Consider the following 57671-nt stretch of genomic DNA (forward strand, 5'->3'; position numbering starts at 1 on the left):
TCTTAAGTAAAACCTAAGTAAGTTATTGCTGTTGGTCACTCAGTTTCAATTGAGACTCTAAATTTGTTTGCCTCACTACCTAAGTAGCTTGGCTGTTAGAACTCAATCTGTACGAGTGCCCACACAGATGATTGCTTTATATTGTTAAAGAACGTTGCGACGTTGTCGCTAGGGATGCGTATAATACATCCTTTATTTTTCGAGTCAACACTTAATTTTAAACTTTCTTTTTAGAAGATTTAAAACCAAAGTTTTACTTAACTCTGTGAGCAGCTCTTGCCTCGCTATGCGTTGGCGTTCCCCGTCTCAGTGGGGTCGCATTATAGGGAGAACAGATTTTTACGCAAGCACTTTTTTAAAGAAAAACCAAAAAAAAGCACTGTTCGGTCAATATGTAAACTAAACCCTCTATAACTGGTAGTTTTATAATCAAAAAAGGCCTTTTCTGGCCTATATTTAAGTGTTGCTGTTACACTCAAGCGACTATAACTGGTATTTAAAAGGTATATATATGGCTATTCGTTCTTATAAAGGTGTGACTCCCTCTTTTAATTCGTCTGTTTATGTTGATGAGTCGTCTGTTTTGGTAGGAGATATTACGATTGGTGACCACTGTAGCGTATGGCCTTTAGTGGCAGCGCGAGGAGATGTTAACTATATACGTATTGGTGAACGTACAAATATACAAGACGGTAGTGTTCTTCATTTATCACGCGCGACTAAAAGTAACCCAGATGGTTACCCACTTATTATTGGTGATGATGTGACAGTAGGACACAAGGTGATGCTGCATGGATGTACGCTTGGAAATCGTATACTTGTCGGTATGGGCGCTATTGTAATGGATAATGTAATAGTAGAGGACGACGTTATTATTGGTGGGGGGTCATTAGTACCGCCAAATAAACGATTGGAGTCTGGTTATTTATATGTTGGTAGTCCAGTAAAGCAAGCCCGCCCATTAACAGAGCAAGAGCTTGCCTTTTTAAAAGTATCGGCAGATAACTATGTGCAATTAAAAGACGAGTATTTAGCAGAAATCAACTAGATTCACTTCTATCTGCCCTGCCGAGTTATAACTTTCATCTTCTATAAGTTGCTCGGCACATCCTTCGTAATCAAATCGGTATTTATCAAAATGCTGCGTTGCATGGCTTTCATCTTGAAGCCCTAGCTTTCGTAAATCTATAATACACTCCACCAGCATCCCTGTTACTTGTGCAAAAAAGACTAGTTGGTGGGAAGGTTCTCTAAACTCGAGTCTATCTATAAACTGTATGGCTTGATTCATTTAAGCATGCCTTGTTTTAGTGCTTTAACAACAGGAAGTATAGCGGGCATTTTATTACGCCATACATAATATGCCTGTGCGGCTTGGCCTACCAACATACCACTGCCATCTAACAGCTTAGCGTGGTTATTATGCTCTGCAACCCAGTTCATAAATACGGTATTTTGCTGGGAATAAAACATATCGTATGCCACCGCGCACTGGCTTAGGTGTTTTTCGTCAAGTGCTGGTAACTCGTTGTTCATACTGCTAGAGGTAGAATTTACGATAAGTGAGTAATTGCTTACTGGTAATGTATCAAACCCATAGCCTGTTACCTTGCCATATTCAGCAAATAGTTGCGCTAAGTCTTGCGCTTTTTTTGCCGTGCGATTAACAATCGTTATTTCAGCTGGGTTATGCTCAAGTAGCGGTAGTATTACCCCTCTTGCTGCGCCACCAGCACCAATAATTAAAATACGCTTATTGGTAATTGTCACTTCATTGGCAAGTAAATCATTAACAAAGCCCACGCCATCGGTGTTATCGCCTAACAAAGTGCCATCATCGCGTTTTTTAAGTGTATTAACTGCACCAACAATTTTAGCAAGTGGGGTGAGTTCATCAGCCATGGCATACGCTTGCTCTTTAAATGGCATAGTAACGTTGGCACCTATCCCGCCTTGCTCAAAAAAGGTGGTTACTGTTTTTTCAAAGTGATCGATAGGTGCTAATATTGCGCGGTAGTCGATTTGCTCACCCAAAGATACAGCAAATTGTTTATGTATCGCGGGGGATTTTGAATGTTTGATTGGATTTCCAAAAACCGCATATTTGTCCATTTTAAAGCAACCTCTTTGCAGTTGTACACTGCCTATTAACGATGATAAGTAATATGATTAAACGACTTTTTTCAAAATCTAAACCAGCTCCTGAGCAACCAGCGCCCACTCCTGAGAAAACACCGTATGAAATTATTGGTGGAGAAGCAGGTACCCGTGCTATTGCTAATAGATTCTACGACATAATGGCCAGCGATGAATACGCCAAACCATTATATGATATGCATCCTCTGCCATTAGATAGAATTCGCCAAGTATTTTTTGAGTTTTTATCAGGTTGGTTAGGCGGCCCTAACCTATTTACTGAAAAACATGGCCAACCTATGCTGCGCAAACGCCATATGCCTTTTACTATAAATAAAGACCTGCGCGATCAGTGGATGTATTGCATGAATAAAACCCTCGATATAGAAGTAGACAACCCCCTACTGCGCGAAGGGTTAAAGCAGTCTTTTGGACAACTTGCCACCCATATGATTAATGAGCACTAATTGTAACTGCTTAGCAAAAAGGCGCTGTTAAGCGCCTTTTATTAGGGTTTATTGACCTTTGCGGATTAAACAGCCCCTACCTTAATTTAATATTTATAACTGCCACTCTCTGGCTATCAAGTCAGTGGGTTTAGTGCTTAGCCACTCTTGTGGACGTAAATAGTATTGATACAAATTAGCCTCTGCGCTGTCGGGCGCGGGCTTATAATTGTATTCCCAACGCGCCAGTGGCGGCATCGACATTAATATAGACTCTGTGCGCCCACCGCTTTGTAAGCCAAATAGAGTACCTCTATCCCACACAAGGTTAAATTCTACGTAACGACCGCGGCGATACAATTGAAAGTCGCGCTGCTGTTGCGTGTATTCGTCATTTTTACGACGCTCAATAATAGGCAAGTACGCATCTAAAAAGCCATTACCAACCGATTGCATAAATGCAAAGCTCTGCTCAAACCCTAGCTCGTTTAAGTCATCAAAAAATAAGCCGCCTACACCGCGTGTTTCGTCGCGATGTTTTAGGTAAAAATATTCATCACACCACGTTTTGTATTTTGGATACACTTGTTCACCAAATGGTGCACAAATGTCGTGTGCGACTTGGTGCCAATGCTGTACATCTTCAAAAACGGGGTAAAAAGGCGTTAAGTCAAACCCTCCGCCAAACCACCAAATAGGCTCTTCGCCTTCTTTTTCAGCTATAAAAAAGCGTACATTGGCATGACTTGTAGGAACATGTGGGTTTTTTGGATGAATAACTAATGAAACGCCACATGCATGAAAGCTTCGCCCTGCAAGCTCTGGTCTATGAGCGGTCGCAGAGCCCGGCATAGATGCACCAAACACATGCGAGTAGTTAACGCCGCCTTGCTCTATTACATTACCGTTGGTGGTAACACGCGTACGTCCGCCACCGCCTTCGGCACGTTGCCAGCTATCTTCTACAAATTTTGCACTGCCATCGGCCTGCTCTAAGCCTTGGCAAATGGTGTCTTGCAAAGCCATAAAATACGCTTTTACTTGTTCTAATAATTCGCTTTGCATATTAACCTCTAAATACTTTGCCGGTCATGGCATCTTTAATTGTGCTTGGCTGCGTGTTGCCCCCTAAGGGCTCATCAATGTAACAGCCTACCTTATCTGCAAATTGCTGCTTGGCTTGTTCAATACTTGTTACGGTTGGCTGTCCGGTTAAATTAGCACTAGTGGAGACAAGAGGCTTGCCTAATTGCTGGCATAAGCGCTTAACACTTGGATGATCAGTAACCCGTACTGCAATCGTATCAAACTGCCCTGTTAACCATTTAGGCGTATTTTTAGCTGCAGGCATTACCCAGGTAATAGCACCGGGCCAACTAGAGAAAATATCAGCGCGTTTGTCCATTGGCAGCTTTACATCGTCAACATACTTTAATAACTGGCCGTAGTTATCGGCGATTAAAATAAGGCCCTTTTCAACGGGACGCTGTTTTATTTCTAGCAACTTCTCAACAGCTTGCTGATTATCTGGATCACACCCTAAACCATAGACAGCTTCAGTAGGATATAAAATAACTTCACCTTGCTCTAAGCAAGATATAGCCGTAGGCGATGTAGAAAGGTCTGACAAAATATGCTCCAGAAATTTATATTAATCAGTAGTGGTAAGTTTATGCAGGCAACTTTTTTGTGGGCACTGTAGCACAGTACCATTGGCCATTTTTTTCTCAATAACAAGCGGCCAATCGCACTTAGGACATGGCTTGGCTATGGGTTTGTTATTTAAAGTATATTTACAGCTTGGGTAACAATCGCATGAGTAAAACGTTTTACCAAATTTATTGCTGCGTGCAACTAGCTGCCCTTTTTTGCATTTAGGACACCCAGGTAATTCATCATCGTTATTATTAGGTTCGTCATCGTGGGCGATATAATGACACTCAGGGTACCCTGTACAGCCAATAAACATGCCATAACGGCCGTTTTTAACCACCAGCGGTTTTGTGCACTGTGGGCAGGCTGAATCTTCAAGAACCTTTATTTCGTTGCTGTCGTGATGCGCTAATGGACGAATAAAGTCGCATTTAGGGTAACTAGCACAACCCAAAAACGGACCTGTTTTAGAGTTACGGATCACTAATTCAGAACCACATTGTGGGCAGACTTCGTATTCTTTTTCTAAGGCGTGTTTATCCGCCGAGAAAAGCGAATGGTCGATTTTACTCATGAGGTTCCTAACGGGTTGCTGAATTTTCGCCTAATATACCCAAACCACTTAAAGATACAAGCTGTGCATATATGTTTAAGTGGTTTGGCATACAATTTTAATGTAGAAGTTCGGTGGGTTCGTCAAATATAAGGTCTTCCATTTGCTCGTAAGCCTCTTCTGAGCCAGGTACGTTAAATAACACCATAAGCACCACCCACTTTAAGTCGTCGAGCGAAATATAAGGTTTATCTAATGCGGCAAGGCGGTCCATAACCATTTCACGGGTTACACTGTTAACGACCCTTATTTGCTCTAAAAACATCAAAAAGCCACGGCATTCAACGTTTAACATTTTGCATTCGCTATCGGTAAAAATGCGCATTGCTTGGTGAGGCTTTGTAATTAAATAAGGCGACTCGTCGCTGCGTTGTAAATCGGCCAATTGTTCAAGCCAGTTTAACGCTTTATAAATTTCGGTCTTATTAAAGCCCGCGCGAAGTAATTCATCGGTAAGCTCGTTTTCTTCAATATAAATATCGGCTTCACTGTGAATGTAGTTTTCAAAAAGATACATGAGAATATCAAACATATTACCTTCCTGTGCTTAGCTTTATATACCCGTCTAACACTCGCTCTATTTCGTCGTCTAACTCTAAATCGAGCAACCTTGCCAGCACTTTATCAATTGGCCACTTGGCGCGACGTACAATTTCATCAACACTGGTTACCTCATACCCTATACTATTTAACACCTCACACTGTGACTGTTTGTTTACAGGCTCCTCTTTATTATATAGACCGCTTTGATAAGAAAAGCTCACCTCATCTAAAATATCTGTTACATTTTCGACTAACTTAGCGCCCTGCTTTATTAAAAAGTGACTCGCTTGCGATAATGGGTTTTTAATAGAGCCTGGTACTGCAAACACTTCTTTATTTTGTTCAATAGCGTAACGTACCGTGATCAATGAACCGCTTTTAATTTCGGCCTCTACAATAACCACGCCTAAAGACAGACCAGATATAATACGGTTTCTGCGGGGAAAGTTATGCGCATTAGCAGCGGTACCCGGTAAAAACTCGCTTATTAATAAGCCATGCTCTAATACTTGGTCTGTTAATAATTTATGGCGTTTGGGGTAGTAAATATCAACCCCAGTCCCTAATACACCAATTGTTTTGCCATTATTGGCCAATGCGCCTTTGTGTGCGGCACCATCAATTCCCCGCGCCATGCCCGAGGTAACAGTAATACCGGCTAAAGTAAGCTGATAAGCAAGCTCTGAGGCTATTTCGAGCCCCGTAGGGGTCGCGTTTCTACTACCAACAATGGCCACTTGCGGACTAGATAACAGCGATATATCACCTTTACAAAATAACAGTAAAGGGGCACTGGCTATGTGTTTTAGTTCGTTTGGGTATAGCGCATCAAAAATACACACCACTGTAATATTAAGCTGCTGTATTTGTTGCTCGTAATGGTTTACTTGCTGCCAATTGGTATTGAGTAAGTTGCAGGCTTGGTTTTGGGTAAGGCCAAGCTGTTGTAATTCACTTTGGTTTAAATCAAATAATGATTCGAGGGGGTGAGTATGTGATAAGGCTAACAGTGTTTTAATACCTAAGCCTTTACACATATAAAAGGCAAGCCAGTGGGCTAGCTTGCCAGATGACTGATCCATGCTCTCTCCTAGAGCACCGACTCGCTACAACTTAATGAATTACTACACTATCTCCAACGCGAATTGGGTGCTGATTTTTTGTTATTAATGCATAACTCACTTTGTCATACACTTTAAATACAATTAATTCACCCACTTTTTCGTGTGGCATTGTCCATGTTGTGGTGTCTTCATCTGGCTCGCTGCCAAATAATTCACCTGCATCAGATAAAAGCTTTTCAAATTTGCTCGAATCCTCTGGATAACGCGGTCCTCGAGGGCCATCAATAACGGTGGGTGATTGGCGTTCTAAATCGAGGATATGACCAACTTCAATTTGTTGCTCAGCACCTAAGTTTAGCACCACTACATCCATTGTGCTGAATTCTCTTACTTGGCGCGGAGAGTCAATAACACTGCCTGATACACTTTGCTTAGGACGATGCATATTAAAGTACGCTGGTAACATTTGCCCTTGCATAGCAGGGAGTAAAAAATCGCCTTGTTGTATTTCTTGTTTAACTGACTCAACCCGTAAAGACGATGGTACGCCATTGCGTTCATCGCCCGTTCTAAATGCACGAGCCATACCGACATAAGTAGCGCGAGTAGCTAGCTCTTCACCGGTTTGTGTATCTATGTAAGGTTCGCCTTTGTGATAAATAGCATACGCTTTATGTACTTTTAAATCGCCCTTAACGTATAAAATATGCCCGAGAGTTTGCGTTTTAGTATTTTCGTTTGCCCCTAAAATATACGGCTTATCATCTATGTCATCGCTGTTAATTGCTTGCTCATAACTTAAATAAGGTTTAATTATTTCAAGTGGCAAAGTGGTGATGGCGTTATTACCTTTTGGTGTAATACGCCCTTGCGGCGATAATTTTCTGTACGCTTTATTAATCACCAAACGCGGGTTACCGTCGGCGTCGTACACTAACGCGAGTGCATCGCCTGGGTAAATTAGATGTGGGTTATCTATTTGCGGGTTCATTTGCCACAACTCTGGCCACAGCCATGGTTCTTCTAAATAAATGCCGGAAATATCCCAAAGGGTATCGCCTTTTTTTACAACATATTGTTTTGGAGCATCTTTTTTTATTTGTAAAACATCAGCGACTGCGGGAAAAGCAGTACTTAGTGCAAACATAATTGCAGCCAATTGAGATTTCATTGGGCTTCCTTGTATTGTTTTTTCATTATTATTGACCAAAACCTGTTAAAGGGGAACGCGAATGGCTAAAATAAGAGCATACAATACCCTAAATTAAGCACAAGTGTAAAAAGGTAACTATGGCTAGGTTAGAAGTTTTAAGATTTCCAGATGAGCGTTTACGTACGGTAGCAAAAGAAGTTGTACAGGTTGATGACAACGTTCGCCAAATTGTAAAAGACATGCTAGAGACAATGTACGATGAAAACGGCATTGGGCTAGCTGCTACACAGGTTGATATTCATCAACGTATTGTGGTGATCGACGTATCAGAAGAACGCGACGAACCACTGGTTTTAATTAACCCACAAATTATTAAAAAAGATGGTGCAACAATTAGCGAAGAAGGCTGTTTATCAGTGCCTAACTCTTACGCAAAAGTAGACCGTGCTGAAACCGTAACCGTTGCTGCTCTTAACGAAAATGGTGAAGAATTTGTACTAGATGCAGATGAGCTATTAGCTATTTGTATTCAACACGAACTAGATCACTTACAAGGTAAACTATTTATTGATTACCTATCGCCATTAAAGCGTCAACGTATTCGCAAAAAGCTTGAAAAAGAAGCTAAATTTGCCGCGAAGTAATAAGCACCTTAGGAAAACTCAGTGACAAAACCACTACGCATTATATTTGCCGGTACGCCGGACTTTGCCGCTCGTCACCTACAAGCGTTAATTCAAAGCGAACACCAAATTGTTGGAGTTTACAGCCAACCAGACCGCCCTGCTGGGCGTGGTAAAAAGTTAAAAGCCAGTGAAGTAAAAGCGCTTGCGCTTGAACATGAACTACCTGTTTTTCAGCCACAATCATTAAAAAATGAAGACGCACTCACTGAGCTTAAAAGCTTAAATGCCGATATCATGATTGTGGTGGCTTATGGCTTAATTTTACCAAAGGCCATTTTAGAGGCGCCACGCTTAGGGTGCTTAAATGTGCATGGCTCTATTTTACCGCGCTGGCGCGGTGCTGCGCCTATACAGCGCGCAATTTGGGCTGGCGATGAAGATACCGGCGTAACCATAATGCAAATGGATGAAGGGCTTGATACCGGCGACATGCTGCACATTAGCCGCTGCCCTATTGCTGCGGATGAAACCAGTGCCAGTTTATACACTAAACTGGCTGAACTTGGTCCCGGAGCACTTGTTCAAACCATTAATAAGTTAGCCAATGGCGAGCTTATAGCAGAGCCGCAAAACAACGAGCTGGCAAATTACGCTAAAAAGCTTTCAAAAGAGGAAGCAAATATTGATTGGACGATGGATGCCGTACAAATTGAGCGTAATATCCGTGCATTTAATCCATGGCCAGTGTGTTTTACTCAAATGGGTGAGCACAGCGTAAAAATTTACCAAGCCTCAGTCGTTGAGCAAACAGGCCCTGCGGGCGTTGTTTTATCAAGCGATAAAAACGGCATTGTAGTGGCGTGTGGCAAGCAAGCATTAAGTATTACACAGCTGCAACCCCAAGGTAAAAAACCAATGGCAATTAGCGACTTTTTAAACGGTCGCAGTGACTGGGTAACTCCTGGCACCGTATTAGGCGAAAATAATGAGTAATGTTCAAAACGTACGTGCGCTTGCCGCTGAAACTTTATATAACGTGGTTGATAAAGGCGCTTCGCTAAATCAAGAGCTACCATTTGCCAGCCAAGGGCTGCCCCCTAAAGACAAAGCGCTATTACAGCAAATTTGTTACGGCGTGTTGCGCTACCTACCTAGCCTTGAAAACTACTGCCAACATTTAGTAGAACAGCCACTTAAAGGTAAGCGTCGTATTTTTCAGTTTTTGTTGTATGTCGGTATCTATCAGCTGCAGCATATGCGCGTGCCACCGCATGCCGCCATTTCTGAAACCGTTAATGCCCTTGGCCAAATGCGTGCATTAGGCTTAAAAGGCTTAATCAACGCTATTTTGCGTAGCTTTCAGCGCCAACAAAGCGAGCTTGAAGAAAAAGCCAAGCAAATACCAGTGTGTTTATATAACCATCCAAATTGGTTTATTAAACAAGTGCAAGCTGCCTACCCAGACAACTGGGAAGCGCTTCTTGAAGAAAACCAACAACAAGCCCCTATGTGGTTACGTGTCAATCAAGCCCAATACAGCACGCAACAATACAGCGAAATGTTAACGGCTAACGATATAGAGCACACGTTAAACCCTGAGTTTGTTGATGGTATTAAACTAGCTAAGCCGCGTGATGTATTTTCGTTGCCAGAATTTGATGTGGGCGCCTGCTCAGTTCAAGACGCCGCAGCACAATTAGCCGCACGCTTTTTAGCACCTCAAGCTGATGAATACATTTTAGATGCCTGTGCAGCACCTGGCGGTAAAACATGTCATATATTAGAGCTTGCTGATGCAGAAGTATTAGCACTTGATAGTGACGCCACTCGCCTAGAACGTGTTAAACAAAATTTAACCCGTATCGGTTTAGGCGCAGACCTACAATGTGCAGACGCTTCGCAGCCACACACATGGTGGGATGAGCAACAGTTTGACCGCATTTTATTAGATGTCCCTTGTTCGGCAACCGGTGTTATACGCCGCCACCCAGATATAAAATGGCTTCGCCGCGCATCAGACATTGAAGACTTAGCCACACTACAAAGCGATATACTCAATAGCATTTGGCCGCTACTTAAACCAGGCGGCACAATGATATACGCAACCTGTTCGGTACTGCCGCAAGAGAACCAACAGCAAGTCGCTAAATTTTTAGCTAATAATAGTGACGTTGAGCATATACCACTGCACGACAACGACACAGTTACCAACCCTGGTTTACAATTACTACCAGGTGAAAGCGACGGATTTTATTACGCTAAGCTAGTTAAAAAAGCCTAATAGCCGTACACTCAATAGCCATTTATTAAACAGTAAATGGCTATTTTTTTAATTAAACAGTAATTCGGGTAAATAATGAAAATAATCATACTCGGTGCCGGACAAGTCGGTGGTACGCTTGCTGAAAACTTAGTTGGCGAACAAAACGAAATAACCGTTGTTGATATAGACGGCAACCGCTTACGAGAGCTACAAGATAAGTACGACTTACAAGGGGTCACGGGGCACAGTGCACACCCAGATGTGCTCAGACGTGCAGGTGCAGAAGACGCCGACATGATTATTGCGGTAACCAGCTCAGATGAAGTCAATATGGTGGCCTGCCAAGTCGCGTATAGTATTTTTAATACGCCAACTAAAATAGCCCGTATCCGATCAGAGCAATATTTAAAATACCGCGAAAAGCTATTTCATAACGATGACCTCCCGGTTGATCACTATATTGCCCCCGAAGCACTTGTTACCAAATATATTCGCCGTTTAATAGATTACCCAGGCGCGTTGCAAGTGCTGCAATTTGCCGATGGCATGCTCTCTCTTGTGGCTGTAAAAGCTTACTACGGTGGCTTATTAGTGGGTTATGCGCTTTCTGCTTTAAAAGAGCATATTCCGAATGTAGAAACCCGTGTAGCAGCAATTTATCGCCAAGGTAAAGCTATAAAGCCACTGGGCACCACGGTAATAGAAGCGGACGATGAAGTATTTTTCATTGCTGCCACTAAGCATATTCGTGCGGTTATGAACGAGCTACAAAAGCTTGAGCGTTCTTACAAAAAAATTATGATAGCCGGTGGTGGTAACATTGGTGCAGGCCTTGCTCGCTCACTGGAAAAAAACCACAGCGTTAAGTTACTAGAGCGCAGTAAAGAGCGTGCTGAGCAACTCTCTGAAATGCTAGATAACACCGTCGTGTTTTGTGGAGACGCTTCAGACCAAGAACTACTATCTGAAGAGCACATAGAGCAAGTTGATGTGTTTATTGCCGTAACCAACGACGATGAAGCAAATATAATGTCGGCCATGCTTGCAAAGCGCATGGGCGCACAAAAAACCATGGTGCTTATTCAGCGTGGTGCGTATGTAGATTTAGTGCAAGGGGGTGAAATAGATATTGCTATATCACCACAACAAGCAACTATTTCGGCGCTACTTACACACGTACGCCGTGGCGATATTGTTAATGTGTACTCGTTACGTAAAGGCGCGGCAGAGGCCATTGAAGCCGTTGCCCATGGCGATGAAAACACATCAAAAGTAGTTGGCCGTGCGATTGCTGATATCAAGCTACCTGCAGGTACAACGATTGGTGCTATTGTACGTAATGACGACGTACTGATTGCCCACGACGACACCGTTATTATGTCTGGTGATCACGTTATTATGTTTTTAATCGATAAAAAGCATATCAACGTAGTAGAAAAGCTATTCCAAGTTAGCGCTATATTTTTATAGTTAAACACAAAAAAGCCGCTGACTAAGGCGGCTTTAGTGGAGTATGTTTTTTTTAATGCTAGGCAACCCTGCTTAGCAGCTTACTAATTACTGTACTTTTGAAAACTCTTGCTCAGAAATTTCACCATTACCATCAGTATCTAGCTGGTCAAAAATCTTCACTAGCTGTGAATTTACCTGCGCTTCTTGCTTTGAAATTGCACCATCACCATCGGCATCAAACGAGGCAAAGTCGACTGCAGCATACGCCGCTGATGAAGAAGCTAATACAATAACGGCAAGTGCTGTATTTAATGTTTTCATAGTTGTGTCCTAATTAAGAGGAAATCCTTTTCTAAGATCCATGGGTTTAAAAATTAACTAAAAAGTGCTTTTGCCAATGTGCATTACTAAGTTTTAATGCACATTGGATTAGAGAAAATGACTCTTTGCTAAGTGAACATGCGCTGTCCTGCCTCAATTGGCAAAGATCATCACACCCTAGTATTTAGAGAACTCTTGCTTTGAAAGCTCACCATTTCCATCGGTATCAAGCTCAACAAACTCAGCCATTAAATCCGCATCAACCGATGCTTCAGCTTGGCTAATAGCGCCATTGCCATCTACATCTAGCGTGTCAAAATCAGTCCCTGCAAATGCAGCAGAAGAAGAGGCAATAGCCATAAATGCGAGTGCTTTATTTAAATGCTTCATAATTTAATCCTTCAATATAAACAAATTAGTTAAATTCACTACGTGGTGTACGCAATCCTTGTAATCCTTTTTCGTAAGCTCCCTTGCCTACTTAGGTTGTCATTGGCAACTCAGGATTGTTACCACACTTTAAGCTTCTGAAAATTCTTCTTTTGATAGCTCACCATCTTGGTCAGTATCTAATTCTGAGAACATGCTCATCAGTTTTGCATCAATTGATGCCTCTGATTTGCTAATCGTGCCGCTGCCATCTACATCTAACGTATCAAAATCGGTTGCTGCAAATGCCGCTGATGATGAAGCAAGGGCGATAAGTGCTAAAGTTTTATTAATGCTTTTCATAATATAATTCCTTCAAGTATATGTGTGCGATTAAGTGTTTTACTTTAAATCACGTTATTGTTCAGTACAGCCAGACTATTACAACTTGAATGCCAAGTTTTAAAAACTCATTAATTTCAACTGGTTAAAAGAGCACTTGGCTATTTTTGATAAATTTTGGGGGGTTTTGTGTTGCAAACTAGCAACAAAGGGTAAAGCTAAGTTTTTAAATACAATAAAAAACAGCTAGTTACATAAGAGAAAAAAGCTACAATTTTCGGCGTAAATTGTAAGGATGAAGATTTATCGAAAAAAGAGACTAAATTTTAGCCATGAGGGGAGCTAACGTATTAAAATAACTCACTCGTAAAACCAATCTATACTGCTGATTTTTATAGAAAATAAAAATTATTTTTTGAAGTTTAAAAAATATGACTGCCACTCAAGTAAAAAATGGCCATTTGTTGCTATTAAGCGAAAGTGCTTATTCTAATGGCAGCTCAAGCATTGCGGGATCGATAAAATGCTCTTTCATAAATGCCTTCATTTCATCTTCACTGGCTAGAAGTTTAATACCACAATTAACTCCTGCGGCGTGTTCTTTTACACTGCATATTTCGCCAGTAAATGCTTTATTGTTGGTATCAACCGTCACCGTGCATTGCATATCTTTAATATTTTCATCGTTTTGATCGCCGCGTACATCAAACATCACCCCGGTAAGCGAGATGTCTTTAATCACCCCTTCAAGTACTCTATCGTCACTGAGAGTTAATTTTGCAGGTAATAAGGTAGGTATGCGTGTTTGCGCGCGCAGTGCAAATAACTGCACTTGCGTAGGGTAATTAATAAAAATGAGCCTAGCAGGGTGTGAGGCAACCGACATAAGCTGCTGCCTAAATGCTATCACTTGTCCGCCACTGCCTTCTATAACCGCTCTTACCACCACCATTACACCATCACGTAGGTAATCACTTGCAGCAGCTAAACGCTTTGAACTTGGGTAATTTAAAATAATAAATTTATTTTCTAGCAAGCCAATAAACTCTGTTTTTACGCGTTTACTACTGGTAGGCGTAACAATTTCCAAGTCGACCAATCGCCCTGTTGTTAACTGGTGTAATTTATCTAAATTAGAATGTGGCATGCCTGTTCCTAAGCATCATTTTTATATTATTACCCACGCCAAAAGGTCGGCGTAAATAGCACGAGTAAGGTGAATATTTCTAAGCGACCAAATACCATGGCAATGGTTAATAGCCATTTAGCACCATCGCTCACCGCCCCATAATGCGAGGCAACATCACCTAAGCCTGGGCCTAAATTATTTAAACATGCCGCTGTAGCAGAGAACGCGGTAATGTTATCCATGCCGGTTCCCATTAGCGCCAGCATTATAATAATAAATACCAATGCGTACGCTGAGAAAAACCCCCAAACCGCTTCAACTACTTTATCGGGCAAGGCTTTACGACCAAGCTTAATAGAGTATATAGCGCGTGGGTGAACTAAGCGGTTAAGCTCACGTATGCCTTGTAGGTAAAGTAAAAACACGCGTACAACTTTCATACCGCCACCGGTTGAACCTGCACAGCCACCTATAAAGCTCGAAAAAATAAGCAATATAGGTAAAAACAGCGGCCAAGTAGAAAAGTTGTCAGTAGCAAAACCGGCTGTGGTACTCATAGACACCGCCTGAAATAAGGCCTGATCGAGGGTTTCATCGCCATCGGCAAATATTTCGTTAGATGAGAGCACCGTAAAACAAATAACCACCAGCGCTAACTGTATCAGTAAAAAAACTTTAAATTCAGGGTCGCGAATGTATACCTGAATATTACGACTCGCTACTGCCGCGTAATGCAGTGAAAAGTTAACCGCAGCAATAATTAAAAAGAAAACACATATAAAGTTAATGACAGGGCTATCAAAGTGCCCTATTGAGGCATCGTAAGTAGAAAAACCGCCAATCGCCACTGTAGAAAACGCATGGCATATAGCATCAAACCACTCCATACCTGCCGCCCAATACGCCAACATACAGGTTACCGTTAACGACACATAAATGTACCAAAGGTGCTTTGCGGTATCGGCAATGCGGGGGGTCATTTTTGAATCTTTTACTGGGCCAGGGATCTCAGCTCGGTATAACTGCATGCCACCGACCCCAAGCATGGGCAGAATAGCAACAGCAAGTACAATGATACCCATACCGCCAAACCACTGTAATTGCTGGCGATAAAACAAAACAGACTTAGGCAGGTATTCAATTCCGGTAAGTACCGTGGCCCCAGTGGTTGTAAGGCCAGAAAAGGCCTCAAACACCGCATCGGCCATAGACAAATTAGGTTCTTGTAAAAAAATCAGCGGTAATGATGCAAACGCCCCTAGTACCAGCCAAAATAGTACAACAATTAAAAAGCCTTCGCGTGCTTTTAAGTCGCCGTTTTCATGCCTGTTTGGGTAATAAGCTGTTAAACCAATAACCACACTAAATATAAACGCTAATACAAAAGGAACACCACCACCATCTTTATAAAATAAAGACACCACCGCAGGCGGCACCATGGTAATACTAAACAGCGCAACAAGTTGGCCAAGGATTTTTATGATGGTACGAAATTGCATGTAGCTTATCGCTTTTATTATTAGTAAATATAAGTGTGTAAGTTATTGTCTTACTCTTTGATAGTTAACTCAACTGCGCCATGGCTTAAATCAAAAATATCTTTAATGGCCTGTTTTGCTTGGCGGCTATCAATAGTAATAACCCATTCAATATTAGCAGTAAATTGTTTTTCTATATTAAGTACTTGATAATTGGTTTTTAACAATTGCTCTATTGCGCCCTGCATGCTGTATTCACTCTGGCCTACAATCTCGATACTCGGTACTTTAGTCACCGTTTTTAGCTGCGAAAGTGCATTATTAAGCGACCCACCATAGGCACGCACTAACCCACCGGTGCCCAGCTTTATACCGCCAAAATAACGGGTGACAACCGCAGTAATTTCGCCAAGTCCAGAACCCACCAGCACATTAAGCATCGGCTTTCCTGCGGTACCATTTGGCTCGCCATCATCAGAAAAACCATAAACATGGCTTCCGCCTGGGTTACCCGCTACGTGCGCCCAACAATTATGACGAGCATCTGGGTACTTTTCTTCAATGCTTTTAATAAATGCTTTAGCAGCCTGTAGGTCTGGCGTATGCGCGATATGAACTATAAAGGTGCTTTTTTTAATTTCTTCTTGATGAAACACATCATCGGCGGGGTATTTATATTCAGACATAATTAAAGCTCAATTAAAAATGGGGCCAAAAGGCCCCTTTGCATTCGCGTATTTTAGCGCGTATTGGCGAGCTCGTCTTTATTAGCTTAGTCGAGCGCTAAATCACGAGTCATATTTTCTAGGCTGTCTTCGTGAACAATAATATTGTCTTCAATACGAATACCGCCGTATGGTTTTAACGACTCAATTTTTTCCCAGTTAATAAACTGCTTACTGTCGGTTTGCGCTAAATCACCTAATAATGAGTCTATAAAGTAAAGCCCTGGCTCAATAGTAAACACTTGGTTTTTCTCTATTTTACGAGTACAACGCAAGAATGGGTGCCCTTCTGGCGATGGCTGGTGGGTGCCTTTATCATCACGCATAAAGCCGCCCATATCGTGCACTTGTAGGCCAAGGTGATGGCCCAAGCCATGAGGGAAAAATGTTGAGGTAATTTTACGTTCCACAATTTCTGTTGCAGGTAAGTTTACAATATTGAAGTCGCTAAGAATTTGCGCAATACGGTTATGGCAATCAACGTGTAAATCGCCATATAACATGCCAGGCTTTAATGCGTTGCCTAGCTCAATTTGTATTGCCGTCATAGTTTGTACTAGCTCAGCAAATTCGCCCTGTTTTTTAAAATCGTACGTACGGGTTATATCTGCGGCATACCCATTAAAGTTTGCGCCAGCATCGATTAAAAACGAATTATGAGTAAGCGGTGCTTTTGGCTCAAAATGTGTGTAATGCAAAATAGCGCAGTTTTCGTTAAGCGCTACTATGTTGCCATACGGCATTTCGTTTTCGCTTTGGCGTGTAGCCATAAGGTACGCTTGCTGAATATCAAATTCGCTACCACCATTATAAAACGTATCGCGTGCTGCTTTATGTCCATCTACCGCAATGCGGTTGGCTTGGCGTAAACATTCAAGCTCGTACTGCGTTTTATAAGCGCGGTTATAATGAAAATAGTTAAGTACCGGCTCAGGATTCATAATACTAAAGCCAAGCGCTTGCGCTACCTCTAGGTATTCGCCCATGTAAGCGTATTTAGCTTTATCGTAAGGTAATAGTTTTTCAACTTGATCAGGCTGTAGCAATAATTCTATATCAAAGTACTCAGCCCAAAAATCACGCGGTTCATCTGGTACTTTGTGCCAAAAATCAACTGGGCGGTAAAAAATAAGCTTCGGTTTATCGCTACCATTTACCACAATCCAACAATGTGGATTATCAATAACAGGAAGCCATGCTTTAAAGTGTGGATTAACTTTAAATGGGTAATACATGTCGTCTAAAAACTGGCGCTTAGCTTGGCCTGAGTGAATAACTAGACCCTCGAGCCCTTCACGGTCACAAATTGTACGCGTACGTTGTTGTAATGTGGCAATATGCTCTGCATATAAAACGGCTAATTTATCCATTGTTAATCCATCTGTTAAATTTAACTTGCTTCGAGTCTACCACTTAAACGTAAAGCGCTCAAAAAAGGGGGATATTTAACATGTAAATATCCCCCTAATACTTATACCCATCGTGTTACGTTATTAGCCCTTTATTTAGCACGCTAGAATGGCTAAATATTTTAGGCAATTGGTATTACATAATTTACCCGCCCATTTTCATTTTGAGTAACGGCGCGAGCACGTTTCCTTCTCGGCCCATCCGGGTGTGATAAACCTGGCGATAAGCAAACACATTTTTTACGTAATCTCGCGTTTCTCTATACGGGATCAGCTCAACCCATAGCTCTGCTGGTATGGCTTCGTCAGGTAACCAGCGTTTAATACGATGATACCCTGCGTTGTAAGAAGCCGTAGCAAGTATTTCATTCCCTTTGTTTTTCTTTTTTAAGTACTGCAAGTAACTAGTACCTAAGCGTATATTGGTTTTAGGTTGGTACAAACGCGTACTCGATACCCTTGCTTTGTTAACGTATTCTGCCGTACTAGGGAGCAATTGCATTAAACCACGCGCATTTGCATGCGAACGCGCATCTGGTGCAAACGAGCTTTCGCGCCGTGCAATTGCAATACTCCACGCGGGGTCTATTTTGCTGCGTTTACTGTAGCGCTCAAATATATCTTGAAATGCAAACGGAAAACGCAGTTCAACATAATCCCATGCTTTAATTTTAGCTAACGTGAAAATAACGTTATCGTGCCAATTGTTTTGCGCTGCAACCTTTGAGGCAGCTAGTTTTTCTTCATCAGTAGAGGTGTTCGTTAAGTAATTCCATTCTCTGCGAGCAGAGGTAAAACGCTCGAGTTCGTAAAGTGCTTTTGCACGTTTAAAGCCCGGCGCATTCTTCACCTTCTCTACTAATTTTTGATCAACCTGCAAAGGCTGATTGTTTAAATCAACCGGCAGTCCTAATCGTGCCGCCGCTAAAAAACCATAGTAATCGCGGTTAGCGGCCACTTTAGTCCAAATTTCGTCTGCTTTTTGTTGCTCGCCTCGCTTAGCATAGCTATAAGCAAGCCAATATTGCTGACCTAAACTTAAATCGTCTTTACCTGTAAAAAAAGCCGCTATGCCTTCCCAGTCTTGGGTTTTAAGCATATTACCAAGTTGCCACTGAATTAACTTTCTGTCTTGTCGCGCTTTAGGCACTTTATTAAGCCAAAAGCTGGCCTGTTTATGCCCACTTGAAGCAAGCGATAAAGCAAACGTGTAATATAGATCTGCTTTTTCTTCATCGCTGTAGGTAAACATTTTTTCTAGCTTTTGCCAGGCTCTTAAAGCCAGCGCTTTATCGCGCCAAATTAAACGCTTAACACCATAAATGGCTATTTGCGCTTCTTTTGCCGACTTAGTTTTATAACGATACAAGCCTGCGGCCGCACTAGGGTCGCGGCGTACTTTTAAATATAAATCGGCTAAGTAACGCTCGTTTTTAGGTAACAACGTTTTTAAATAAGGGAGTAAACTTTGCGTACCGCCCTGCGCTGCAAGCGTTATGCGCTTCCATACAAGCTCATTATTTAAATAACCTTTTTTGCGCCAAAGCGAAAATAGCGGGTCGCATTCATTCGGTTGCGACTTACCCACCGTCCATAAATCGGTAACCTGATTAAAAATGGCTTTTTCTGGCGCCCCTAAATCAAGCTGAAAATCTAAAAACGTGCATGTTAGCGCTGCGTTAGACGTTTCTCGGTAGTTTTTTATATAAGCTGCTTTTTTATTGTTTTTTTCAAGATACTCTAACCACGCTTTACGTACCGGCCACTCAAGCGGGGTATGTTCATAAATGGTTAGGTAATCTTCTATTTCGCTTTGGTATTTAAAATTGGGATGGCGTTGCCAATATGTTTTTTCGACATACGGCTTTAGCGGGTGGTCTAACCCGTTTATTACTTCTTTAAAGTCTTGGTAACTTCCATAGCGCACTTTTTTTTCAGCATCTAAAAACGCGTCATTATCGATACTCGCTTGGGCAGAACTAAAAGGAAGAATAAAGGCAGCTGCCACAGCGCTTAATAAAAATTTTTTCATAATATCCTTTAGGTTTAACGACCTGTCAGGGTTAATAATTTCCAGTTTGAGACACTAAAACAATAATGAGAGTGCCTTTAATAAAGTATGAACAACATTTAATTTACGCACTCATAATAATTAATGAGTACCTTTAGCACATTCCAGTACACCTTAGCACCAAACCAGCTATATTTTAACCAACCGTTTGTAACCGAGTTAAATTTTTCGTTGCATTTTAATTTTAAAGCAAGCACACTGGTCGAAATGCAAACTCATCGTACCAGTCTTAGTTCGTCAACTAGGGAGAATAATAATGTTATATAAAAGCGATTCCTTTGAAGTTAGCTTCCTAAAGGAAAACATCGCCGAGTTTAAGTTTTGTGTTGCAGGTTCTGTAAACACACTATCTCAGCAAACTCTTTCAGATTGTGCAGCAGCATTAAAAGAATTAGCGTCTAATTCTGATATCAAAGGCATGATTTTCACCAGTGATAAAGATCACTTTATTATTGGTGCAGATATCTTCGAATTTTTACCAACATTTACTAAACCAGAAGAAGAATTAGTAACGTGGATCAAAAACGCAACCGACGTTTTTGACGCAATCGAAGACTTACCATTCCCAACTCTTAGCGCTATAAATGGCTTGGCACTTGGCGGCGGCTGTGAGTGGGCACTTGCTACCGATTATCGCGTTGCAAGCGAAACCGCTAAAATGGGCTTACCAGAAGTTAAACTAGGTATAATGCCTGGTTTTGGTGGCACAGTGCGCTTACCACGCATTATTGGCGCAGATAACGCCATGCTTTGGATCACCTCAGGCAAAGAAAACCGTGCCACTGATGCCCTAAAAGTAGGTGCGTTTGACGCGGTAGTTAGTGCTGACAAACTTTTAGAGTCAAGCCTAGCAACACTTGAATTAGCAATTGCCGGCAAACTAGATTGGCAAGCAAAGCGCGATGTTAAACTTCAGCCACTTAAATTAAACCGTGTTGAGCAAGGCATGAGCTTTGCGATGGCAGAAGGTATGGTAATGGGTAAAACCAAAGGCCACTATCCTGCTCCGGTTATGGCAGTTCGCACTATTAAAGCAGCGGCCAACTGTACTCGCGATGAAGCAATGGCAATCGAAAATGCTAACTTTGCAAAACTTGCGCGTACTAATGAAGCTGCAGCGCAAACCGGTATTTTCTTAAATGACCAGTTTATTAAAGGTAAAGCACGTAAGCTTGCTAAGCACAGCGATGTTGAGATTAAACAAGCGGCTGTATTAGGCGCTGGTATTATGGGCGGCGGTATTGCATACCAGTCTGCTTATAAAGGTACCCCAATTGTAATGAAAGACATCCAACAGGATGCGCTAGATTTAGGTATGGGTGAAGCATCTAAACTACTGGGTGCAAAAGTTAAACGCGGCCACATGCCAATGGAAAAAATGCTGGCAACGCTTAGCAAAATTAAGCCAACGCTTAACGATGCAGACCTACAAAACGCCAACATTATTGTTGAAGCGGTTGTAGAGAACCCTAAAGTTAAGCAAGCGGTATTAGCTGACCTTGAAAAGAACATGCCTGAAGGCACGGTACTTACATCAAACACATCGACTATTTGTATCGACTTGCTTGCAGAAGCGTTAGATAAACCAGAAAACTTCTGTGGTATGCACTTTTTCAACCCAGTGCCAAAAATGCCATTAGTAGAAATTATCCGTGGTGCAAAAACCTCTGATAAAACAATTAATGCAGTTGTTGATTACGCGCTTAAACTTGGCAAGTCTCCAATTGTTGTAAACGATTGCCCAGGCTTTTTTGTAAACCGTGTTTTATTCCCTTACTTTGCAGGCTTTAGCAAATTAGTTGTTGAAGGCGCTAACTTTGCAAAAGTAGATAAAGTAATGGAAAACGTATTTGGCTGGCCAATGGGCCCAGCTTACCTACTTGATGTTGTAGGTATTGATACGGCTTACCATTGTACTGGCGTAATGGCAGACGGTTTCCCTGAGCGTATGGCACGTGCAGAAAAAGATCCGGTAACTGTTTTTGCTAACGAAAAACGTTTTGGTCAAAAGAACAAAGCAGGTTTTTACAAGTACGAAACAGACCGCCGTGGTCGTCTTAAAAAATCAACCGATGCAACAGCAGTTGAGCTACTAGCGCCAATTACTGATGCACCGAAAGAATTTGATAAACAAGAAATTATCGACCGTTGTATGATCCCAATGATCAACGAAGTACTACTTTGTTTACAAGAAGGCATTGTTGCTTCTCCTCAAGAAGCTGATATGGCCCTTGTATACGGCGTTGGTTTCCCTCCATTTAGAGGCGGCGCGTTCCGTTACTTAGATCAAACAGGTTTAGCTAACTTTGTTGCAGCAGCAGACAAATATGCTCACCTAGGTGCGATTTACCAAGTATCAGAGCAAACTCGCAAATGGGCCGAAGAAGGTCGTGTTTTCTATAAGGTGGAAGGTTAATATCATGAATAATCCAGTAATTGTAGATTGTATCCGCACACCAATGGGTCGCTCAAAAGGCGGCGTATTTAAAAACAAGCGTGCGGAAGATTTAAGTGCTCACCTTATGAAAGGGTTATTAGAGCGCAACCCAGCAGTTGACCCTGCATCAATTGACGATATTTATTGGGGCTGTGTACAGCAAACATTAGAGCAAGGCTTTAACGTTGCACGTAACGCATCACTGCTTGCGGGTATTCCACATTCAGTACCAGCTACAACCGTTAACCGTTTATGTGGCTCGTCAATGCAAGCATTGCATGACGCAGCACGCGCTATTATGACAGGCGCTGGCGACACTTACCTAATTGGTGGTGTTGAGCACATGGGTCACGTTCCTATGACTCACGGTAACGACTTTCACCCAGGCTTAGCAACTTCAATTGCACAAGCATCTGGCTCTATGGGTTTAACTGCAGAATACCTTGCTACTATTCACGGAATTAGCCGCCAGCAGCAAGACGAATTTGCATACCGCTCACATCAACGTGCACATGCTGCAACAGTTGAAGGCCGTTTCCGCCGCGAAATTTTAGCAATGGAAGGCCACGCAGCTGATGGGTCTTTAATTTTAGTTGAAGATGATGAAGTAATTCGCCCTGAAACAACGGTTGAAGGTTTATCTCAGCTTCGCCCAGTATTTAACCCGGCTTCTGGCTCGGTTACTGCGGGTACGTCTTCTGCTCTTTCTGATGGCGCATCAGCCATGTTAGTAATGAGCGAAGAAAAAGCAAAAGAGCTTGGCTTACCAATTCGTGCACGCGTTAAAGCAATGGCTGTTGCCGGTTGCGATCCATCAATCATGGGTTACGGCCCAGTACCAGCAAGTAAAAAAGCACTTGCACAAGCAGGTATTACTATTGATGACATTGACGTAGCAGAGCTTAACGAAGCATTTGCAGCACAATCACTGCCTGTACTTAAAGACTTAGGTTTAGCAGACGTGGTTGATGAAAAAGTGAATTTAAACGGCGGCGCAATCGCACTTGGTCACCCACTAGGTTGTTCAGGTTCGCGTATTAGCACCTCGCTTATTCACTTAATGGAAGACAAAAATGCAAAATATGGTTTAGCCACTATGTGTATTGGTTTAGGCCAAGGCATCGCGACTGTATTTGAACGTGTTCAAGACTAAGTATTAACTTAAACATGTAGACCATCTTGGTGATTAAAAAGGCGAACTAGCGCAAGTTAGTTCGCCTTTTTTTATGCCACCAGCTTATTGCCGATATGAATAATGTGATCGGGTGTATTAAATTTAAACCAGATTATTTTTTACTGTATTACGCTTACCCGTTATATGTAAAACAGTTAACCAAACAGATTAATTGCGCTAAACTACCCGACCTAACCAAGCCGCGACTATTTTTACAGGTAACTTTTTATGAGCTTTGATAATCCCGATCACCAATTAGACGCCATGGGCCTACGCTGCCCAGAACCTGTAATGATGTTACGCGCTGCAATTCGTAAGATGAACGACGGTGAAACGTTATTAATTACCGCGGATGACCCATCAACCACTCGCGATATTCCAAGTTTTTGTACATTTATGGATCACACGCTGGTGGCTACAGACGCCGATGAAGCACCGTATAGGTATGTGGTGAAGAAAGGGCTTTAAGATTTGAAAGTTGGTTTAGTAAGTTAGGTTATTTTTGAATATTTAACGCATCGTTAAGAACTTAAACCAGATGTAGGTTGGGTTGAGTTTTACGAAACCCAACTTGTTTTATAACACCGAAATTTTATTCATCATACAAAGTGGTTGAATCATTATTACACTCCCAATCTTGGCTTAGTTTTGAATTTTTAACGTATTGATGAAAGCTTGAAAATGGCCAATCACTCACTTTAATAACATGGTTATGTTTCACCGGGTTGTAGTGAATATAATTAATATGATTATTTAAGTCTTCTTCATCTCTAATTTTATGTTCCCAATAGCGACGCTGCCAAATCCCGCGCTCTCCTTTCGCTATTCGACTTTTATTACAAAACTCTGTTGCTGGCAGCTCTCGAGAAAAGCCTGATTTTATAAGTCGCCAACGCATTGCGTAATTACTATCACCTTTAGGTAATTGCCAAATAGCATGAAGATGATCGGGCATGATAACAATTGCAATCGTCTTTATTGGATGCTTTTTTGCCACCTTTGAATATACACGGCGTAATAACTCTATATTTTCCACAAGCAAAGGCTGAGATCTATCTTCTAAATTTACCGTAAAAAAATAACATGCGCCCGCCTCTAACATACGTTTATAACGCATATTTTTATCCATAAAATAAACAGATAAATAAGAGTATAGATTAGTTTTGTTAATTATAATCAAGACAAGTTTACGTAACTCAACGTATTTGATAACCACCAGCACAGTTTTATTCGCCGCATATGTTGGGTTTCGTTTCACTCTACCCAACCTACTTAAAATCTACTTATCCATTATCGCGCTTTTGATTTACGACTGTGATTAATACTAACTAAGCTCATTAATTTGATTGCAAATTTATAGCAATCAATAAAAATTATTATTGATGTAGGTTGGGTTGAGTTTTACGAAATCCAACGTATTTGATAACCAGCAGTACTGTTTTATTCGCCGCATATGTTGGGTTTCGTTTCACTCTACCCAACCTACTTAAAATCTACTTACCTATTACCGCGCTTTTGGTTTACGACTGTAATTAGACTAACTAAGCTCATTAATTTGATTGTATATTTATAGCAATCAATAAAAATTATTATTGATGTAGGTTGGGTTGAGTTTTACGAAACCCAACGTATTTGATAACCAGCAGTACTGTTTTACTCAAAGCACATGTTGGGTTTCGTTTCACTCTACCCAACCTACTTAAAATCTACTTATCCATTATCGCGCTTTTGGTTTACGACAGTAATTAGACTAACTAAGCTCATTAATTTGATTGTATATTTATAGCAATCAATAAAAATTATTATTGATCTAGGTGGGTTGAGTTTTACGAAACCCAACGTATTTGATAACCACCAGCACAGTTTTATTCGCCGCACATGTTGGGTTTCGTTTCACTCTACCTACAACATCCTTGTCACAAATCTATCCACTCACTCGGGCAGCTAAAAGCTGAAAGCTCTTAACTAACAGCTATTTCTTAGTAATCGTCACTTTCGGCTCATCGTAGTCACTGTAATCAATACTTACTATGTATGTGCCTTTTATTGCAGGTGAGTAACTAAAGTAATTATAAATAGTATTACAGTCTGCAAGCACGGGTTGGCCGAGCGTTAGTTTTTGTCCTGCTGGTTGGGCATCGCTGTAGCCACAGTTGTAGCCTTCGCTAAAATCGGCATCGGCTATTTTAAATTCGTACACTTTACCTGGGGTGCTAAATTTAACTTCTGCTTGGTAAAGCGCGCCGCCTACTGGCACAAACTGGTACTGAGGCTCTGCATCCCAAAGCGTAAAATCGCCTCTTAGGTAAACTGTTTTATCCAGCTCTTGCTGAGGCAGTACGTCGTTAATAGACACTTGGCTAGTACACGCTGTGAGTAAGCCGGCAATGGCAAGCGTTAAAATTCGTTTCATTGGCATCATTAATGGGTTTCCTTCGTTCTGTTAAAACTAAAAAGCCAGCAATACGCTGGCTTTTTATTGGCTTAAGCGGTGTTATTTTTGTAGTACAGATATATCTGCAATATCTAAAAATAAGCGGCTTAACTGGCTTAATAGTGCGAGGCGATTTTGCTTTACAGCTTCATCGTCGGCCATAACCATGACGTTGTCAAAAAAGTTATCAACACTTTGGCGAATACCTGCCAATTGGCTTAATGCCTCTTGGTAGTTTCCATCGGCGTAAAGTGGTGCAAGCTCAGTTGAAAATTTTGCTACTTGTGATGCTAATACTTTTTCAGCGTCATCGCTTAATAGGCTCTCATCAACATCACCTTCGGTGGTAATATTATTTTTAGCTAGTATGTTACCTACACGCTTATTCGCTGCTGCAAGCGCTTCTGCGGCGTCTAACGTACGGAAGTGGCTTACTGCTTTAACACGACGGTCAAAGTCAGTAGGTTTAGTAGGACGACGTGCCAGTACTGCTTGAATAACATCTACTTCAATGCCTTCGTCTTGATACCATGCGCGGAAGCGCCCTAGCATAAAGTCAAATACGTCGGTTGATACATTTAGGTTAGTAAGCTTTTCGCCAAACAGTGTTTGTGCTTTTGCTACTAGGTCTAAAATATCAAGCGGTAGCTCTTTTTCTACCATGATACGCAGTGCACCAATGGCAGCACGACGAAGTGCAAATGGGTCTTTGTCACCTTTTGGTGCTTGGCCTATACCAAAAATACCCACCAGCGTATCAAACTTATCTGCAATTGCTACTGCACAGCTGATTAGATTTGTAGGTAAATTGTCGCCCGCAAAACGCGGCATGTATTGCTCGTTTTGTGCAATAGCTACATCTTCTGCTTCGCCATCAAAGCGTGCATAGTGCATACCCATTACACCTTGCACGTCGGTAAATTCCATTACCATTTCGGTCATTAAGTCTGTTTTACTTAATAGGCCAGCACGTTTTGCAAGGTCTTTGTCGGCGCCTAGTTGCTCTGCAATGTAGCCGGCAAGTTCGCTAATACGTACAGATTTATCTTTAAGCGTACCTAATTGCTTTTGGAATAAAACAGTATCAAGTGACTCTAAGCGACTTTCTAGGGTTTTCTTTTTATCTGTTTCAAAGAAGAACTGCGCATCGGCTAAACGTGGGCGCACTACTTTTTCGTTACCAGATATAACCACACTTGGATCTTTACTTTCGATGTTAGATACAAACAAAAACTTATTTAAAAGTTTGCCGTTTTGATCTAATAGCGGGAAGTATTTTTGATCGTCCTTCATGGTGTAAATTAGCGCTTCGGCAGGTACATCTAAAAATGCTTCTTCAAATGTTGCCGTTAACGTTACTGGCCACTCTACTAGTGAAGTAACTTCTTCTAATAAGTCTTCATCCATTGCAACAACCGCATTCACTGCGCTTGCAGCTTCTTCTATTTGTGCACGGATTTGCGCTTTACGTTGTTCGTAATCAGCAATAACGTAGGCTGATTTTAATACGTCGAACACGTCATCTGCATGGTTAATGGTGATTTTTTCTGGATGATGAAAACGGTGGCCTTGTAACTGATTAGTTACTTGCTTACCTAAAATTTCGCCTTCAATAAGTTCATCACCAAATAAAATAGTTACGGTATGAACTGGGCGAATAAATTGTGTTTTATTCGCGCCCCAACGCATTGGCTTAGGTATTGGCAGCTTTGCTAACGACTTTGTAATGGCATCGCTCATCAGCGTTTTGGTTTCTTGTCCTGCTACTTTAGCAATATGTAAAAGCCAAGCGCCTTTATCGGTCTCAAGAGTTTGTGCTTCACTTACGTCAATACCACAACCACGTGCCCAACCCATTGCTGCTTTAGTTGGGTTACCTTCGCTATCGAACGCTGCTTTAGTTGCAGGGCCACGCTTTTCTACTTCTTTATCTTGCTGCTTTGCTTCAAGCGCTTTTACTTGTAAACCTAAACGACGAGGCGATGCATACCAGCTTACGCCTTCATGCCCAAGCTCTAGTGTTTCAAGCTCTGCAGTTAAGTTTGCGGCAAAGGCTTCTGCTAATTTGCGCAGTGCTTTTGGTGGCAGCTCTTCGGTGCCAATTTCTACTAATAAATTTTGTGCTGACATGCTTACTTATCCTTACACAGCGGGAAACCAAGCGCTTCACGTGCATCGTAATAACTTTGTGCACACGCTTTTGATAACGCTCGAACGCGTAAAATATAACGCTGACGTTCGGTTACTGAGATTGCATGGCGCGCATCGAGTAAGTTAAACGCGTGCGATGCTTTCATTACTTGCTCGTAAGCAGGCAGTGGTAAATTTGCTTCAATTAGCTTTTGGCTCTCAGCTTCACACTTATCAAACTGGGCAAATAAATCATCTACGTTTGCGTGTTCAAAGTTGTAAGTAGATTGTTCTACTTCATTTTGATGGAATACATCGCCGTAAGTTACACGCCCTAATGGACCGTCTGCCCATACTAGGTCGTAAATACTGTCTACGCCTTGAATGTACATTGCTAAACGCTCTAGGCCGTAGGTAATTTCACCGGTTACAGGAGAGCACTCTAAGCCCCCTACTTGCTGAAAGTAAGTAAACTGCGTTACTTCCATACCGTTTAGCCAAATCTCCCAACCTAAGCCCCATGCGCCTAGTGTTGGCGATTCCCAGTTATCTTCTACAAAGCGTACTTCGTGCGTTAGGGTATCAATTCCCATCGCTTCTAGTGAGCCTAGGTAAAGCTCTTGAATGTTATCTGGTGATGGCTTTAAAACTACCTGAAATTGGTAGTAATGTTGTAAGCGATTAGGGTTTTCGCCGTAGCGGCCATCGGTAGGACGGCGACACGGTTGTACGTATGCGCTCGACATTGGCTCAGGGCCAATAGATTTTAAGAATGTTTGCGGGTGAAATGTCCCTGCGCCCACTTCCATATCAAGTGGTTGAATAATGACACAGCCTTGCTGCGCCCAATAATCCTGTAAAGCCAGGATCAAACCTTGAAAGGTTTTAACGTCATATTTTTGCATATTTGGCTTTTTACTATCTGAAAGTAGCGTGAAAATTACCCTCAGTATACCTTGTGCACACGCAGGTTTTAAGCAGTTTGTGCGGTTGTTAAAATAAAAAAGGAGCCATTAGGCTCCTTTTAAGATGTAAGTATAATTTTTTACACGTCTAAGTTAACTACGCGAAGTGCATTGGTTTCTATAAACTCACGACGAGGCTCAACTTGATCGCCCATTAATGTTGCAAACAATTGATCTGCCGCTACAGCATCTTCAATTGTTACTTGTAACATACGACGAGCTGAAGGATCCATTGTGGTTTCCCACAGTTGGCTAGGGTTCATTTCGCCTAATCCTTTATAGCGCTGAATGTAGATCCCGCGCTTAGATTCTGCGATCAACCATTCTAAAGCATCCACAAAGTTATCAACAGGTTTTGTTTTCTCACCACGTTGAACATATGCGCCTTCTTTTAAGATGTTTGCGATCTTCGTGCCAGTAACAGCAATGCGTTGGTAGTCACGTGATGCAATAAAGTCGTAATGTAATACGTGTGCTTTATCCACACCGTGCTGACGAATATTCACAACCGGGAAGTACAAGTTGCGCTCTGCATCATGCTCAGTACCCGCATGGAAAATTGTCGCATCTTCATCACGTTCAACTAAGTCGTCAACTAGCTCTTTCGTCCACTCAATTACCTTAGCTTCGTTAGATAAGTCTTCTACTTTTAACTCGCTTTGGTAAATCAAACGTTCCATTACCGTGTTAGGGTATTTACGTTTTAAGCGCTCAATGACTTTAACTGTGTTTTGGTAATCTTGTACTATTTGCTCAAGCGCTTCACCTTCAATTGCACTTGCATCTTCGCTTGTGTAAAGCGCTGCATTATTTAGTGCAAGTGATGTTAGGTAATCTACTAGTGCAGGATCGTCTTTAATATAACGCTCTTGCTTACCTTTTTTCACTTTATAAAGTGGCGGTTGTGCAATGTAAATATAACCACGCTCAACAATTTCTGGCATTTGGCGATAGAAGAATGTTAGTAGCAATGTACGAATGTGAGAACCATCCACGTCCGCATCGGTCATGATAATGATGCTGTGGTAACGTAATTTTTCTGGGTCATATTCATCACGGCCAATACCACAACCTAGGGCTGTTATTAGCGTCGCTACTTCTTGTGAAGAAAGCATCTTATCAAAGCGTGCTTTCTCTACGTTCAAGATTTTACCTTTAAGTGGTAAAATTGCTTGGTTTTTACGATTACGACCCTGCTTGGCTGAACCGCCAGCTGAGTCACCCTCCACTATGTATAGTTCAGATAATGATGGGTCTTTTTCTTGGCAGTCAGCTAATTTACCAGGTAAACCTGCTAAATCCATAGCGCCTTTACGACGAGTCATTTCACGGGCTTTACGCGCCGCTTCACGTGCTCGTGCTGCATCAATAATTTTACCAACAACAATTTTGGCATCCATTGGGTTTTCTAATAAGAAATCAGAAAACTTTTCAGCCATTGCTTGCTCAACCGCAGATTTAACTTCGCTTGATACTAGCTTGTCTTTAGTTTGTGATGAGAACTTAGGATCAGGTACTTTAACACTTACAACCGCAGTTAAGCCTTCACGCGCATCATCGCCCGTTGCGTTACTGGTTGTTTTAGCTTTTTTGTTAAAGCCTTCTTTTTCCATGTAGTTATTAAGTGTACGTGTTAGCGCAGATCTAAAGCCGGCTAAGTGAGTACCACCATCACGTTGTGGAATGTTATTAGTAAAACAGTAAATGTTTTCTTGAAAGCCATCGTTCCACTGCATTGAAACTTCAACGCTAATACCATCTTCTTCACGCTCGTGAGTAAAATGGAATACACCTTTATGTACAGGTGTTTTATTGCGGTTTAAGTATTCAACAAACGCTTGAATACCGCCATCATATTTAAAGTGGTCGGTTTTATTTTCTTCGCGTTCATCAGATAAGATGATGCTTACACCAGAGTTCAAAAACGATAGCTCGCGTAAACGCTTAGCTAAAATATCATAATGAAAATCAAGGTTTGTAAATGTTTCGCCACTTGGCCAAAAACGCAGTTCAGTACCCGTAGTGTCAGCATCGCCAATAACAGTTAATGGAGCGTTAGGTACGCCCATGCTGTAAGTTTGCTCGTGCAATTTGCCTTCACGACGAATAGTAAGAGTTAGTTTTTCTGATAATGCATTTACTACCGATACACCAACACCGTGTAAGCCACCTGATACTTTATAAGAGTTATCATCAAACTTACCACCGGCATGAAGTACCGTCATGATAACCTCGGCAGCAGACACACCTTCTTCTTCATGGATAGAAGTTGGGATGCCACGACCGTTATCTCTTACAGAGACTGAACCGTCTAAGTGAATCGTTACATAAATATCATCACAATGACCTGCTAAGGCTTCATCGATAGAGTTATCAACGACCTCAAACACCATGTGGTGTAAGCCTGTGCCATCATCGGTGTCCCCTATATACATTCCAGGACGCTTTCTTACTGCGTCTAATCCTTTAAGTACTTTAATACTCGACGAATCATAATTCTCAGACATGGTTAATCCCACTTATCTTGTTATTAGGTTGCCATGTTTCACGTGGAACATTTGTAGTTCTCGTTGCATGGGTTCCACCACAGCAGAAATACTTTCAGACAAAATTGAAGAAATAAAAATTTGAGAACTGCAGTGAGCCAATAATTGTCCCACTTTCTCTTTTGTATCCTCGCCTAACTCTGAAGGTAGATCATCTATTAGCAATATAGATTGCTTATCTGTCTCTGACTCAATTAAACTATTTTGCGTTACTTTTAACGCATAAAGCAATAACTTCAATTGACCGCGTGAAAACGTATTCTCTACGCTGTTGCCAGCGACACTAAAACTAAAATCGGCCTTATGAGGGCCTTTACTTGTAAAACCTTGGCGAGCGTCTCGCTCAAAGTTTTGCTCTAATGCATCACTTAAAGACTCACTGTCTTTCCAACCTGCATTAAAGTTGATTTCTAAATCGCGTATAAGCGTTAATTCTGCACACATTTTATCAAAAAACTGCTGCTTAAACCTACTTATATACGCCATTCTTAATTTATTTATTTGTTCTGCCAGTCTAACAAATTCTTTGTCCCAAAACCTAATTTGGTCAAAATAATTCTTTGGCTTACTTTTTAATAATGCATTGCGTTGTTTAAGCACTTTATTAAACGACTGCCATAAGTAAAAAAACTCATGTTCCACGTGGAACAAACCCAAATCTAAAAACTTACGTCGCTCTTTTGGACCACCAAAAAACAATGAATAGCTTTCGGGTGTAATAATTTGCACAGGCATTAACTGTGCAAGTTCAGAGATTTTTCTACTGGCTTTGCCTTGTATTTTTAAATTGGTTTCACCACTTTGGGTTTTACTAATCCCAATAGGAATAGACAAGTCGTGTAGCGCTTTGCGGCCGTGTATTACAAACTGATCTTGCTGATGTTGAATAATACTTTTATGTTTAGGTGTTCGAAAAGATTTGCCGTGAGAAAGGTAATAAATAGCCTCTAAAAGGCTGGTTTTTCCGCTGCCGTTTTCACCATAAATTATATTAACGCCGTTGACTGGTTCTAGCGTCAGTGCCTCAATATTACGAAAATACTTGAGGCTCAAGTGACTTAAACTCATTTATAATGGGTATCTTATAATCGCATAGGCATAACCACGTACATTGCTTCTTCATCGCCCGCACCTTCAATAAGTGCACTGCTGTTTGAATCTGCTAATGTAAATAGTACATCTTCTGTTTTTAATGTATTTAGTACATCTAATACATACGATACATTAAAACCAATTTCTAGCTCATCACCCTCATACATTACTTCTACTATTTCCTCAGCCTCTTCTTGCTCAGGGTTATTAGCCGTAATTTTAAGTAAGCCATTGGCAAGGTTTAAACGCACACCTCTAAATTTTTCGTTAGATAAAATAGACACACGTTGAAACGCATTACGTAACCATTCACGGTTAGCGGTAATTACTTTATCTCCACCACGAGGTAATACGCGGCGATAATCAGGGAAGCGGCCATCCACTAACTTACTAGTAAAAGTAAATTCCACATCGATAATACGAATATGGTTAGCGCCAAATTGAATAGTAACTAATTCTTCATCGGCAACCATAAGGCGCATAATTTCTTGCACACCTTTGCGCGGTATTATTAATTGGCGCTGCGTATTTAACGATTGGCCTAATTCTTTTTGCGCTATTGCCAAACGGTGGCCATCGGTGGCCACTGTTTTTATGTCGGTATTATCTACTTCAAACGACATGCCATTTAAGTAATAACGAACGTCTTGGTTAGCCATTGAAAAATGCGTGCTTTCAAGTAACTTACGTAACTCTAAACGCGTTAGCTGAAACTCAACCTCGCCATCCCACTGCTCTAAATTAGGAAAGTCTTCCGCGGCAAGTGTAGTAAGTGAAAAGCGGCTTTTACCACTAGTTAAAAGCAGTTGGTGCTCTTGTAAGCTCAATGTAAGCTCAGAACCATCAGGCAGGCTTTTACAAATATCGAGTAATTTTTTAGCAGGCAGCGTTAACTTTGTATCGGCAATATCATCACCAACAAAAACACCTGCAACTAGTTCAATTTCAAGGTCTGTGCCTGTCATTGAAAGTTGCCCGTTTTCTACCACTAACAATACATTAGATAATATAGGTAACGTATGTTTACGTTCAATTGCACCCGATACTTGCACTAATGGCTTTAAAAATTGTTCTCTTGAAATGGTTATTTGCATAATAAAGTCAGCCCTAAGATGACAACGTTCTTATTAAATTTTGATAATCTTCTTTTATTTCGTGGCTTTCATCACGAAGTGATTTAACCTTTCTACACGCATGTAATACCGTGGTGTGGTCACGTCCACCAAATGCGTCACCAATCTCAGGTAAGCTGTGATTAGTTAATTCTTTAGATAATGCCATAGCTACCTGACGCGGCCTCGCGATAGAGCGGCTGCGGCGCTTAGATAACAGATCTGACACACGTATTCTGTAATACTCAGCCACGGTGCGCTGTATGTTGTCTATAGTGACAAGCTTATCTTGTAGTGCCAATAAATCGCGCAGTGCTTCTTTTACAAAGTCGATAGAAATTGGGCGTCCGGTAAAATTAGCATTAGCTATTACACGGTTAAGCGCGCCTTCTAATTCACGTACGTTTGAGCGTAATTTTTTAGCGATAAAAAAAGCGACTTCGTGCGGTAAATTAATTTTACTCTGCTGCGCTTTTTTCATCAAAATGGCAACGCGCGTTTCAAGTTCTGGCGGCTCTATAGCAATTGTTAAACCCCAACCAAATCGTGATTTAAGCCTGTCTTCTACGCCCTCAATTTCTTTTGGGTAGCGGTCAGAGGTTAAAATAATTTGCTGATTACCTTCTAATAATGCATTAAAGGTATGAAAAAATTCTTCTTGTGAGCGCTCTTTATTAGCGAAAAATTGAATATCATCAATCATTAGCGCATCTACACTACGGTAATAACGTTTAAATTCTTCAATGGCGTTATTTTGTAGTGCTTTTACCATGTCTTGCACAAAACGCTCAGAATGCATGTAAACAATTTTAGCATCGGGCTTGTTAGCCATAATGCCATTACCTACTGCATGTAATAAGTGAGTTTTACCTAAGCCTGTGCCACCGTAAATAAATACCGGGTTAAAGGCAGAGCCAGGGTTATCTGCAACTTGTGTTGCAGCCGCTTTTGCTAGCTGGTTAGATTTACCCTCAACAAAGCTGTCAAAGGTATAGTTATCTTTTATATTAGATTTATAGCCTGATTTAGGCGCAGGCTCTACTGCTGCTTTTTGTTCTACAGGTTGCTGTTTAGCAGGTGCCTGTGAACTAGGTGATGCAGGGGCTTCAACACTTGGCGCCGCCGCTTGAGTATTTAGTAGTGGTTTACTACCTACATCAAAACGTAATTCGGGCGCTTCATCACCACAAATTTCTACCAGTAACTCATTAATACGGTTTAAATACTTTTCTCTTACCCAATCAAGAACAAAGCGATTAGGTGCGTAAATCGTTAAGGTATCTTCGGTACTTTCTGCTTGTAGTGGTCTTACCCACATACTGAATTGTTGCGAAGGCAACTCATCTTGCAATACATATAAACAACTTTGCCAAACCGACAGATACACAGTTAAACTCCCAGAGGTATAATTTTTATTCCCGCACATCAATAATGATTAAAAATCATGCATTTATTGCGTTCAATTGGCCAGCTACCCGACCCAAGACCGGGTATTATGAAGGCACTTTATCCACAAGTAAAAGATTGATTTTTATAAAATTGTTGATATCAGTGTATAAATATCTTAACAGACTGATTTATAGCGACTTTTATTTTAAAGCCTGATAACAGATCATAACAAAAACACACTGAGATCGCGAACCAATTTTACGATCTAAATGAGTTTTCCCATGCTTTTATTCACTTTTTAAACACCAGCTGTGGAAAACTTCTTAATTATGATGATCCTAGTTGATCACCCTACTTTATTACGATCCACATTCTTTAAGTCAGTCTCGGCCATTAATTCGCCTTTTTGCGCAAAAGCAGACCATTTTGCTTTAAAATTAATCCATAAATATCAAGCCAGCGTACAAAAAATGTAATAAACACGGTGTTTACAGCGCAATTATGATTGACTTTAAAGTGCTTAATCTATAATATCTCGCGCTCGCAATGGCACCTGTGCCAGGATCGCGACCTGCATAGGATGTTTTAACTTTAACCGATCGGATGAGATTGTTATGAAAAGAACTTTTCAACCTAGCGTTTTAAAACGCAAACGTGCACACGGCTTCCGTGCTCGCATGGCAACTGTAAATGGCCGTAAAGTATTAGCACGTCGCCGCGCTAAAGGCCGCAAAGTTCTTTCTGCTTAATATATAAGTGGAAGACTTTAGCTTTGGCAGGGAGTTACGTCTGTTAACTCCCTCGCATTACTCTCGCATATTTAACGAACCCGCTCGGGCTGCAACTCCCTTATTTACTCTTTTAGCTAAACCTAATGACCAAGATAAACCTAGGTTAGGACTCACTGTTGCTAAAAAACGTGTAAAAAAGGCATGCCAACGTAACCGTATTAAACGACTCGCTCGCGAAAGTTTTCGTTTAAATCAACACACCATCGATAATATCGATATTGTGCTTATGGTAAAAAGTGGTATTGATGAGCAGTCTAACGAAGAAATAACCAAACAACTTACAAAGCTGTGGCGTAAAATAAATGAACGCTGCAAACCTGGTGCACCTAAACCACCACCTTTTAAAAAACGCCCAAACAAATCAGCTAAATCTAATAAACAAACCCGATAGCAATAGAATTGCAGGGTTAATTAGGGTATCTTTAGCTCACCTTTTAATCATGCGTTTAAAATCTCTAATTGAGCCTTTAAATACATGGTATCTATTCACTAAATATACGCAGGGGTATAAACACCATGAGGTTACTTAAACCACTTGTTGCTATTCCAAAGCGTTGTTTGGTGTTATTTATCCGCGGTTATCAAATGTGGATAAGCCCACTACTAGGCCCGCATTGTCGTTTTAATCCAAGCTGCTCTCATTACGCTATTCAAGCAATTAATTTGCATGGATTTGTAAAAGGGAGTTGGTTAGCACTTAAACGCATATTAAAATGCCATCCTTTACATTCAGGCGGAGAAGACCCCGTTCCTGAAAAATTAACCCGTATTAACCACCAACACGAGAAATAAGAGCTGTTATGGAATCGCAACGCACGTTTTTATTAATCGGTTTAATGTTAGTGTCGTTTTTATTATTTCAAGAATGGAATAATGACTACAACACACCTAAAGCCGATCCTAGTGCCACTACACAAACACTAAACACAACGTCACCAGAGTCAGATGATTATATACCGTCATCGTCAGATTCAGGTTTACCTGCTTCGGCTACCGCTGCTAAGCGTTCAGTTATTGACATTACGACTGACGTTTTCAAAGTAAAAATAGACACCAAAGGCGGTGACATTGTTGAAGCAGACTTACTCCAATACGAAGAAGTAAAAGGTGAAGAAACACCATTTATGCTTCTAGGCGAGTTTGATGGCAATCAATACTTCTCACAAAGTGGTTTAATTGGTTTAAATGGCCCAGACGCATCAGCGAATGGTCGCCCTACTTACCAAGCAACGCAAAAAGCCTACACGCTAAGCGGTGATGAGCTACGTGTACCACTTACCTATGTTGATAGTAATGGCGTTAGCTTCACTAAAACATACGTATTTAAAAAAGGTCAATACGATGTAGGCCTAGAGTACACAGTAAATAATGCGACAAGTGCGCCAGTGCAAGTACAGCTATACACGCAAATTAAGCGTACCGTACAAGAAAAAGGCAGCTTAGTAGATCAAAACTATCTAGGTGCAGCTTACGGTACTGATGAAGAGTCGTACGAAAAATACAGCTTTTCAGATATGGCTGACAAAAACCTAAATAAAAACACCCAAGGCGGTTACGTTGCATTTATTCAGCATTACTTTGTAAGTGCATGGGTACCTAAGCAAGACGAAACACACACGCTTTACAGCTTAATTACTAAAAGTAATGCCGCTATTATTGGTACAAAAGCAGCGCCTATAAATGTACAAGCCGGCAGCGAGCAAACTCTTAATGCGACTTACTACATGGGTCCTAAAGAGTCAGATATTCTTGAAGCGATTCACCCAGATTTAGACCTGACTGTAGATTACGGTTGGTTATGGTTTATTTCGCAGCCTTTATTTGTACTTCTTAAATGGTTACACAGCATTTTAGGTAACTGGGGTGTCGCTATTATTGCCATCACTATTATCGTTAAATCGTTAATGTACCCACTGACTAAAGCGCAATACACGTCAATGGCTAAAATGCGTGCCCTTCAGCCTAAAATGGCTGCCCTAAAAGAAAAATATGGTGATGACCGTCAAAAGTTCGGCCAAGCTACTATGGAAATGTACAAAAAAGAAAAAGTTAACCCTATGGGTGGCTGTTTCCCTATTTTGCTACAAATGCCAATTTTCTTAGCGCTATTTTACGTATTCTTAGAATCAACAGAGCTGCGCCATGCAGAGTTCATTCTTTGGCTTACTGACCTTTCTACAAAAGACCCATACTACGTATTACCAATATTATTTGGTGCAAGTATGTTTGTGACGCAAAAACTACAACCAATGACGGTTACCGATCCAATGCAGCAAAAAATGATGACCTTTATGCCGGTTATCTTCTCTGTATTCTTCTTATGGTTCCCATCTGGTTTAGTACTTTACTGGTTAGTGTCTAACCTTATTTCTATTGTCCAGATGCTTATCATCTACCGTGGCATGGAAAAGCAAGGTATAAAAGTAAGAGGCTAGCTTAACGGCTACTCATATAAAGGCGACTTAGGTCGCCTTTTTTATTGCCTATTTTTTACCACAGCTATTCGCTACCAATAAATGCATAGGTTACAATAGCGCCATTAAAGTTACTCTCGTTGGCAAATAAATAGCATGATCAAACAAGACACAATTGCAGCACAAGCGACCGCTCCTGGGCGTGGTGGCGTAGGTATAATTCGGGTTTCTGGCAGCCTTGCTAAAAGCGTGGCCGAAAAAATAATAGGTAAAGTACCTAAGCTTCGCTATGCCGACTACGTTCCTTTTAAAAGTTTAAGCGGCGAGCAACTCGACCAAGGTATTGCTATTTATTTTGCAGGGCCAAATTCATTTACCGGCGAAGACGTACTTGAACTGCAAGGTCACGGCGGCCCTGTTGTACTCGACATGCTATTAAAAGAAATTAGCCAAATAGAAGGCGTTCGCTTAGCTAAGCCTGGTGAGTTTTCTGAGCGCGCTTTTATGAACGACAAGCTTGATTTAACCCAAGCAGAGGCTATTAGCGATTTAATTAATGCAACCTCAGAGCAAGCAGCTAAAAGCGCCCTACAGTCGCTACAAGGTGAGTTTTCTAAACACATTGAAACCCTAGTAGAAAAAGTTATTCATTTACGTATGTATGTAGAGGCAGCCATTGACTTCCCTGATGAGGAAATTGACTTTTTATCCGATGGCAAAGTGTCGGGCGATTTAGATGCCATTATCAGTCAATTACACACAGTAACGAGCCAAGCTAAGCAAGGCAGTATTATGCGCGAAGGTATGCGCGTTGTTATCGCAGGGCGCCCTAATGCGGGTAAATCAAGCCTACTTAATGCCTTAGCAGGACGCGAAGCCGCTATAGTAACCGAAATAGCCGGTACTACTCGCGACGTACTACGTGAGCACATTCATATTGATGGCATGCCACTGCATATTATCGATACCGCAGGCCTACGTGAAAGCCCTGACCGCGTTGAACAAATAGGTATAGAGCGCGCGTGGGATGAAATAAATCAAGCTGATCGCGTGTTGTTTATGCTTGATGGCACCGACACCACCGACACCGACCCACACGCAATTTGGCCTGAGTTTATGGCAAAATTACCGCAAGGTATGGGTGTTACCGTTATCAGAAATAAAGCCGATTTATCGGGCGATGCAGTAGGTATGGATGAAAACCAACAATACCCAGTAATTAGTTTAAGCGCTAAAAATGCGCAAGGTATTGAGCTTGTACGCGATCACTTAAAAGCTTGTATTGGCTTTCAAGGCGCAACAGAAGGTGGATTTATGGCGCGTCGCCGTCATTTAGATGCACTTGAACATGCGGCCTATCACTTAGATACTGGTAAAACGCAGTTAGAAATGCACGTCGCCGGCGAAATATTAGCCGAAGAGCTACGCTTAACGCAGCAGTACTTAAACGAAATAACCGGTGAATTTACCTCAGACGACCTACTAGGCAAAATATTTAGCTCGTTCTGTATTGGTAAATAACTCGCTAAAGCAGCATAAAATAACACTTACTTTAGGGCACATTAGTGCCCTTTTTTATGCCCGGTATAAAAATTAAAAAGCTAAAATGGGTTAAAAATTTAATAAAAACGCGCCTGATTTTAGCGTATTCAACTCACCTCTTTAATCTCTTACAGTATAAAAATACACCACGTTAAGCGCGTAATTGGCGCTCGATATAGCTTAAAAAAGTACCAATATGCCGCTAAAAAGTATCCTTAAGTAGATCGTTTTAACTACGGTTTGTGAATTTATAAGCAAAAGTAACCGGTACTATTAAGGCCAACGCCCTCGTTTTTAATTGATCCACCAGCGTAACTCCTCGCTGAACTTGAAAAACAATAAGACTAATTAAAAAAGGTTATCCACAATCACCTACTTTATGGCTAATAAAACAAAAATAGCGGCATATTTATAAGCTTAAACCATCACGATCTATAAAAAAGCGTGGTTTATTACACTTATTTTCACTTTTTTAGGGCAGATCTGCTTAATCGGATCGTTTTTAAAAGTTATTTTTGATCGCCTTTTTAAGTTATCAACAAGATTACTATCCACATTATGATCAACAACAGCTTAGCTATATAAAAACGTGGGCTGGTGGCCTCACTTATAATAAAAAATCAATGACTTAGCTTTATTTAGATCAACAAAACATACTAGTTAAGCAGAGCTTTCCCCAACCTTATCAACAACTTGATCAGAAGATTACATTTAAATAGTTTTTGTTAATTCATTTATATTCAATAACTTATATAAGCGATTGCAACAAAGAGTAAAAACAACTCAAAAATAGTTATACAAAATTACAAAGGTTTTCTTTACTGCAAGGCTAACTCAGTTATCATAGCGGGCAAATAAGTAAAGTGTGATCAGTTTAAATATGAGTTCTGTAAATATAATCGTTGGTAGTCAAATGGGATCTGCAGAATATGTAGCAGAGCAACTATGTGATGAGTTAAATAACCAAGGTATAAGTGCTGAACTACATGATCAACCTAATTTATCTGATATTGATCAACACAATACAATCTGGCTTATATGCACATCGACCTATGGCGCGGGCGATTACCCCGACAACCTTTTACCATTTATTGAGCAGCTAAATCAGCAAAGTGACTTATCTGCAATTAAATATTCAGTCATTGGCTTAGGCGATACCAGCTACGACACCTATAACCTTGCTGGGCGTAATATAAATAGTTTAATGGCCAGCAAAGGCGCAATATGCATAGCGCCAAGGCTTGAATTAAATATTCTTGATGAGGCATTACCCGAAGATACCGCCCTAGAGTGGTTAGACTCGTGGATAGAGAAAACACAATTAAAGTAATGTGATCGATTAAAATGCATAAACAAAGTTACCCACAATTTACTAATAATTTAATAGCTTTTGTGGATAACCGCTGATCAAACTGCGTTTTTAAGCATGCTTATCCATGGGATAAGATCCAATCGATATTGGGCTGTGTATAAACCCCCTTTTTGATCAGAGCTTATTTGCCTGATGATCCGATCATATTAACACCTTTAGATCTGATCTAATTTTATGTTTTAAATGAATAAATAGAGCTTATCAACAGAAAACCCGATCACTAGTAGTAATAGTATTAAAAGATCTCTTTAAAAGATCCTTTATATTATAAGTGATCAGTGACTTAGATCTTGCCCACTGTTTAATCATTTATCTTCTGCTAATTTCTAGGTAGAATACGCTCCCTTTTGAAGTTTACTGGTTTGATTAAGTAGGATCCCATTAATGATTTTTCACGAAAAGTTTGACGTTATCGTAGTAGGTGGTGGACATGCAGGCACTGAAGCCTCATTGGCTGCTGCACGTATGGGGATGAATACCCTGCTGCTAACTCATAATATGGATACACTTGGTCAAATGTCTTGCAACCCTGCAATTGGTGGCATAGGCAAAGGCCATTTGGTTAAAGAAATTGATGCGCTAGGCGGTGCTATGGCACAAGCTATTGATAAAGGCGGTATTCAATTTCGTACCTTAAATTCTTCAAAGGGACCTGCTGTTCGTGCAACTCGAGCACAAGCAGATCGCGCTTTGTACAAAGCTGCAATTCAAAACACATTACAAAACCAAGAAAACCTAAAAATATTTCAACAATCGTGTGATGATCTTATCGTTGAAAACGACAAAGTTGTTGGCGTAGTAACCCAAATGGGATTACGTTTTAGCGCACCTAGTGTTGTATTAACCGTAGGAACTTTCTTAGGTGGCCAAATACATATTGGTTTAGAGAATTTTAAAGGTGGTCGTGCAGGCGATCCCCCTTCAATTGCACTTGCTGATCGTTTACGTGAGTTACCTTTTAGAGTAGACCGTTTAAAAACAGGTACTCCACCACGTATTGATGCCCGTACAGTTGATTTTAGCAAGATGCAAGAACAACCAGGTGATGCGCCTACACCGGTATTTTCGTTTATTGGTAAACAAAGCGATCACCCACAGCAAATACCGTGTTATATCACCTACACAAACGAAAAAACCCATGAGGTTATTCGTAATAATTTACATCGCTCGCCTATGTACTCTGGCGTAATTGAAGGTATAGGACCACGTTACTGCCCTTCAATAGAAGATAAAATTGTGCGCTTTGCTGATAAAGACAAGCACCAAATATTTGTAGAGCCTGAAGGTTTAACATCGTACGAGCTTTACCCTAACGGTATTTCAACCAGCTTACCTTTTGATGTGCAGTTACAAATTGTGCAATCGATAGATGGTTTTGAAAACGCACATATTTGTCGTCCTGGTTATGCTATTGAATATGATTTCTTTGACCCACGTGATTTAAAACAATCATTAGAAACCAAATTTATAGACGGATTATTTTTTGCAGGCCAAATAAATGGTACTACTGGTTACGAAGAAGCCGGTGCACAAGGTTTAATTGCCGGCATGAACGCCGCTTTACAAGTACAAGGCAAAGATGCATGGACTCCACGTCGTGATGAAGCGTATGTGGGCGTACTAATAGACGACTTAGCGACGCTTGGTACAAAAGAACCGTACCGTATGTTTACTAGCCGTGCGGAATACCGTTTATTATTGCGTGAAGATAACGCTGATATTCGCTTAACAGAAAAAGGCCGTGAACTTGGTTTAGTTAACGATGAGCGCTGGCAGGCATTTAACGAAAAAATGGAAGTGATCGAAAAAGAGAAACAGCGTATTAAAGAAACCTGGATCCATAAAGATCATGCTGTGGTTGATCAAGTAAACGCTTTATTAAAAACACCGCTTACTCGTGAAGCAAGTTTAGAGGATCTACTTCGTCGTCCAGAAATTCGTTACGACGACTTAATGGCTATTGATGGGCTTGGATCTGAGTTTACAAACCAAGCTGCACTTGAACAAGTTGAGATCCATACTAAATACGCAGGCTACATTGCGCGCCAGCAAGATGAGATCAATAAACAGCTTCGTCATGAAGAAACCATTTTGCCTAAAGAGTTCGATTACTCAACGGTATCGGGTTTATCAAACGAGGTAGTTGCTAAGCTAACGGATGCGCGTCCAGACACTATTGGCCAAGCTTCTCGTATTTCTGGTATCACCCCAGCGGCGATTTCGCTATTATTAGTGTATCTGAAGAAGCAAGGCTTATTACGCAAAACTGCGTAATGGTAAAGGTAAACTGTGTTACAGCAACAATTAACAACATTGTTAGCGCAAACTGATATTGCGCTAACTGAAAAACAACAACAGCAATTAGTTAAATACGTTGAGTTACTAAACAAATGGAACAAAGCGTATAATTTAACGTCTGTACGCTTACCAGAAGAAATGATGATTAAGCACATTATGGATAGCTTAGTTGTTGCACCTCATTTACCCGGTCATCATTATATTGATGTAGGCACAGGTCCTGGCTTACCAGGTATTGTATTAGCTATTGCACTACCTGATACGCAATTTGTATTGCTTGATAGCTTAGGCAAACGTGTTCGCTTTTTAATGCAAGTTAAACACGAGCTCGGGCTAAATAATGTCACCCCTGTGCAGTCAAGAGTTGAAGAATATCAACCAAGTGTTAAATTAGATGGCGTACTAAGTCGTGCGTTTGCTTCACTGCAAGATATGGTTGATTGGTGTTCACACTTAATTGATCACTCAGGCAAATTTATAGCGCTTAAAGGTGTGTTTCCTAGTGAAGAGCTAGAGTCGCTTCCTGAGGGGGTAAAATTTGAAGATAAAATCTCGCTAGTAGTGCCTGAGCTTGATGCACAACGACATTTAATTATTCTTTCTAAAGACTAGGGATCAGAGACATAGTGGCAAAAGTCATCGCATTAGCAAATCAAAAAGGCGGCGTTGGTAAAACAACAACGGCTGTTAATCTCGCTGCATCTATGGCTGCAACGAAGCGTAAAGTGCTGTTAATAGATCTCGACCCCCAAGGCAACGCTACGATGGGTAGCGGTGTAGACAAATATGGCGATGTCGCCACCATTTACGATTTACTCATTGAAGAAAAACCAATGGATGAGGTGATAATCACTGAAACCTCGGGTGAGTATCATATGATAGCGGCCAACGGCGATGTAACCGCAGCCGAAGTAAAGTTAATGGAATTGTTTGCACGCGAAGTACGCCTTCGTAATGCGCTTGAAAAAATACAAGATAAATACGAATTTATTTTTATCGACTGCCCGCCTTCACTAAATATGTTAACAGTAAACGCCATGGCTGCTGCTGATTCTATTTTAGTACCTATGCAATGTGAATATTATGCGCTTGAAGGGTTAACCGCATTAATGGACACTATTACGCAACTTGCAAAGTTAGTTAACCCTAACTTACAAATTGAAGGCATTCTTCGTACTATGTACGATCCGCGCAATCGATTAGCAAATGATGTATCAGAACAATTAAAACAACATTTTGGCGATAAAGTATACCGCACCGTGATCCCACGTAATGTGCGTCTCGCCGAGGCACCTAGTTTTGGTGCACCAGCAATGTACTACGACCGCGCATCAAGTGGCGCAAAAGCCTACTTAGCACTTGCGGGCGAAATGCTACGCAGAAAAGAAAAAACAGCGCCGGTAGTCGCCTAACTTTAAGGTAAAAAAATAACATGTCTGCTAAAAAACGAGGTTTAGGCCGAGGACTCGATGCCCTTTTAAGTTCATCAAAACCAGCGCCGAGCTCAAGCAAGGAACAAGACACAGTAAATGTGACTGAAGCTGTACAAACTGCAGCACAGCCCGTTGCGAATGAATTGCAAAAGCTGCCTATTGAGTTTTTACACTCAGGAAAATACCAGCCTCGTAAAGATATGTCTGAAGAAGCGCTTGAGGAGTTAGCAAGCTCTATCCGCTCTCAAGGCATTATTCAGCCAATTGTGGTGCGCCCAGTTGCAGAAAATAGCTTTGAAATAATAGCCGGTGAGCGCCGTTGGCGTGCTGCACAAATAGCAAAGCTTGAAAGTGTACCTTGTATTGTAAAAGATGTGCCAGATGAAGCCGCCGTTGCTATTGCGCTGATAGAAAATATTCAGCGTGAAGATTTAAACGCAATGGAAGAAGCTATCGCTTTAAACAGATTATTGAATGAATTTGAATTAACGCACCAGCAAGTTGCCGATGCGGTGGGTAAGTCGCGCACTACCGTGACCAATTTACTACGATTAAACAATTTAAATAGTGATGTTAAAATTCTGTTAGAGCATGGCGACATAGAAATGGGCCACGCACGCTGTTTATTAGCTCTTGAAGGTGAAGCACAATCTGACGCTGCAAGATTAGCCGTAGCTAAAGCGCTAACTGTGCGCGAAACCGAAAAGTTAGTACGCTCAATTTTAGAGCCGGTTGCTGCTAAAGAAGCACCTGAAAAAGACCCAGATGTTAAGCGCTTAGAGCAAAAATTAGCCGACAACTTAGGGGCTAAAGTAGAAATAAATTATAACGCGAAAGGCAAAGGTAAGTTGGTTATTTCTTACACCAATTTAGATGAGCTTGATGGCATTTTAAATCGTATAAATCACAGCAATACCGACCATTAAAATTTTACATGTCCGATAAGAGACATTTGTAGCTATTTTGTGTTACAAAGCGTCTACTCAAGTTGCAAAACTGGTAGGATTAAGTATAATTTCGCCAGTTTTCACACCCTAACAATTAGAACGCCATAAAGGTTAACTAAACGTGACTAATAAGTTAGCAAGACCTTATAGGCTTGCCGCATTTAAATTAATTTGTCTTCAGGGTATCGTAGCACTTGTAGCTGCAGTAATTATTTTTGTTGGTTGGGGAGTAAACGCCAGCGTATCAGCACTTGCCGGTAGCAGCGTAGCAATACTTCCCCACCTAGTATTTGCGCTTTATGCATTCAGATATATGGGTGCAAGCAAAGCAAATCAAGCGTATACCTCGTTAAAACGCGGTAACGGATTAAAATTTATGCTAACAATCGTATTGTTTGCACTGATACTCAAGTCAACCACGGTCGTTTTAGTGCCGTTTTTTTGTGTTTACGTATTTGTGCTCTTTACCGGATTGTTTGCACCCGTTTTTTTTAAACATTAACTTTTGGGATATAACATGGCTGCAGAAGAAGTTACTATATCAAGCCATATCCAGCATCACTTAACAAACGCTAAGATGTGTATGACCGACTCAGGTCTTGCCTTCAACAAAGCGTGTGCAGACAGTGGTTTCTGGACATGGAATATAGATACCCTCGCATGGTCAATCGGACTTGGTCTATTATTTTTATGGACCTTCCGAAGCGCCGCAAAGAAAGCACACACCGGAGTACCGGGTAAATTTCAATGTTTTATTGAAATGATTGTTGAGTTCGTTGGTGACAACGTACGTGACACTTACCACGGTAAAAGCAAATTAATTGCTCCATTAGCCTTAACAATTTTTGTTTGGGTGTTCTTAATGAACTTAATGGATTTAATCCCAGTTGATTTCTTACCTGCACTTGCTGGTTTTGTTGGTGAACAAGCCTTTGGCATGGACTCACACGACGTTTACATGAAAATTGTACCTACCACAGACATAAACTTAACTGCTGCATTAGCATTGGGTGTGTTTATTCTGATGATTGGTTACTCTATTAAAATTAAAGGGGTTGGTGGCTTCATTAAAGAGCTTACACTTCACCCGTTTAGCTCTAATAGCAAAGTGGCTATGATTTTCTTAATTCCTTGTAATTTATTACTAGAAACAATCGCTCTAGTGTCTAAGCCTTTCTCGTTAGCACTGCGTTTATTCGGTAACTTATACGCTGGTGAATTGATATTCATACTTATCGGCGCAGTTGGTTTAATGCAACTTCCGTTGCACTTTGTTTGGGCTGTATTCCATATCTTAGTAATCGTGTTACAAGCATTCGTATTTATGATGCTAACCATTGTTTACCTAAGCATGGCAAGTTCAGACAATCACTAATTTATACACTTTTTATATTTAACTTTAACAATTGAAACTTTGGAGAAAAAAATGGAACTAGTATTAGGTCTTAAGTACATCGCAGTTGCTTTACTTATCGGCTTCGGTGCAATCGGTACTGCTATCGGCTTCGGTAACATGGGTGGTAAATTCCTAGAAGCATGTGCGCGTCAGCCTGAACTTGCACCTTCATTACAAGTTAAGATGTTCATCCTAGCTGGTCTAATCGATGCGGTAGCAATGATCGGTGTTGGTATCGCAATGGTAATCCTGTTCGTACTTTAATTTTATTTTTTGAACAGCTTACTATTTTAAGGAGGAGCGGTCGTGAACATAACAGCCACTCTTATCGGTGAATTAATTGCGTTTACGGTGTTTGTACTATTTTGTATGAAATATGTATGGCCACCACTTAATGATGCAATTGAGTCTCGCCAGAAGAAAATTGAAGATGGTTTAGCTGCCTCTGATAGAGCCGAAAAAGACTTAGAACTTGCGCAACAAAAAGCTGCAGAACAGCTTAAAGATGCAAAAGCTCAAGCGGCTGATATCATTGAACAAGCTAAAAAGCGTGCCGTGCTTATTGTTGACGAAGAAACTGTTCGTGGACAAGAAGAGCGTGAAAAAATTATTGCTCAAGGGCACTCTGAAATTGAATCAGAGCGTAACCGTGTAACAGAAGAGCTACGTAAGCAAGTAGCAACTCTGGCAGTGGTTGGCGCTGAAAGAATTTTAGAGCGTGAAATCAATCAAGCCGCACATAGTGACATCGTTGAAAAACTTGTCGCTGAGCTGTAATTAGGAGGGTATGAGCATGTCTGAATTGACTACTATCGCTCGCCCATACGCTAAAGCGGCTTTTGAACTTGCCGTTGAAAAAGGCACAATTGAAAGCTGGAATGACATGTTGTTTTTTGCAGGCGAAGTTGCCAGCAATGAACAAGCATCAGCCATTCTATCTGGATTGCCTACTGCTACTGCACAAGCTGAGTTATTTATTAACTTATGTGCTGAGCAGCTCAACGAACAAGGTCAGAACCTAGTTAAGGTGATGGCTGAAAATGGACGTTTGATTGCACTGCCTGAGGTTGCTCAGTTATTCGCTGCGTTTAAAGCAGAGTATGACAAAGAAATCGACGTAGATGTGATTTCGGCAACCCCTCTTGCTGCAGCGCAGCAAGAGTCATTGGTAGCGACACTTGAAAAACGTTTCGCACGCAAAGTTAAGCTGAATTGTAGTGAAGACGCTGCAGTTGTTGGCGGCCTTATTATTAAGGCGGGTGACACTGTAATCGACGGCTCAGTACGCGGTAAATTAAACCGCTTAGCCACAACACTACAATCGTAATTGGGAAAAAGAGCATGCAACTTAATTCCACTGAAATTTCAGATCTGATCAAACAACGTATTGAGCAGTTCGAAGTTGTAAGTGAAGCTCGTAACGAAGGTACTATCGTATCTGTTACTGACGGTATCATCCGCATCCACGGTCTAGCTGACTGTATGCAAGGTGAGATGATTGAGCTTCCAGGCAACCGTTATGCTATCGCACTAAACCTTGAGCGTGACTCAATTGGTGCAGTAGTTATGGGTCCTTACGCTGACCTTACTGAAGGCGTAAAAGTATACACAACTGGTCGTATCTTAGAAGTTCCTGTTGGTGCTGGCTTACTTGGTCGTGTTGTAAACACACTAGGTGCTCCTATCGACGGTAAAGGCGCTTTAGATAACGACGGTTTTGAACCTGTAGAAAAAATTGCACCAGGTGTAATCGAGCGTCAATCTGTAGATGAGCCAGTTCAAACTGGTTACAAATCTATTGATGCGATGATTCCAGTTGGTCGTGGTCAGCGTGAGCTTGTTATCGGTGACCGCCAAACAGGTAAAACTGCACTAGCAATCGATGCAATCATCAACCAAAAGAACACAGGCGTTAAGTGTGTGTACGTAGCGGTTGGCCAAAAAGCATCTACTATTGCTAACGTAGTACGTAAATTAGAAGAGCACGGTGCACTTGCAAATACTATCGTAGTTGTAGCATCTGCTTCTGAGTCTGCGGCACTTCAGTACTTAGCACCGTTCTCGGGCTGTACTATGGGTGAATACTTCCGTGACCGTGGTGAAAACGCATTAATCGTATATGATGATTTATCTAAGCAAGCTGTTGCTTACCGTCAAATCTCATTACTACTTAAGCGTCCACCAGGTCGTGAAGCATACCCAGGTGACGTATTCTACCTTCACTCGCGTCTTTTAGAGCGTGCATCGCGTGTAAACGCTGATTACGTTGAAAAGTTCACTAACGGTGAAGTGAAAGGACAAACTGGTTCATTGACGGCATTGCCAATCATTGAAACTCAAGGCGGCGACGTTTCTGCGTTCGTACCGACAAACGTTATCTCTATCACCGATGGTCAGATCTTCTTAGAAACTGACTTATTCAACTCAGGTATCCGTCCGGCAGTAAATGCTGGTATCTCGGTATCGCGTGTTGGTGGTGCTGCACAAACTAAAATCGTTAAGAAACTAGGTGGCGGTATCCGTCTAGCCCTAGCTCAGTACCGTGAATTAGCTGCGTTCTCGCAGTTCGCGTCTGACCTTGATGATGCAACTCGTGCTCAACTTGAGCATGGTGAGCGTGTAACAGAGCTAATGAAGCAGAAACAGTACGCACCAATGTCTGTTGCTGAAATGTCTTTGTCGTTATTTGCAGCTGAGAAAGGTTATCTTAAAGATATCGAAATCTCTAAAATTATGGATTTCGAAGCAGCTTTACTTTCTTATGCAAGTAGCACATACGCAGAGCTTGTGGCTCAAATCAATGAAACTGGTAACTACAACGCCGAGATCGAAGCGCAGCTTAAAGAACTTCTTGAGAAGTTCAAGTCTACGCAAACTTGGTAATTTAGTTATTAATGGTGCGCTTTAGTTTACTAAAGCACACCTTGATTCGGAGAGAGAGTCATGGCCAGCGGAAAAGAGATTAAAAGCAAGATCGGGAGTATTAAAAATACTCAAAAGATCACTAGCGCAATGGAAATGGTTGCTGCGTCTAAAATGAAAAAGGCGCAAGAACGAGTGGCTTCAAGCCGTCCATACGCTGACAAATTACGCAAAGTAATTGGTCGTGTTGCTCAAGCAAATCTTGATTTTACTCACCCGTTCTTAGAAGAACGTGAAGTAAAACGAGTTGGTTATATTGTTATCTCTACAGACCGTGGTCTATGTGGCGGCTTAAACTCAAATGAGTTTAAAAAAGTTGCATTAGACATTAAAGCGTGGAAAGAAAAAGGTGTGGACGCTGAGTTTGCAACTTTAGGTAGCAAAGCTGCTAGCTTCTTTCAACGTTTTGGCGGTCAAGTGCTTGCTAAAAAAGCAGGCCTTGGAGATAAGCCTTCAGTACAAGACGTAATTGGTCCTGTAAAAATTATGCTAGATGCATTCTCAGAAGGTAAAATTGACCGTTTATTCCTGGTATATAACAACTTCGTTAATACCATGAAGCAAGAACCAACAATTGACCAGTTACTCCCTTTGCCAAAAGCTGAAGAAGAAGTATCTGCCCACACATGGGACTACTTATACGAGCCAGGCCCAGACGCTATATTAGAGTCTTTGCTTGTACGCTTTGTTGAGTCTCAGGTATACCAAGGTGTGGTTGAGAACGCTGCCTCTGAACAGGCTGCCCGTATGGTTGCAATGAAAGCTGCAACAGATAATGCCGGCGACCTTATGGATGAGTTACAGCTTGTTTATAACAAGGCCCGCCAAGCGGCAATCACACAAGAAATTAGTGAGATTGTTTCTGGTTCAGCCGCAGTTTAATGCTTCAGGCAAAGATTAACGAGAGGAATAGACATGAGTTTAGGTAAGGTCGTCCAAATTATCGGTGCCGTTGTGGATATTGAGTTTTCTCAAGACAACGTGCCAGCCGTATATGACGCGCTAAAAGTAACAGATGGCGATTTAGCTGGTTTGACTTTAGAAGTTCAACAACAGCTAGGTGGCGGTGTTGTTCGTACTATCGCACTAGGTACTACTGACGGTTTACGTCGTGGCGCAGCGGTAGAAAATACAGGTGAAGCGATTCAAGTTCCAGTTGGTAAAGCAACGCTTGGTCGTATCATGAACGTACTTGGTGAGCCAATCGATGAAGCTGGCCCAATCGGCGAAGAAGACCGTATGTCTATTCACCGTGCAGCGCCTTCATACGAAGAGCAATCAAGTTCAGTAGAACTTTTAGAAACTGGTATCAAGGTAATCGACCTTGTATGTCCATTTGCTAAAGGTGGTAAAGTTGGTTTATTCGGTGGTGCCGGTGTAGGTAAAACCGTAAACATGATGGAACTTATCCGTAACATCGCAATCGAGCACAGCGGCTACTCAGTATTCGCAGGTGTTGGTGAGCGTACTCGTGAGGGTAACGATTTCTACCATGAGATGAACGATTCAAACGTACTTGATAAAGTATCGCTTGTATACGGTCAGATGAACGAGCCTCCTGGTAACCGTTTACGCGTAGCGTTAACTGGTCTTACTATGGCTGAGAAGTTCCGTGACGAAGGTCGCGATGTACTTTTCTTCGTAGATAACATCTACCGTTACACGCTTGCTGGTACAGAAGTATCTGCACTTCTTGGTCGTATGCCATCAGCGGTAGGTTACCAGCCTACACTTGCTGAAGAAATGGGTGTACTTCAAGAGCGTATCGCTTCAACGAAGACAGGTTCAATTACATCAATCCAAGCGGTATACGTACCTGCGGATGATTTAACGGATCCATCTCCAGCAACTACCTTTGCTCACTTAGATGCAACAGTAGTACTTTCACGTGATATCGCATCACTTGGTATCTACCCAGCGGTAGACCCACTTGATTCATCTTCACGTCAACTTGACCCATTAGTAATTGGTCAAGAGCACTACGATACAGCACGTGGCGTTCAAACAGTTCTTCAGCGTTACAAAGAACTTAAAGACATCATTGCTATCCTAGGTATGGACGAGCTTTCTGACGAAGATAAGCAACTTGTATCTCGTGCACGTAAAATCCAGCGTTTCCTATCTCAGCCATTCTTCGTGGCAGAGGTATTTACAGGTGCGCCAGGTAAATATGTTTCACTAAAAGACACAATTGCTGGCTTTAAAGGCATTCTAAGCGGTGAATTTGATGACCTTCCAGAGCAAGCGTTCTACATGGTTGGCTCTATCGAAGAAGCTCAAGAAAAAGCTAAAAGCATGTAATTAGGAGGGTAGTATGGCAGCTATGACTGTACATCTTGACGTAGTAAGCGCAGAGCAGAGCTTGTTCTCTGGTCTAGTTGAATCGATTCAAGTATCTGGTAGTGAAGGTGAGCTTGGTGTTAATGCCGGTCACGCCCCACTACTAACTGCCCTTAAACCTGGTATGGTACGTTTAGTTAAGCAACATGGTGAAGAAGAACTGATCTATATTGCTGGCGGTACACTAGAAGTTCAACCGAACATAGTAACCGTACTTGCTGATACAGCTGTTCGTGGTGAAGACCTAGACGAGCAAGCCGCAGAGCAAGCTAAGCGTGACGCAGAAAGCCAAATGGCTAATGCGTCAGCAGCTGAATTTGATTATCAAAAAGCAGCTATGCAACTAGCAGAAGCTATTGCACAACTTCGCGTAATTCAGCAATTACGTAAAAAGTAAGCCTATCCGGTTTTTAAAAGCCCACGTTATGTGGGCTTTTTTGTGCCTGTAATTTGGCTTTGCACTTATATCGGTTAGCAAAGCTAGTTACAATAAGTGTAATTATTATGAATAGTTTGTTTATCATAGATTCAGTCATTATTTTTTATAATACGGCTGAGTATGTATACATGGAGTGACATGCGTAATCTAGTTAAGCTACTTTCATTAACTCCTCACTAAAACAACGGAAAAAGGAAATTGTTTTAATGGCTCTAACAACAGTAATTCTTGCTGCGGGTAAAGGTACTCGTATGCGCTCGACTCTACCAAAAGTACTGCATAAAGTGGCAGGTAAACCTATGGTGCAGCATGTTATAGATAACGCAAAGGCACTTGGTGCAACCACCACTAATTTAGTTTACGGGCATGGCGGCGAACTATTACAACAACTTGCCGATAACGACGTAAACTGGGTACTGCAAGCAGAACAACTTGGTACTGGCCACGCAGTAGCACAAGCAAGCCCTCATATTAATGATGACGACACTGTACTTGTTTTATACGGCGATGTACCCCTTACAAAGCAATCAACACTTGAGCGCTTATTAGCTGCAACCCCTGAAAATGGCTTAGCAGTACTCACAGTAACCTTGGCTAACCCAAATGGCTATGGCCGTATGCTACGAGAAGAGGGCAAGCTTGTAGGTATTATTGAGCAAAAAGATGCAAGCGCTGAGCAGCTACTTATCAGCGAAGTAAACACCGGCATTATGGCGGTTAACGGCAAGCTTTTAAAAACATGGTTAGGCAATCTATCTAACAATAATGCGCAAGGCGAATACTACCTTACAGATATCGTTGCTATGGCGCACAGTGAAGGTGTAGAAATCACCTCAGCACAGCCCGATCATGCAATGGAAGTTGAAGGCGCAAACAACCGCGTACAACTTGCAGGCTTAGAGCGTGCTTATCAAGCATGGCAAGCAGAAGAGCTAATGTTAAATGGCGCCACCCTAGCCGACCCTGCTCGTATTGATGTACGTGGCAATGTTAAAACAGGCGAAGACGTATTAATTGATATAAACGTTATTTTTGAAGGTAATGTAACCCTAGGCAATAACGTACAAATTGGCCCTAACTGCGTACTTAAAAACTGTACCATAGGCGATAACGTTGTAATAAAAGCGAATACCCTAATTGAAGATGCAAGCGTAGCGGCTAAATGTACGCTGGGGCCTTATGCACGCCTGCGCCCTGGTGCGGTAATGGAAGAAGACTCGCACATTGGTAATTTTGTAGAGATGAAAAAAACCCGCTTAGGTAAAGGCTCTAAAGCAAACCACTTAAGTTACTTAGGCGATGCTGAAATTGGTGAAAAAGTGAATATAGGCGCGGGTACTATTACCTGTAACTACGATGGAGTTAATAAAGCAAAAACCATTATTGGTGATAACGCCTTTATTGGTTCAAATTCATCACTTGTTGCTCCTGTAAATATTGGTACAACAGCAACTGTAGGTGCAGGCTCTGTGATCACCAGTACCGTTGAAGATGAGCAGCTTGCAATAGCACGTTCTAAACAGCGTAATTTAACGGGCTGGAAACGCCCAGTTAAAAAATAGCAACGATCATTACTTATTAAATAATTACAGCGAGTTTAACACTCGCTTTTTATTGCTTAAATTTTGACTGTTATTTAAACTTATAGTTAACGGATTAAAAATTACACTCAAGGAAGTCTTATGTCTGCATATGCTCGTCGTGCTGTCGCCGAAAGGCAGCGCCAAAATCAAATCAAAAACATACTATCAGGTAATAATCACACTCTTATCCAAATGAACTCAGCAGAGTTTGTAGACTACATTATTTCTGTAAAGATGAAGCAAGGTAAATCTCGTTCAGAAGTGGTTGATTGGCTTGATGAGTTACTGGAAGAGCACAATTCACTATCAAGTAAATGGAAACGAATTAAAGATTCATTAAAGACTGGAGGTGGACTCTATCCTTTATTTAATGATGTGAAGGCATTAGCCATTATAGCGGCTGCAATGCAGCGCCAAGGTAATGTTTTCGGTAAGTTTAAAATTAAAGTTTATAATGGTTCCCCCGCTATTATAATGACTTCTTACCCTGGTATCAGCGCTCATTTAACGGGTACTCGTTATTTAGCAAGCAACCCCAAACTTTTTACTATCGGTGTCGGTAAATTAGAAGCTGCAAAAGCGATGAGGGGTGGGTTTGTACTCACTCTAGTAATTTCAGTGACATTTCATGCCACAGACTATTTCTTAAACGATCAAAAAACATGGCATGACTTAGTGGCAGGTGTTGCGGTCGACATGGCAGTAGTTGGTGCCGCTATTGCTACAAGCTCAGCTATAATCGCCATGGGTGGGACTTTAATTGCAGGTATCGCTATAGCTCCTTTAATTATCGTTGTATCCGTAGGATTTCTATTTGCTTGGTTTTTTTCAGATACTACAGCATACGTGGATTATGTTATTAAAAGCCTTCGAATCGCTGAAAAAAATATTATAGATAAAAAAATTATAATTAATAATCAAATACAGCAATTAGAGGACTCTTATAAAGAAAGCCCTGTTGATTTTATGAAGAGATTTTTTTCCATACCTATTTTTAATGAGGCTCCTCGCAAGTGAAGTTCTTAATTTGGAAAGAATTAGAGCCCCAATACGAAGAGGCTCACAAGAATGAAATTTTTTCTAAAATTCTATTGTTGTTGATTATTTTAGTAATTATTTACCTGATTGGTATTAATTTTTATTATGAATATAAATTACTTTTTATGAGTAGTGAAGACCCGTTGTATTTTAAAGAAAGCAGTGGCAAAGTTTTGCTAATATCCTTAATTCCATTTTGGTTTTATTTTGCTATGGCAGCAATTCAATTTTTGTTTAAATTTAGTTTTAAGTTATCTATAAAACGAGCCATTCAAAGCGGTATTTACGCTTGTTTATTTTTGGCTATTGGAATTATACCATTTAATACCTATATAGAATCAAGCATAGAAAAGCGTGGCTATAGTTTTTGTAGTTGGTATACAGCACCTTCATTCCGTGCTCCTGATGTATGGTTAAAAAACGATGAGTTATGCTTACAAGATGGCTCTGTCATAATCAGTGATATAGTCGATTGGTTTGAGAAGAAAAATCAGCAAGGTATTGAGCCTTCTGTTAATGAGCTAAAAGAGTTTATAAAAGAAACTCGAAAAAGGCGTAATGAGAATATAAATAGCTTTTAGCTACAAAGATGATTTCATGGGTAATAAGCTACTCCTTAGCTGCAAGCGAGTTTAACACTCGCTTTTTTATTGCCGAAATCTAATGAAAATAAAAGTGCCATAGCTTTGTCATACCTTTGTGTTGTTATTTTGTTCAATACCACACTAAGGAAAATAACAATGTTAAAAAGGTCACTTATAGCACTTTCACTCATATCAATATTAACGGGTTGCTCACTAGATGGAGATGACGGCCAAGACGGCACACAAGGTATCCAAGGGGAGCAAGGCACAGCGGGTCAAAATGGTACTAACGGCACCAATGCAAACTCTGCGTTAAATATAAGTTTAGTAGGCCGCGCTGTACTTAATGCCCAAAGCCCCGAAGGTGCAGCCGAAATAGTCGCATATCAAGCATCTAAAAAGTGGATTTACGCCATTAACAGCTCTGGTGATGAAGCCGTTGTTAATATTATACCCACCGACACCTTTGATACGGCGGCCCTTGTTCAAGATAACGAAGGGATAGTGAGTGCAACTAACCTAACATCAACCATTACCCTTACCTTAAACGACAATACCCCAGGCGATGCAAACAGCATAGCAATAGATGAAAACAACCAAATGCTAGCTGTGGCTATGGCTGCTAAAAATGTGGGCGAAGCGGGTCAAATTGCATTTTACGACATAAGCGGCGATGCACCCGCCTTCATAAAAAATGTACCAGCAGGCTTTTTACCAGACATGGTGACTTTTAACCACGACGGTACAAAAGTAGTTGTAGCCAATGAAGGTGAACCTAATGGCGATTACAGTATCGACCCAGAAGGCTCTGTAAGCATAATTAATATAGTAGAAGGTGTAGTAGCTGATACGGCAACTAATATTGACTTTACTACTTACAATAGTCAGCAAGCTGAACTTGAGTCTGATGGATTTGTGTTTGCTAACCCTACAGGGCGCACTATTAACGGAAATGTAATAAATACGACAGTAGCTATGGATTTAGAGCCTGAGTACGTCAGCATTTCTAAAGATAACAAATATGCCTACGTATCAATTCAAGAAAATAACGGTCTCGCTATTATTAACCTAGAAGATAATAGCGTAGAGCTAAAAGCGCTAGGCTTTAAAGACTGGTCAGATTTACAAATAGATACCTCAGATAAAGACGGCGGTGTTAATTTTAAATCGTACCCAGGGCTTTATGGTATGTATCAGCCAGATACAATTTCAAGCTTTAGCTGGAAAGGCGCAAATTTTATAGTATCGGCAAATGAAGGTGATGCACGCGAGTACTTCTTTGATGTAACAGATGGAGCAGACTGCGCAGCAAAGGGCGGCCTAGATTACGATGAAGATGATGGCTGTCTTGCCTATATAGATGAAAGCCGTGTTGAAGATTTAACGCTTGCAGCTAATTTTGACTACTTAAATAACGACGATGACGATATAGGCCGCTTGAAGGTAAGCACTGTAAAAGGTGATACGAATGACGACGGTCAATACGAATCGCTTTATGCC

56 protein-coding genes (1 of these 56 running past the window's edge) are annotated in these 57671 nt (G+C 41.1%); 32 read left to right on the top strand and 24 right to left on the bottom strand.

The window, feature by feature from the left end:
- The first annotated feature begins 511 nt into the window (after positions 1 to 511).
- Complete coding sequence (locus MSC25_RS18895) at positions 512 to 1048, top strand: gamma carbonic anhydrase family protein (protein ID WP_029773008.1); 537 nt, start codon at positions 512 to 514, stop codon at positions 1046 to 1048.
- On the opposite strand, the gene MSC25_RS18900 is transcribed toward MSC25_RS18895, so the two are convergent.
- Complete coding sequence (locus MSC25_RS18900; RefSeq protein WP_248444322.1) at positions 1031 to 1291, bottom strand: DUF1488 domain-containing protein; 261 nt, start codon at positions 1289 to 1291, stop codon at positions 1031 to 1033. The genes MSC25_RS18895 and MSC25_RS18900 overlap by 18 nt on opposite strands.
- Positions 1288 to 2112, bottom strand: a complete 825-nt coding sequence (gene aroE, locus MSC25_RS18905; RefSeq protein WP_126005383.1) for a shikimate dehydrogenase — start codon at positions 2110 to 2112, stop codon at positions 1288 to 1290. Before aroE ends, MSC25_RS18900 begins: the two co-directional genes overlap by 4 nt.
- 53 nt (positions 2113 to 2165) lie before the next feature.
- Between aroE and MSC25_RS18910 the strand changes: the two genes are divergently transcribed.
- Entirely contained in the window at positions 2166 to 2603 is a 438-nt protein-coding gene (locus MSC25_RS18910; RefSeq protein WP_029773006.1) for a group II truncated hemoglobin, read from the top strand.
- 93 nt (positions 2604 to 2696) lie between these two features.
- Here the strand turns inward: MSC25_RS18910 and hemF are convergent, their stop codons facing one another.
- The 6 genes from hemF to MSC25_RS18940 all read right to left on the bottom strand — a co-directional run bounded on the left by hemF (position 2697) and on the right by MSC25_RS18940 (position 7626).
- Positions 2697 to 3647, bottom strand: a complete 951-nt coding sequence (hemF, locus tag MSC25_RS18915; RefSeq protein ID WP_054983830.1) for an oxygen-dependent coproporphyrinogen oxidase — start codon at positions 3645 to 3647, stop codon at positions 2697 to 2699.
- 1 nt (position 3648) lies between these two features.
- Positions 3649 to 4212, bottom strand: a complete 564-nt coding sequence (locus tag MSC25_RS18920) for an L-threonylcarbamoyladenylate synthase (RefSeq protein ID WP_248444324.1) — start codon at positions 4210 to 4212, stop codon at positions 3649 to 3651.
- Between the two features lie 21 nt (positions 4213 to 4233).
- Entirely contained in the window at positions 4234 to 4809 is a 576-nt protein-coding gene (locus MSC25_RS18925) for a type I DNA topoisomerase (protein WP_004588033.1), read from the bottom strand.
- 97 nt (positions 4810 to 4906) lie between these two features.
- Positions 4907 to 5380 (bottom strand): DUF494 family protein, encoded by a 474-nt coding sequence (locus MSC25_RS18930; RefSeq protein WP_029773004.1) that lies wholly within the window; start codon positions 5378 to 5380, stop codon positions 4907 to 4909.
- 1 nt (position 5381) lies between these two features.
- Complete coding sequence (gene dprA / locus MSC25_RS18935; protein WP_004588035.1) at positions 5382 to 6473, bottom strand: DNA-processing protein DprA; 1092 nt, start codon at positions 6471 to 6473, stop codon at positions 5382 to 5384.
- 31 nt (positions 6474 to 6504) lie between these two features.
- On the bottom strand, positions 6505 to 7626 hold the full coding sequence (locus MSC25_RS18940; protein ID WP_248444326.1) for a LysM peptidoglycan-binding domain-containing protein: 1122 nt from the start codon (positions 7624 to 7626) through the stop codon (positions 6505 to 6507).
- A gap of 119 nt (positions 7627 to 7745) precedes the next feature.
- Here MSC25_RS18940 and def point away from each other — a divergent pair, with 119 nt between their 5' ends.
- The 4 genes from def (at position 7746) to trkA (ending at position 11967) form a co-directional block, all read left to right on the top strand.
- Entirely contained in the window at positions 7746 to 8252 is a 507-nt protein-coding gene (def, locus tag MSC25_RS18945) for a peptide deformylase (RefSeq protein WP_248444328.1), read from the top strand.
- Between the two features lie 21 nt (positions 8253 to 8273).
- Entirely contained in the window at positions 8274 to 9227 is a 954-nt protein-coding gene (gene fmt / locus MSC25_RS18950; protein WP_248444330.1) for a methionyl-tRNA formyltransferase, read from the top strand.
- Positions 9220 to 10515 carry a 16S rRNA (cytosine(967)-C(5))-methyltransferase RsmB gene (gene rsmB, locus MSC25_RS18955; RefSeq protein ID WP_004588039.1) on the top strand — a complete coding sequence of 432 codons (1296 nt, stop codon included), beginning with the start codon at positions 9220 to 9222 and terminating at the stop codon, positions 10513 to 10515. Before fmt ends, rsmB begins: the two co-directional genes overlap by 8 nt.
- Before the next feature lie 75 nt (positions 10516 to 10590).
- On the top strand, positions 10591 to 11967 hold the full coding sequence (trkA, locus tag MSC25_RS18960; protein ID WP_004588040.1) for a Trk system potassium transporter TrkA: 1377 nt from the start codon (positions 10591 to 10593) through the stop codon (positions 11965 to 11967).
- Positions 11968 to 12054: 87 nt separating this feature from the next.
- Here trkA and MSC25_RS18965 read toward each other — a convergent pair whose 3' ends face one another.
- The 8 genes from MSC25_RS18965 to MSC25_RS19000 form a co-directional block, all read right to left on the bottom strand.
- Positions 12055 to 12270, bottom strand: coding sequence for an EF-hand domain-containing protein (locus MSC25_RS18965; RefSeq protein ID WP_004588041.1), 216 nt, complete (start codon positions 12268 to 12270; stop codon positions 12055 to 12057).
- A gap of 177 nt (positions 12271 to 12447) precedes the next feature.
- A complete protein-coding gene (locus MSC25_RS18970; RefSeq protein ID WP_004588042.1) occupies positions 12448 to 12660 on the bottom strand; it encodes a calmodulin-like protein in 213 nt (70 codons plus the stop codon).
- A 129-nt stretch (positions 12661 to 12789) separates the two neighbouring features.
- Positions 12790 to 13002, bottom strand: a complete 213-nt coding sequence (locus tag MSC25_RS18975) for an EF-hand domain-containing protein (protein WP_004588043.1) — start codon at positions 13000 to 13002, stop codon at positions 12790 to 12792.
- Positions 13003 to 13465: 463 nt separating this feature from the next.
- Positions 13466 to 14128 (bottom strand): flagellar brake protein, encoded by a 663-nt coding sequence (locus MSC25_RS18980; RefSeq protein WP_054983823.1) that lies wholly within the window; start codon positions 14126 to 14128, stop codon positions 13466 to 13468.
- Positions 14129 to 14157: 29 nt separating this feature from the next.
- Positions 14158 to 15609 carry a TrkH family potassium uptake protein gene (locus MSC25_RS18985; RefSeq protein ID WP_004588045.1) on the bottom strand — a complete coding sequence of 484 codons (1452 nt, stop codon included), beginning with the start codon at positions 15607 to 15609 and terminating at the stop codon, positions 14158 to 14160.
- A gap of 50 nt (positions 15610 to 15659) precedes the next feature.
- Positions 15660 to 16274: a YigZ family protein gene (locus MSC25_RS18990; RefSeq protein WP_024032141.1), complete on the bottom strand. Its 615-nt coding sequence runs from the start codon at positions 16272 to 16274 to the stop codon at positions 15660 to 15662.
- An 86-nt stretch (positions 16275 to 16360) separates the two neighbouring features.
- The gene (gene pepQ, locus MSC25_RS18995; protein WP_004588047.1) at positions 16361 to 17683 is read right to left on the bottom strand and encodes a Xaa-Pro dipeptidase; all 1323 of its coding nucleotides are present in this window, start codon (positions 17681 to 17683) and stop codon (positions 16361 to 16363) included.
- A gap of 184 nt (positions 17684 to 17867) precedes the next feature.
- The gene (locus tag MSC25_RS19000) at positions 17868 to 19754 is read right to left on the bottom strand and encodes a transglycosylase SLT domain-containing protein (RefSeq protein ID WP_248444331.1); all 1887 of its coding nucleotides are present in this window, start codon (positions 19752 to 19754) and stop codon (positions 17868 to 17870) included.
- Between the two features lie 295 nt (positions 19755 to 20049).
- Here MSC25_RS19000 and fadB point away from each other — a divergent pair, with 295 nt between their 5' ends.
- From fadB to tusA, 3 genes are all read left to right on the top strand, one after another.
- Complete coding sequence (fadB, locus tag MSC25_RS19005) at positions 20050 to 22209, top strand: fatty acid oxidation complex subunit alpha FadB (RefSeq protein WP_248444332.1); 2160 nt, start codon at positions 20050 to 20052, stop codon at positions 22207 to 22209.
- Between the two features lie 4 nt (positions 22210 to 22213).
- Entirely contained in the window at positions 22214 to 23383 is a 1170-nt protein-coding gene (gene fadA / locus MSC25_RS19010; protein WP_004588050.1) for an acetyl-CoA C-acyltransferase FadA, read from the top strand.
- Positions 23384 to 23632: 249 nt separating this feature from the next.
- On the top strand, positions 23633 to 23872 hold the full coding sequence (gene tusA / locus MSC25_RS19015; protein WP_004588051.1) for a sulfurtransferase TusA: 240 nt from the start codon (positions 23633 to 23635) through the stop codon (positions 23870 to 23872).
- 124 nt (positions 23873 to 23996) lie between these two features.
- On the opposite strand, the gene MSC25_RS19020 is transcribed toward tusA, so the two are convergent.
- The 8 genes from MSC25_RS19020 to dnaA form a co-directional block, all read right to left on the bottom strand.
- A complete protein-coding gene (locus MSC25_RS19020; protein ID WP_126005373.1) occupies positions 23997 to 24521 on the bottom strand; it encodes a transposase in 525 nt (174 codons plus the stop codon).
- Positions 24522 to 25376: 855 nt separating this feature from the next.
- The gene (locus tag MSC25_RS19025; protein ID WP_248444333.1) at positions 25377 to 25826 is read right to left on the bottom strand and encodes a hypothetical protein; all 450 of its coding nucleotides are present in this window, start codon (positions 25824 to 25826) and stop codon (positions 25377 to 25379) included.
- A gap of 72 nt (positions 25827 to 25898) precedes the next feature.
- On the bottom strand, positions 25899 to 27968 hold the full coding sequence (gene glyS, locus MSC25_RS19030) for a glycine--tRNA ligase subunit beta (RefSeq protein WP_248444334.1): 2070 nt from the start codon (positions 27966 to 27968) through the stop codon (positions 25899 to 25901).
- A 2-nt stretch (positions 27969 to 27970) separates the two neighbouring features.
- On the bottom strand, positions 27971 to 28873 hold the full coding sequence (gene glyQ, locus MSC25_RS19035) for a glycine--tRNA ligase subunit alpha (RefSeq protein WP_004588055.1): 903 nt from the start codon (positions 28871 to 28873) through the stop codon (positions 27971 to 27973).
- 140 nt (positions 28874 to 29013) lie between these two features.
- Positions 29014 to 31440 (bottom strand): DNA topoisomerase (ATP-hydrolyzing) subunit B, encoded by a 2427-nt coding sequence (gyrB, locus tag MSC25_RS19040; RefSeq protein ID WP_029772815.1) that lies wholly within the window; start codon positions 31438 to 31440, stop codon positions 29014 to 29016.
- A gap of 12 nt (positions 31441 to 31452) precedes the next feature.
- Positions 31453 to 32547, bottom strand: coding sequence for a DNA replication/repair protein RecF (gene recF, locus MSC25_RS19045; RefSeq protein ID WP_024032132.1), 1095 nt, complete (start codon positions 32545 to 32547; stop codon positions 31453 to 31455).
- A gap of 14 nt (positions 32548 to 32561) precedes the next feature.
- The gene (gene dnaN / locus MSC25_RS19050; RefSeq protein ID WP_004588058.1) at positions 32562 to 33665 is read right to left on the bottom strand and encodes a DNA polymerase III subunit beta; all 1104 of its coding nucleotides are present in this window, start codon (positions 33663 to 33665) and stop codon (positions 32562 to 32564) included.
- Positions 33666 to 33678: 13 nt separating this feature from the next.
- Positions 33679 to 35070 (bottom strand): chromosomal replication initiator protein DnaA, encoded by a 1392-nt coding sequence (gene dnaA / locus MSC25_RS19055; RefSeq protein WP_004588059.1) that lies wholly within the window; start codon positions 35068 to 35070, stop codon positions 33679 to 33681.
- A gap of 616 nt (positions 35071 to 35686) precedes the next feature.
- On the opposite strand from dnaA, the gene rpmH reads away from it, so the two are divergent.
- The 23 genes from rpmH to MSC25_RS19170 form a co-directional block, all read left to right on the top strand.
- Positions 35687 to 35821, top strand: a complete 135-nt coding sequence (rpmH, locus tag MSC25_RS19060) for a 50S ribosomal protein L34 (protein WP_004335215.1) — start codon at positions 35687 to 35689, stop codon at positions 35819 to 35821.
- Between the two features lie 7 nt (positions 35822 to 35828).
- Complete coding sequence (gene rnpA / locus MSC25_RS19065; protein WP_029772813.1) at positions 35829 to 36254, top strand: ribonuclease P protein component; 426 nt, start codon at positions 35829 to 35831, stop codon at positions 36252 to 36254.
- A 125-nt stretch (positions 36255 to 36379) separates the two neighbouring features.
- The gene (gene yidD / locus MSC25_RS19070; protein ID WP_004588061.1) at positions 36380 to 36655 is read left to right on the top strand and encodes a membrane protein insertion efficiency factor YidD; all 276 of its coding nucleotides are present in this window, start codon (positions 36380 to 36382) and stop codon (positions 36653 to 36655) included.
- An 8-nt stretch (positions 36656 to 36663) separates the two neighbouring features.
- Positions 36664 to 38298 carry a membrane protein insertase YidC gene (gene yidC, locus MSC25_RS19075; RefSeq protein WP_024032130.1) on the top strand — a complete coding sequence of 545 codons (1635 nt, stop codon included), beginning with the start codon at positions 36664 to 36666 and terminating at the stop codon, positions 38296 to 38298.
- 135 nt (positions 38299 to 38433) lie between these two features.
- A complete protein-coding gene (mnmE, locus tag MSC25_RS19080) occupies positions 38434 to 39798 on the top strand; it encodes a tRNA uridine-5-carboxymethylaminomethyl(34) synthesis GTPase MnmE (protein ID WP_248444335.1) in 1365 nt (454 codons plus the stop codon).
- Between the two features lie 901 nt (positions 39799 to 40699).
- On the top strand, positions 40700 to 41149 hold the full coding sequence (gene mioC, locus MSC25_RS19085; RefSeq protein WP_248444336.1) for an FMN-binding protein MioC: 450 nt from the start codon (positions 40700 to 40702) through the stop codon (positions 41147 to 41149).
- 426 nt (positions 41150 to 41575) lie between these two features.
- On the top strand, positions 41576 to 43465 hold the full coding sequence (gene mnmG, locus MSC25_RS19090) for a tRNA uridine-5-carboxymethylaminomethyl(34) synthesis enzyme MnmG (RefSeq protein WP_054983815.1): 1890 nt from the start codon (positions 41576 to 41578) through the stop codon (positions 43463 to 43465).
- Between the two features lie 15 nt (positions 43466 to 43480).
- Positions 43481 to 44101: a 16S rRNA (guanine(527)-N(7))-methyltransferase RsmG gene (rsmG, locus tag MSC25_RS19095; protein ID WP_004588066.1), complete on the top strand. Its 621-nt coding sequence runs from the start codon at positions 43481 to 43483 to the stop codon at positions 44099 to 44101.
- A 14-nt stretch (positions 44102 to 44115) separates the two neighbouring features.
- Complete coding sequence (locus tag MSC25_RS19100; protein WP_004588067.1) at positions 44116 to 44901, top strand: ParA family protein; 786 nt, start codon at positions 44116 to 44118, stop codon at positions 44899 to 44901.
- Positions 44902 to 44921: 20 nt separating this feature from the next.
- On the top strand, positions 44922 to 45848 hold the full coding sequence (locus MSC25_RS19105; protein WP_004588068.1) for a ParB/RepB/Spo0J family partition protein: 927 nt from the start codon (positions 44922 to 44924) through the stop codon (positions 45846 to 45848).
- A gap of 142 nt (positions 45849 to 45990) precedes the next feature.
- Positions 45991 to 46371: an ATP synthase subunit I gene (locus tag MSC25_RS19110; RefSeq protein ID WP_024032126.1), complete on the top strand. Its 381-nt coding sequence runs from the start codon at positions 45991 to 45993 to the stop codon at positions 46369 to 46371.
- 15 nt (positions 46372 to 46386) lie between these two features.
- The gene (gene atpB, locus MSC25_RS19115) at positions 46387 to 47244 is read left to right on the top strand and encodes a F0F1 ATP synthase subunit A (RefSeq protein WP_004588070.1); all 858 of its coding nucleotides are present in this window, start codon (positions 46387 to 46389) and stop codon (positions 47242 to 47244) included.
- A 51-nt stretch (positions 47245 to 47295) separates the two neighbouring features.
- Complete coding sequence (atpE, locus tag MSC25_RS19120) at positions 47296 to 47529, top strand: F0F1 ATP synthase subunit C (RefSeq protein WP_004588071.1); 234 nt, start codon at positions 47296 to 47298, stop codon at positions 47527 to 47529.
- Positions 47530 to 47571: 42 nt separating this feature from the next.
- Entirely contained in the window at positions 47572 to 48042 is a 471-nt protein-coding gene (gene atpF / locus MSC25_RS19125) for a F0F1 ATP synthase subunit B (RefSeq protein ID WP_004588072.1), read from the top strand.
- 16 nt (positions 48043 to 48058) lie between these two features.
- A complete protein-coding gene (atpH, locus tag MSC25_RS19130) occupies positions 48059 to 48592 on the top strand; it encodes a F0F1 ATP synthase subunit delta (protein ID WP_248444337.1) in 534 nt (177 codons plus the stop codon).
- Positions 48593 to 48606: 14 nt separating this feature from the next.
- The gene (gene atpA / locus MSC25_RS19135; RefSeq protein WP_004588074.1) at positions 48607 to 50148 is read left to right on the top strand and encodes a F0F1 ATP synthase subunit alpha; all 1542 of its coding nucleotides are present in this window, start codon (positions 48607 to 48609) and stop codon (positions 50146 to 50148) included.
- Positions 50149 to 50208: 60 nt separating this feature from the next.
- Positions 50209 to 51069, top strand: a complete 861-nt coding sequence (gene atpG / locus MSC25_RS19140) for a F0F1 ATP synthase subunit gamma (RefSeq protein ID WP_004588075.1) — start codon at positions 50209 to 50211, stop codon at positions 51067 to 51069.
- A gap of 33 nt (positions 51070 to 51102) precedes the next feature.
- Positions 51103 to 52488, top strand: a complete 1386-nt coding sequence (atpD, locus tag MSC25_RS19145; protein WP_004588076.1) for a F0F1 ATP synthase subunit beta — start codon at positions 51103 to 51105, stop codon at positions 52486 to 52488.
- A 13-nt stretch (positions 52489 to 52501) separates the two neighbouring features.
- On the top strand, positions 52502 to 52924 hold the full coding sequence (locus MSC25_RS19150; protein ID WP_004588077.1) for a F0F1 ATP synthase subunit epsilon: 423 nt from the start codon (positions 52502 to 52504) through the stop codon (positions 52922 to 52924).
- A gap of 248 nt (positions 52925 to 53172) precedes the next feature.
- The gene (glmU, locus tag MSC25_RS19155) at positions 53173 to 54528 is read left to right on the top strand and encodes a bifunctional UDP-N-acetylglucosamine diphosphorylase/glucosamine-1-phosphate N-acetyltransferase GlmU (protein ID WP_248444339.1); all 1356 of its coding nucleotides are present in this window, start codon (positions 53173 to 53175) and stop codon (positions 54526 to 54528) included.
- Between the two features lie 120 nt (positions 54529 to 54648).
- Complete coding sequence (locus tag MSC25_RS19160; protein WP_248444341.1) at positions 54649 to 55566, top strand: hypothetical protein; 918 nt, start codon at positions 54649 to 54651, stop codon at positions 55564 to 55566.
- Entirely contained in the window at positions 55563 to 56168 is a 606-nt protein-coding gene (locus MSC25_RS19165; protein WP_248444343.1) for a DUF1240 domain-containing protein, read from the top strand. Before MSC25_RS19160 ends, MSC25_RS19165 begins: the two co-directional genes overlap by 4 nt.
- Before the next feature lie 159 nt (positions 56169 to 56327).
- On the top strand, positions 56328 to 57671 hold the 5' portion of the coding sequence (locus tag MSC25_RS19170; protein WP_248444344.1) for a choice-of-anchor I family protein. The gene runs 450 nt beyond the window's last position; only the first 1344 of its 1794 coding nucleotides appear in the window; the start codon lies at positions 56328 to 56330; its stop codon lies beyond the right edge, outside the window.

Source organism: Pseudoalteromonas sp. 1CM17D (assembly GCF_023161805.1).
Taxonomy (GTDB): domain Bacteria; phylum Pseudomonadota; class Gammaproteobacteria; order Enterobacterales; family Alteromonadaceae; genus Pseudoalteromonas; species Pseudoalteromonas atlantica.

What these genes read in the sequence shown, in the direction of transcription:
- rpmH (WP_004335215.1), top strand. Translation starts at nt 35,687, where the DNA reads ATGAAAAGAACTTTTCAACCTAGCGTTTTAAAACGCAAACGTGCACAC.
- MSC25_RS18980 (WP_054983823.1), bottom strand. Translation starts at nt 14,128, where the DNA reads ATGCCACATTCTAATTTAGATAAATTACACCAGTTAACAACAGGGCGA.
- MSC25_RS18900 (WP_248444322.1), bottom strand. Translation starts at nt 1,291, where the DNA reads ATGAATCAAGCCATACAGTTTATAGATAGACTCGAGTTTAGAGAACCT.
- MSC25_RS18970 (WP_004588042.1), bottom strand. Translation starts at nt 12,660, where the DNA reads ATGAAGCATTTAAATAAAGCACTCGCATTTATGGCTATTGCCTCTTCT.
- MSC25_RS19160 (WP_248444341.1), top strand. Translation starts at nt 54,649, where the DNA reads ATGTCTGCATATGCTCGTCGTGCTGTCGCCGAAAGGCAGCGCCAAAAT.
- MSC25_RS18985 (WP_004588045.1), bottom strand. Translation starts at nt 15,609, where the DNA reads ATGCAATTTCGTACCATCATAAAAATCCTTGGCCAACTTGTTGCGCTG.
- aroE (WP_126005383.1), bottom strand. Translation starts at nt 2,112, where the DNA reads ATGGACAAATATGCGGTTTTTGGAAATCCAATCAAACATTCAAAATCC.
- yidC (WP_024032130.1), top strand. Translation starts at nt 36,664, where the DNA reads ATGGAATCGCAACGCACGTTTTTATTAATCGGTTTAATGTTAGTGTCG.
- MSC25_RS19150 (WP_004588077.1), top strand. Translation starts at nt 52,502, where the DNA reads ATGGCAGCTATGACTGTACATCTTGACGTAGTAAGCGCAGAGCAGAGC.
- MSC25_RS18895 (WP_029773008.1), top strand. Translation starts at nt 512, where the DNA reads ATGGCTATTCGTTCTTATAAAGGTGTGACTCCCTCTTTTAATTCGTCT.
- pepQ (WP_004588047.1), bottom strand. Translation starts at nt 17,683, where the DNA reads ATGGATAAATTAGCCGTTTTATATGCAGAGCATATTGCCACATTACAA.
- hemF (WP_054983830.1), bottom strand. Translation starts at nt 3,647, where the DNA reads ATGCAAAGCGAATTATTAGAACAAGTAAAAGCGTATTTTATGGCTTTG.
- def (WP_248444328.1), top strand. Translation starts at nt 7,746, where the DNA reads ATGGCTAGGTTAGAAGTTTTAAGATTTCCAGATGAGCGTTTACGTACG.
- MSC25_RS18965 (WP_004588041.1), bottom strand. Translation starts at nt 12,270, where the DNA reads ATGAAAACATTAAATACAGCACTTGCCGTTATTGTATTAGCTTCTTCA.
- mioC (WP_248444336.1), top strand. Translation starts at nt 40,700, where the DNA reads ATGAGTTCTGTAAATATAATCGTTGGTAGTCAAATGGGATCTGCAGAA.
- glmU (WP_248444339.1), top strand. Translation starts at nt 53,173, where the DNA reads ATGGCTCTAACAACAGTAATTCTTGCTGCGGGTAAAGGTACTCGTATG.
- MSC25_RS18910 (WP_029773006.1), top strand. Translation starts at nt 2,166, where the DNA reads ATGATTAAACGACTTTTTTCAAAATCTAAACCAGCTCCTGAGCAACCA.
- rsmB (WP_004588039.1), top strand. Translation starts at nt 9,220, where the DNA reads ATGAGTAATGTTCAAAACGTACGTGCGCTTGCCGCTGAAACTTTATAT.
- fadB (WP_248444332.1), top strand. Translation starts at nt 20,050, where the DNA reads ATGTTATATAAAAGCGATTCCTTTGAAGTTAGCTTCCTAAAGGAAAAC.
- glyQ (WP_004588055.1), bottom strand. Translation starts at nt 28,873, where the DNA reads ATGCAAAAATATGACGTTAAAACCTTTCAAGGTTTGATCCTGGCTTTA.
- tusA (WP_004588051.1), top strand. Translation starts at nt 23,633, where the DNA reads ATGAGCTTTGATAATCCCGATCACCAATTAGACGCCATGGGCCTACGC.
- MSC25_RS18990 (WP_024032141.1), bottom strand. Translation starts at nt 16,274, where the DNA reads ATGTCTGAATATAAATACCCCGCCGATGATGTGTTTCATCAAGAAGAA.
- atpD (WP_004588076.1), top strand. Translation starts at nt 51,103, where the DNA reads ATGAGTTTAGGTAAGGTCGTCCAAATTATCGGTGCCGTTGTGGATATT.
- dprA (WP_004588035.1), bottom strand. Translation starts at nt 6,473, where the DNA reads ATGGATCAGTCATCTGGCAAGCTAGCCCACTGGCTTGCCTTTTATATG.
- MSC25_RS18940 (WP_248444326.1), bottom strand. Translation starts at nt 7,626, where the DNA reads ATGAAATCTCAATTGGCTGCAATTATGTTTGCACTAAGTACTGCTTTT.
- atpH (WP_248444337.1), top strand. Translation starts at nt 48,059, where the DNA reads ATGTCTGAATTGACTACTATCGCTCGCCCATACGCTAAAGCGGCTTTT.
- atpA (WP_004588074.1), top strand. Translation starts at nt 48,607, where the DNA reads ATGCAACTTAATTCCACTGAAATTTCAGATCTGATCAAACAACGTATT.
- MSC25_RS18930 (WP_029773004.1), bottom strand. Translation starts at nt 5,380, where the DNA reads ATGTTTGATATTCTCATGTATCTTTTTGAAAACTACATTCACAGTGAA.
- atpB (WP_004588070.1), top strand. Translation starts at nt 46,387, where the DNA reads ATGGCTGCAGAAGAAGTTACTATATCAAGCCATATCCAGCATCACTTA.
- recF (WP_024032132.1), bottom strand. Translation starts at nt 32,547, where the DNA reads ATGAGTTTAAGTCACTTGAGCCTCAAGTATTTTCGTAATATTGAGGCA.
- atpG (WP_004588075.1), top strand. Translation starts at nt 50,209, where the DNA reads ATGGCCAGCGGAAAAGAGATTAAAAGCAAGATCGGGAGTATTAAAAAT.
- MSC25_RS19105 (WP_004588068.1), top strand. Translation starts at nt 44,922, where the DNA reads ATGTCTGCTAAAAAACGAGGTTTAGGCCGAGGACTCGATGCCCTTTTA.
- fadA (WP_004588050.1), top strand. Translation starts at nt 22,214, where the DNA reads ATGAATAATCCAGTAATTGTAGATTGTATCCGCACACCAATGGGTCGC.
- yidD (WP_004588061.1), top strand. Translation starts at nt 36,380, where the DNA reads ATGAGGTTACTTAAACCACTTGTTGCTATTCCAAAGCGTTGTTTGGTG.
- dnaN (WP_004588058.1), bottom strand. Translation starts at nt 33,665, where the DNA reads ATGCAAATAACCATTTCAAGAGAACAATTTTTAAAGCCATTAGTGCAA.
- gyrB (WP_029772815.1), bottom strand. Translation starts at nt 31,440, where the DNA reads ATGTCTGAGAATTATGATTCGTCGAGTATTAAAGTACTTAAAGGATTA.
- MSC25_RS19025 (WP_248444333.1), bottom strand. Translation starts at nt 25,826, where the DNA reads ATGATGCCAATGAAACGAATTTTAACGCTTGCCATTGCCGGCTTACTC.
- glyS (WP_248444334.1), bottom strand. Translation starts at nt 27,968, where the DNA reads ATGTCAGCACAAAATTTATTAGTAGAAATTGGCACCGAAGAGCTGCCA.
- MSC25_RS18925 (WP_004588033.1), bottom strand. Translation starts at nt 4,809, where the DNA reads ATGAGTAAAATCGACCATTCGCTTTTCTCGGCGGATAAACACGCCTTA.
- MSC25_RS18975 (WP_004588043.1), bottom strand. Translation starts at nt 13,002, where the DNA reads ATGAAAAGCATTAATAAAACTTTAGCACTTATCGCCCTTGCTTCATCA.
- atpE (WP_004588071.1), top strand. Translation starts at nt 47,296, where the DNA reads ATGGAACTAGTATTAGGTCTTAAGTACATCGCAGTTGCTTTACTTATC.
- MSC25_RS19020 (WP_126005373.1), bottom strand. Translation starts at nt 24,521, where the DNA reads ATGCGTTATAAACGTATGTTAGAGGCGGGCGCATGTTATTTTTTTACG.
- mnmG (WP_054983815.1), top strand. Translation starts at nt 41,576, where the DNA reads ATGATTTTTCACGAAAAGTTTGACGTTATCGTAGTAGGTGGTGGACAT.
- trkA (WP_004588040.1), top strand. Translation starts at nt 10,591, where the DNA reads ATGAAAATAATCATACTCGGTGCCGGACAAGTCGGTGGTACGCTTGCT.
- MSC25_RS19000 (WP_248444331.1), bottom strand. Translation starts at nt 19,754, where the DNA reads ATGAAAAAATTTTTATTAAGCGCTGTGGCAGCTGCCTTTATTCTTCCT.
- mnmE (WP_248444335.1), top strand. Translation starts at nt 38,434, where the DNA reads ATGATCAAACAAGACACAATTGCAGCACAAGCGACCGCTCCTGGGCGT.